Annotated in this window: 66 protein-coding genes (1 of these 66 only partly in view); 55 read left to right on the plus strand and 11 right to left on the minus strand. The window is 68.9% G+C overall.

The features are described from left to right. The first annotated feature begins 119 nt into the window (after window positions 1-119). From ACWCSU_RS00005 to truA, 39 genes are all read left to right on the plus strand, one after another. Window positions 120-3,995 (plus strand): DNA-directed RNA polymerase subunit beta', encoded by a 3,876-nt coding sequence (locus tag ACWCSU_RS00005; protein WP_357705914.1) that lies wholly within the window; start codon window positions 120-122, stop codon window positions 3,993-3,995. Between the two features lie 556 nt (window positions 3,996-4,551). Then, window positions 4,552-4,926 (plus strand): 30S ribosomal protein S12, encoded by a 375-nt coding sequence (rpsL, locus tag ACWCSU_RS00010; RefSeq protein WP_020542315.1) that lies wholly within the window; start codon window positions 4,552-4,554, stop codon window positions 4,924-4,926. Between the two features lie 2 nt (window positions 4,927-4,928). Continuing rightward, window positions 4,929-5,399: a 30S ribosomal protein S7 gene (rpsG, locus tag ACWCSU_RS00015; RefSeq protein ID WP_043623423.1), complete on the plus strand. Its 471-nt coding sequence runs from the start codon at window positions 4,929-4,931 to the stop codon at window positions 5,397-5,399. 90 nt (window positions 5,400-5,489) lie between these two features. Further along, window positions 5,490-7,538 carry an elongation factor G gene (gene fusA / locus ACWCSU_RS00020; RefSeq protein WP_397044743.1) on the plus strand — a complete coding sequence of 683 codons (2,049 nt, stop codon included), beginning with the start codon at window positions 5,490-5,492 and terminating at the stop codon, window positions 7,536-7,538. Between the two features lie 111 nt (window positions 7,539-7,649). After that, window positions 7,650-8,843 carry an elongation factor Tu gene (tuf, locus tag ACWCSU_RS00025; RefSeq protein WP_125644684.1) on the plus strand — a complete coding sequence of 398 codons (1,194 nt, stop codon included), beginning with the start codon at window positions 7,650-7,652 and terminating at the stop codon, window positions 8,841-8,843. Between the two features lie 252 nt (window positions 8,844-9,095). Then, entirely contained in the window at window positions 9,096-9,404 is a 309-nt protein-coding gene (rpsJ, locus tag ACWCSU_RS00030) for a 30S ribosomal protein S10 (protein ID WP_012887830.1), read from the plus strand. Between the two features lie 14 nt (window positions 9,405-9,418). Next, complete coding sequence (gene rplC, locus ACWCSU_RS00035; RefSeq protein ID WP_357705912.1) at window positions 9,419-10,072, plus strand: 50S ribosomal protein L3; 654 nt, start codon at window positions 9,419-9,421, stop codon at window positions 10,070-10,072. Then, window positions 10,069-10,719 carry a 50S ribosomal protein L4 gene (gene rplD / locus ACWCSU_RS00040; protein ID WP_357705911.1) on the plus strand — a complete coding sequence of 217 codons (651 nt, stop codon included), beginning with the start codon at window positions 10,069-10,071 and terminating at the stop codon, window positions 10,717-10,719. Before rplC ends, rplD begins: the two co-directional genes overlap by 4 nt. Beyond that, window positions 10,719-11,021: a 50S ribosomal protein L23 gene (rplW, locus tag ACWCSU_RS00045; RefSeq protein WP_352327250.1), complete on the plus strand. Its 303-nt coding sequence runs from the start codon at window positions 10,719-10,721 to the stop codon at window positions 11,019-11,021. The genes rplD and rplW overlap by 1 nt, the downstream gene beginning before the upstream one ends. 106 nt (window positions 11,022-11,127) lie before the next feature. After that, window positions 11,128-11,964, plus strand: coding sequence for a 50S ribosomal protein L2 (rplB, locus tag ACWCSU_RS00050; RefSeq protein ID WP_125644676.1), 837 nt, complete (start codon window positions 11,128-11,130; stop codon window positions 11,962-11,964). A gap of 11 nt (window positions 11,965-11,975) precedes the next feature. Further along, window positions 11,976-12,254 (plus strand): 30S ribosomal protein S19, encoded by a 279-nt coding sequence (gene rpsS / locus ACWCSU_RS00055; RefSeq protein WP_030451498.1) that lies wholly within the window; start codon window positions 11,976-11,978, stop codon window positions 12,252-12,254. 31 nt (window positions 12,255-12,285) lie between these two features. Continuing rightward, on the plus strand, window positions 12,286-12,639 hold the full coding sequence (gene rplV / locus ACWCSU_RS00060; RefSeq protein ID WP_080043235.1) for a 50S ribosomal protein L22: 354 nt from the start codon (window positions 12,286-12,288) through the stop codon (window positions 12,637-12,639). Beyond that, the gene (rpsC, locus tag ACWCSU_RS00065; RefSeq protein ID WP_355378612.1) at window positions 12,639-13,487 is read left to right on the plus strand and encodes a 30S ribosomal protein S3; all 849 of its coding nucleotides are present in this window, start codon (window positions 12,639-12,641) and stop codon (window positions 13,485-13,487) included. The genes rplV and rpsC overlap by 1 nt, the downstream gene beginning before the upstream one ends. 2 nt (window positions 13,488-13,489) lie before the next feature. Next, complete coding sequence (gene rplP / locus ACWCSU_RS00070; protein ID WP_125644673.1) at window positions 13,490-13,909, plus strand: 50S ribosomal protein L16; 420 nt, start codon at window positions 13,490-13,492, stop codon at window positions 13,907-13,909. Continuing rightward, entirely contained in the window at window positions 13,909-14,145 is a 237-nt protein-coding gene (gene rpmC, locus ACWCSU_RS00075; protein WP_080047279.1) for a 50S ribosomal protein L29, read from the plus strand. The genes rplP and rpmC overlap by 1 nt, the downstream gene beginning before the upstream one ends. Beyond that, complete coding sequence (gene rpsQ, locus ACWCSU_RS00080) at window positions 14,138-14,431, plus strand: 30S ribosomal protein S17 (RefSeq protein ID WP_357705910.1); 294 nt, start codon at window positions 14,138-14,140, stop codon at window positions 14,429-14,431. The genes rpmC and rpsQ overlap by 8 nt, the downstream gene beginning before the upstream one ends. Before the next feature lie 190 nt (window positions 14,432-14,621). Then, window positions 14,622-14,993 carry a 50S ribosomal protein L14 gene (gene rplN, locus ACWCSU_RS00085; protein WP_106253399.1) on the plus strand — a complete coding sequence of 124 codons (372 nt, stop codon included), beginning with the start codon at window positions 14,622-14,624 and terminating at the stop codon, window positions 14,991-14,993. Continuing rightward, on the plus strand, window positions 14,993-15,289 hold the full coding sequence (gene rplX, locus ACWCSU_RS00090) for a 50S ribosomal protein L24 (protein ID WP_449932499.1): 297 nt from the start codon (window positions 14,993-14,995) through the stop codon (window positions 15,287-15,289). The genes rplN and rplX overlap by 1 nt, the downstream gene beginning before the upstream one ends. Next, window positions 15,289-15,864: a 50S ribosomal protein L5 gene (gene rplE / locus ACWCSU_RS00095; protein ID WP_357705909.1), complete on the plus strand. Its 576-nt coding sequence runs from the start codon at window positions 15,289-15,291 to the stop codon at window positions 15,862-15,864. The genes rplX and rplE overlap by 1 nt, the downstream gene beginning before the upstream one ends. 4 nt (window positions 15,865-15,868) lie before the next feature. Then, a complete protein-coding gene (locus tag ACWCSU_RS00100; protein WP_020542298.1) occupies window positions 15,869-16,054 on the plus strand; it encodes a type Z 30S ribosomal protein S14 in 186 nt (61 codons plus the stop codon). Window positions 16,055-16,199: 145 nt separating this feature from the next. After that, window positions 16,200-16,598 (plus strand): 30S ribosomal protein S8, encoded by a 399-nt coding sequence (rpsH, locus tag ACWCSU_RS00105; RefSeq protein WP_125644666.1) that lies wholly within the window; start codon window positions 16,200-16,202, stop codon window positions 16,596-16,598. 16 nt (window positions 16,599-16,614) lie between these two features. Then, a complete protein-coding gene (gene rplF / locus ACWCSU_RS00110; RefSeq protein WP_125644665.1) occupies window positions 16,615-17,157 on the plus strand; it encodes a 50S ribosomal protein L6 in 543 nt (180 codons plus the stop codon). Window positions 17,158-17,159: 2 nt separating this feature from the next. After that, entirely contained in the window at window positions 17,160-17,543 is a 384-nt protein-coding gene (rplR, locus tag ACWCSU_RS00115; protein ID WP_357705908.1) for a 50S ribosomal protein L18, read from the plus strand. Window positions 17,544-17,568: 25 nt separating this feature from the next. Next, window positions 17,569-18,198, plus strand: coding sequence for a 30S ribosomal protein S5 (gene rpsE / locus ACWCSU_RS00120; RefSeq protein ID WP_357705907.1), 630 nt, complete (start codon window positions 17,569-17,571; stop codon window positions 18,196-18,198). Window positions 18,199-18,200: 2 nt separating this feature from the next. Beyond that, window positions 18,201-18,383 (plus strand): 50S ribosomal protein L30, encoded by a 183-nt coding sequence (gene rpmD / locus ACWCSU_RS00125; RefSeq protein WP_080043226.1) that lies wholly within the window; start codon window positions 18,201-18,203, stop codon window positions 18,381-18,383. Window positions 18,384-18,385: 2 nt separating this feature from the next. Further along, on the plus strand, window positions 18,386-18,841 hold the full coding sequence (gene rplO / locus ACWCSU_RS00130; protein ID WP_357705906.1) for a 50S ribosomal protein L15: 456 nt from the start codon (window positions 18,386-18,388) through the stop codon (window positions 18,839-18,841). A gap of 170 nt (window positions 18,842-19,011) precedes the next feature. After that, window positions 19,012-20,316, plus strand: a complete 1,305-nt coding sequence (secY, locus tag ACWCSU_RS00135; RefSeq protein WP_357705905.1) for a preprotein translocase subunit SecY — start codon at window positions 19,012-19,014, stop codon at window positions 20,314-20,316. Further along, window positions 20,316-20,966 (plus strand): adenylate kinase, encoded by a 651-nt coding sequence (locus ACWCSU_RS00140; protein WP_357705904.1) that lies wholly within the window; start codon window positions 20,316-20,318, stop codon window positions 20,964-20,966. Before secY ends, ACWCSU_RS00140 begins: the two co-directional genes overlap by 1 nt. A gap of 126 nt (window positions 20,967-21,092) precedes the next feature. Then, window positions 21,093-21,902 (plus strand): type I methionyl aminopeptidase, encoded by an 810-nt coding sequence (gene map / locus ACWCSU_RS00145; RefSeq protein ID WP_357705903.1) that lies wholly within the window; start codon window positions 21,093-21,095, stop codon window positions 21,900-21,902. 18 nt (window positions 21,903-21,920) lie between these two features. Further along, entirely contained in the window at window positions 21,921-22,346 is a 426-nt protein-coding gene (locus ACWCSU_RS00150; RefSeq protein ID WP_364085733.1) for a DUF1707 SHOCT-like domain-containing protein, read from the plus strand. Between the two features lie 108 nt (window positions 22,347-22,454). Next, window positions 22,455-22,832: a hypothetical protein gene (locus tag ACWCSU_RS00155; RefSeq protein ID WP_357705901.1), complete on the plus strand. Its 378-nt coding sequence runs from the start codon at window positions 22,455-22,457 to the stop codon at window positions 22,830-22,832. A gap of 273 nt (window positions 22,833-23,105) precedes the next feature. Next, complete coding sequence (gene infA, locus ACWCSU_RS00160) at window positions 23,106-23,327, plus strand: translation initiation factor IF-1 (protein ID WP_012887858.1); 222 nt, start codon at window positions 23,106-23,108, stop codon at window positions 23,325-23,327. 24 nt (window positions 23,328-23,351) lie between these two features. Continuing rightward, entirely contained in the window at window positions 23,352-23,465 is a 114-nt protein-coding gene (gene rpmJ, locus ACWCSU_RS00165; RefSeq protein WP_003956441.1) for a 50S ribosomal protein L36, read from the plus strand. A 215-nt stretch (window positions 23,466-23,680) separates the two neighbouring features. Further along, on the plus strand, window positions 23,681-24,061 hold the full coding sequence (gene rpsM / locus ACWCSU_RS00170; protein WP_125644650.1) for a 30S ribosomal protein S13: 381 nt from the start codon (window positions 23,681-23,683) through the stop codon (window positions 24,059-24,061). A 42-nt stretch (window positions 24,062-24,103) separates the two neighbouring features. Continuing rightward, window positions 24,104-24,508, plus strand: a complete 405-nt coding sequence (rpsK, locus tag ACWCSU_RS00175) for a 30S ribosomal protein S11 (RefSeq protein ID WP_020542285.1) — start codon at window positions 24,104-24,106, stop codon at window positions 24,506-24,508. Window positions 24,509-24,531: 23 nt separating this feature from the next. Continuing rightward, window positions 24,532-25,158 carry a 30S ribosomal protein S4 gene (rpsD, locus tag ACWCSU_RS00180; protein WP_352327498.1) on the plus strand — a complete coding sequence of 209 codons (627 nt, stop codon included), beginning with the start codon at window positions 24,532-24,534 and terminating at the stop codon, window positions 25,156-25,158. Window positions 25,159-25,263: 105 nt separating this feature from the next. Beyond that, window positions 25,264-26,280 (plus strand): DNA-directed RNA polymerase subunit alpha, encoded by a 1,017-nt coding sequence (locus ACWCSU_RS00185; RefSeq protein ID WP_043623495.1) that lies wholly within the window; start codon window positions 25,264-25,266, stop codon window positions 26,278-26,280. A gap of 160 nt (window positions 26,281-26,440) precedes the next feature. Further along, entirely contained in the window at window positions 26,441-26,986 is a 546-nt protein-coding gene (gene rplQ / locus ACWCSU_RS00190) for a 50S ribosomal protein L17 (protein WP_357705900.1), read from the plus strand. A gap of 80 nt (window positions 26,987-27,066) precedes the next feature. Further along, window positions 27,067-27,945 (plus strand): tRNA pseudouridine(38-40) synthase TruA, encoded by an 879-nt coding sequence (gene truA / locus ACWCSU_RS00195; RefSeq protein ID WP_449932506.1) that lies wholly within the window; start codon window positions 27,067-27,069, stop codon window positions 27,943-27,945. On the opposite strand, the gene ACWCSU_RS00200 is transcribed toward truA, so the two are convergent. The 3 genes from ACWCSU_RS00200 to ACWCSU_RS00210 all read right to left on the minus strand — a co-directional run bounded on the left by ACWCSU_RS00200 (window position 27,910) and on the right by ACWCSU_RS00210 (window position 32,974). After that, a complete protein-coding gene (locus ACWCSU_RS00200; protein ID WP_449932508.1) occupies window positions 27,910-29,829 on the minus strand; it encodes a hypothetical protein in 1,920 nt (639 codons plus the stop codon). The genes truA and ACWCSU_RS00200 overlap by 36 nt on opposite strands. Window positions 29,830-31,159: 1,330 nt before the next feature. After that, window positions 31,160-32,155, minus strand: a complete 996-nt coding sequence (locus ACWCSU_RS00205) for a hypothetical protein (protein WP_357705897.1) — start codon at window positions 32,153-32,155, stop codon at window positions 31,160-31,162. 54 nt (window positions 32,156-32,209) lie between these two features. Further along, window positions 32,210-32,974, minus strand: a complete 765-nt coding sequence (locus ACWCSU_RS00210; protein WP_364085765.1) for a CAP domain-containing protein — start codon at window positions 32,972-32,974, stop codon at window positions 32,210-32,212. 322 nt (window positions 32,975-33,296) lie between these two features. On the opposite strand from ACWCSU_RS00210, the gene rplM reads away from it, so the two are divergent. The 3 genes from rplM to glmM are packed head-to-tail and all read left to right on the plus strand — an operon-like array spanning window position 33,297 to window position 35,639. Beyond that, window positions 33,297-33,740 carry a 50S ribosomal protein L13 gene (gene rplM / locus ACWCSU_RS00215; protein WP_125644641.1) on the plus strand — a complete coding sequence of 148 codons (444 nt, stop codon included), beginning with the start codon at window positions 33,297-33,299 and terminating at the stop codon, window positions 33,738-33,740. Window positions 33,741-33,766: 26 nt separating this feature from the next. Continuing rightward, window positions 33,767-34,288 carry a 30S ribosomal protein S9 gene (gene rpsI / locus ACWCSU_RS00220; RefSeq protein WP_125644639.1) on the plus strand — a complete coding sequence of 174 codons (522 nt, stop codon included), beginning with the start codon at window positions 33,767-33,769 and terminating at the stop codon, window positions 34,286-34,288. Window position 34,289: 1 nt separating this feature from the next. Beyond that, entirely contained in the window at window positions 34,290-35,639 is a 1,350-nt protein-coding gene (glmM, locus tag ACWCSU_RS00225) for a phosphoglucosamine mutase (RefSeq protein WP_357705895.1), read from the plus strand. A gap of 43 nt (window positions 35,640-35,682) precedes the next feature. Here glmM and ACWCSU_RS00230 read toward each other — a convergent pair whose 3' ends face one another. Genes ACWCSU_RS00230 through ACWCSU_RS00250 form a run of 5 tightly spaced genes read right to left on the minus strand, consistent with a single transcriptional unit; the run spans window position 35,683 to window position 40,033 of the window. Then, window positions 35,683-36,399 (minus strand): ABC transporter permease subunit, encoded by a 717-nt coding sequence (locus ACWCSU_RS00230; protein WP_449932512.1) that lies wholly within the window; start codon window positions 36,397-36,399, stop codon window positions 35,683-35,685. Next, window positions 36,400-37,314, minus strand: a complete 915-nt coding sequence (locus tag ACWCSU_RS00235) for an ABC transporter ATP-binding protein (RefSeq protein ID WP_364085775.1) — start codon at window positions 37,312-37,314, stop codon at window positions 36,400-36,402. Next, window positions 37,311-38,165 (minus strand): ABC transporter permease, encoded by an 855-nt coding sequence (locus ACWCSU_RS00240; RefSeq protein WP_449932514.1) that lies wholly within the window; start codon window positions 38,163-38,165, stop codon window positions 37,311-37,313. Before ACWCSU_RS00240 ends, ACWCSU_RS00235 begins: the two co-directional genes overlap by 4 nt. Further along, complete coding sequence (locus ACWCSU_RS00245; RefSeq protein WP_357705891.1) at window positions 38,158-39,066, minus strand: ABC transporter ATP-binding protein; 909 nt, start codon at window positions 39,064-39,066, stop codon at window positions 38,158-38,160. Before ACWCSU_RS00245 ends, ACWCSU_RS00240 begins: the two co-directional genes overlap by 8 nt. Before the next feature lie 40 nt (window positions 39,067-39,106). After that, on the minus strand, window positions 39,107-40,033 hold the full coding sequence (locus ACWCSU_RS00250; protein WP_357705890.1) for a DUF389 domain-containing protein: 927 nt from the start codon (window positions 40,031-40,033) through the stop codon (window positions 39,107-39,109). Window positions 40,034-40,096: 63 nt separating this feature from the next. Here ACWCSU_RS00250 and ACWCSU_RS00255 point away from each other — a divergent pair, with 63 nt between their 5' ends. Continuing rightward, window positions 40,097-40,231 (plus strand): hypothetical protein, encoded by a 135-nt coding sequence (locus ACWCSU_RS00255; protein WP_357705889.1) that lies wholly within the window; start codon window positions 40,097-40,099, stop codon window positions 40,229-40,231. On the opposite strand, the gene coaA is transcribed toward ACWCSU_RS00255, so the two are convergent. Next, window positions 40,203-41,105: a type I pantothenate kinase gene (coaA, locus tag ACWCSU_RS00260; protein ID WP_357705919.1), complete on the minus strand. Its 903-nt coding sequence runs from the start codon at window positions 41,103-41,105 to the stop codon at window positions 40,203-40,205. The genes ACWCSU_RS00255 and coaA overlap by 29 nt on opposite strands. 204 nt (window positions 41,106-41,309) lie before the next feature. Between coaA and ACWCSU_RS00265 the strand changes: the two genes are divergently transcribed. The 12 genes from ACWCSU_RS00265 to tsaD all read left to right on the plus strand — a co-directional run bounded on the left by ACWCSU_RS00265 (window position 41,310) and on the right by tsaD (window position 51,869). Further along, complete coding sequence (locus ACWCSU_RS00265) at window positions 41,310-42,713, plus strand: PhoX family protein (protein WP_449932518.1); 1,404 nt, start codon at window positions 41,310-41,312, stop codon at window positions 42,711-42,713. A 13-nt stretch (window positions 42,714-42,726) separates the two neighbouring features. Further along, window positions 42,727-43,077, plus strand: a complete 351-nt coding sequence (locus ACWCSU_RS00270) for a holo-ACP synthase (protein ID WP_357705887.1) — start codon at window positions 42,727-42,729, stop codon at window positions 43,075-43,077. Between the two features lie 113 nt (window positions 43,078-43,190). After that, window positions 43,191-44,645, plus strand: coding sequence for an NAD(P)H-hydrate dehydratase (locus tag ACWCSU_RS00275; protein WP_449932520.1), 1,455 nt, complete (start codon window positions 43,191-43,193; stop codon window positions 44,643-44,645). A gap of 61 nt (window positions 44,646-44,706) precedes the next feature. Next, on the plus strand, window positions 44,707-45,855 hold the full coding sequence (alr, locus tag ACWCSU_RS00280; RefSeq protein WP_449933705.1) for an alanine racemase: 1,149 nt from the start codon (window positions 44,707-44,709) through the stop codon (window positions 45,853-45,855). 19 nt (window positions 45,856-45,874) lie between these two features. Further along, complete coding sequence (locus ACWCSU_RS00285) at window positions 45,875-46,930, plus strand: alpha/beta fold hydrolase (RefSeq protein WP_449932522.1); 1,056 nt, start codon at window positions 45,875-45,877, stop codon at window positions 46,928-46,930. After that, window positions 46,930-47,382 (plus strand): tRNA (adenosine(37)-N6)-threonylcarbamoyltransferase complex ATPase subunit type 1 TsaE, encoded by a 453-nt coding sequence (tsaE, locus tag ACWCSU_RS00290; RefSeq protein WP_352362852.1) that lies wholly within the window; start codon window positions 46,930-46,932, stop codon window positions 47,380-47,382. Before ACWCSU_RS00285 ends, tsaE begins: the two co-directional genes overlap by 1 nt. 172 nt (window positions 47,383-47,554) lie before the next feature. Next, on the plus strand, window positions 47,555-48,235 hold the full coding sequence (locus ACWCSU_RS00295; RefSeq protein ID WP_449932525.1) for a hypothetical protein: 681 nt from the start codon (window positions 47,555-47,557) through the stop codon (window positions 48,233-48,235). Window positions 48,236-48,238: 3 nt separating this feature from the next. Further along, a complete protein-coding gene (locus tag ACWCSU_RS00300) occupies window positions 48,239-48,775 on the plus strand; it encodes a class F sortase (protein ID WP_449932527.1) in 537 nt (178 codons plus the stop codon). Between the two features lie 10 nt (window positions 48,776-48,785). Continuing rightward, window positions 48,786-49,727, plus strand: coding sequence for an aminoglycoside phosphotransferase family protein (locus ACWCSU_RS00305; protein WP_449932529.1), 942 nt, complete (start codon window positions 48,786-48,788; stop codon window positions 49,725-49,727). Between the two features lie 27 nt (window positions 49,728-49,754). Further along, on the plus strand, window positions 49,755-50,399 hold the full coding sequence (gene tsaB, locus ACWCSU_RS00310) for a tRNA (adenosine(37)-N6)-threonylcarbamoyltransferase complex dimerization subunit type 1 TsaB (protein ID WP_449932531.1): 645 nt from the start codon (window positions 49,755-49,757) through the stop codon (window positions 50,397-50,399). 11 nt (window positions 50,400-50,410) lie between these two features. Continuing rightward, window positions 50,411-50,845, plus strand: coding sequence for a ribosomal protein S18-alanine N-acetyltransferase (gene rimI / locus ACWCSU_RS00315; RefSeq protein ID WP_364086655.1), 435 nt, complete (start codon window positions 50,411-50,413; stop codon window positions 50,843-50,845). Continuing rightward, window positions 50,838-51,869 carry a tRNA (adenosine(37)-N6)-threonylcarbamoyltransferase complex transferase subunit TsaD gene (gene tsaD, locus ACWCSU_RS00320; RefSeq protein ID WP_352318676.1) on the plus strand — a complete coding sequence of 344 codons (1,032 nt, stop codon included), beginning with the start codon at window positions 50,838-50,840 and terminating at the stop codon, window positions 51,867-51,869. Before rimI ends, tsaD begins: the two co-directional genes overlap by 8 nt. A gap of 61 nt (window positions 51,870-51,930) precedes the next feature. Here tsaD and ACWCSU_RS00325 read toward each other — a convergent pair whose 3' ends face one another. Together ACWCSU_RS00325 and ACWCSU_RS00330 are read right to left on the minus strand one after the other, a co-directional pair. After that, the gene (locus ACWCSU_RS00325) at window positions 51,931-53,739 is read right to left on the minus strand and encodes a hypothetical protein (protein WP_449932533.1); all 1,809 of its coding nucleotides are present in this window, start codon (window positions 53,737-53,739) and stop codon (window positions 51,931-51,933) included. A 195-nt stretch (window positions 53,740-53,934) separates the two neighbouring features. Further along, on the minus strand, window positions 53,935-54,435 hold the end of the coding sequence (locus tag ACWCSU_RS00330) for a class I SAM-dependent methyltransferase (protein WP_449932535.1). 681 nt of this gene lie beyond the right edge of the window; the window shows 501 of its 1,182 coding nt (coding positions 682-1,182); the start codon falls outside the window, past its right edge — the gene reads right to left on this strand; it ends in the stop codon at window positions 53,935-53,937.

The following is a 54,435-nucleotide window of genomic DNA, read 5'->3' on the forward strand; positions in this document are numbered from 1 at the left end:
TCCATCGAGATGCGCGACACCGACGAGGACGTCTTCCGCGCGGCGGAGGAACTCGGTATCGATCTGTCCCGGCGTGAGCCGAGCAGCGTGGAAGAAGTCTGAGGGGGAGATCGCACACAATGCTAGACGTCAACTTCTTCGACGAGCTCAGGATCGGTCTTGCGACCGCCGACGACATCCGTCAGTGGTCGCACGGCGAGGTCAAGAAGCCCGAGACCATCAACTACCGGACTCTCAAGCCGGAAAAGGACGGACTCTTCTGCGAGAAGATCTTCGGTCCGACCCGCGACTGGGAGTGCTACTGCGGCAAGTACAAGCGCGTCCGGTTCAAGGGCATCATCTGTGAGCGCTGTGGCGTCGAGGTGACCCGGGCCAAGGTGCGCCGTGAGCGGATGGGCCACATCGAGCTGGCCGCGCCCGTCACGCACATCTGGTACTTCAAGGGCGTGCCGTCGCGCCTCGGCTACCTGCTCGACCTGGCCCCGAAGGACCTGGAGAAGGTCATCTACTTCGCGGCTTACATGATCACGCATGTCGACACCGACATGCGTGAGCGTGACCTGCCCTCGCTGGAGGCGAAGATCTCCGTCGAGCGGCAGCACATCGAGCAGCGCCGTGACGCCGACGTCGAGTCCAGGCAGAAGAAGCTCGAGTCCGACCTGGGCGAGCTGGAGGCCGCCGGCGCCAAGGGCGACCAGCGGCGCAAGGTCCGCGAGGGCGCCGAGCGCGAGATGCGCCAGCTCCGCGACCGCGCCCAGCGCGAGCTGGACCGGCTCGACGAGGTCTGGAGCCGCTTCAAGAACCTCAAGGTCCAGGACCTTGAGGGCGACGAGCTGCTCTACCGCGAGATGCGCGACCGCTTCGGCCGCTACTTCAAGGGCGGCATGGGCGCGCAGGCGATCCAGGACCGTCTGATCAGCTTCGACCTCGACGCCGAGGCCGAGAACCTGCGCGAGACCATCCGCAGCGGCAAGGGCCAGAAGAAGGCCCGCGCCCTCAAGCGGCTCAAGGTCGTGTCGGCGTTCCTGAACACGACCAACTCGCCGCGCGGCATGGTGCTCGACTGCATCCCGGTCATCCCGCCGGACCTGCGCCCGATGGTGCAGCTCGACGGTGGCCGGTTCGCGACCTCCGACCTCAACGACCTGTACCGCCGGGTCATCAACCGGAACAACCGCCTCAAGCGTCTGCTCGACCTCGGTGCGCCCGAGATCATCGTGAACAACGAGAAGCGGATGCTCCAGGAGGCCGTCGACGCGCTGTTCGACAACGGCCGTCGCGGTCGCCCGGTGACCGGCCCCGGCAACCGGCCGCTGAAGTCCCTCAGCGACATGCTGAAGGGCAAGCAGGGTCGTTTCCGCCAGAACCTGCTGGGCAAGCGAGTCGACTACTCCGGCCGTTCGGTCATCGTCGTCGGCCCGCAGCTCAAGCTGCACCAGTGCGGTCTGCCCAAGCAGATGGCGCTGGAGCTGTTCAAGCCGTTCGTGATGAAGAGGCTCGTGGACCTCAACCACGCGCAGAACATCAAGTCGGCCAAGCGGATGGTCGAGCGCGCCCGCCCCGTCGTGTGGGACGTGCTCGAAGAGGTCATCACCGAGCACCCGGTGCTGCTCAACCGCGCTCCGACGCTCCACCGTCTGGGCATCCAGGCGTTCGAGCCGCAGCTGGTCGAGGGCAAGGCCATCCAGATCCACCCGCTCGTCTGCACCGCCTTCAACGCGGACTTCGACGGCGACCAGATGGCCGTGCACCTGCCGCTGTCGGCTGAGGCCCAGGCCGAGGCACGCATCCTGATGCTCTCGACCAACAACATCCTCAAGCCGGCCGACGGCAAGCCCGTGACGATGCCCACCCAGGACATGGTCATCGGCCTCTACTGGCTGACCACCCAGAAGGAAGGCGCGACCGGCGAGGGCCGCGTGTTCGGCTCGATCGCCGAGGCGCAGATGGCCTTTGACCGTCGCGAGCTGGAGATCCAGGCGAAGATCCAGATCCGGGTCAAGGACGTCCTGCCTCCGCGCGACTGGGTCGCTCCCGAGGGCTGGGAGCAGGGTGACTCGATCCGGCTGGAGACGACGTTCGGGCGGTGCCTGTTCAACCAGACGCTCCCCGAGAGCTACCCGTTCGTCAACTTCCAGGTGGGCAAGAAGCAGCTGTCCACGATCGTGAACGAGCTGGCCGACACCTACCCCAAGGTCGAGGTCGCCAACTCGCTCGACGCGCTCAAGGACGCGGGCTTCCGCTGGGCGACCCGCTCCGGCGTCACGATCTCGATCGAGGACGTCGTCGCGCCGCCGAACAAGACCGACATCATGGAGAACTACGAGCGCCGGGCCGACAAGGTCCAGCGCGAGTACGAGCGTGGTCTGATCACCGACGAGGAGCGCCGCCAGGAGCTCATCGAGATCTGGACCCACGCCACGGCCGACGTCGAGACCGACATGGTCAACGCCTTCCCGGCGACCAACCCGGTCTGGATGATGGTCAACTCGGGCGCCCGTGGTAACAAGATGCAGGTCCGGCAGATCGCCGGCATCCGTGGCCTGGTGTCCAACACCAAGGGTGAGACGATCCCGCGTCCGATCAAGGCCTCCTTCCGTGAGGGCCTGTCGGTGCTGGAGTACTTCATCTCCACCCACGGTCAGCGGAAGGGTCTGGCCGACACCGCCCTGCGTACCGCCGACTCGGGTTACCTGACCCGTCGTCTGGTGGACGTCGCCCAGGACGTCATCGTCCGCGAGATCGACTGCGGCACCGACCGCGCGGTCCCGCTGCACGTCGGCGAGCGCGACGCGTCGGGCAACCTGGTCAAGGCGGAGAACGCCGAGTCCAACGTGCACGGCCGCATCATGGCCGAGGACGTCGAGGTCGACGGCAAGGTCATCGTCCCGGCGGGTGTCGACATCAACGACATCCACGTGACGAAGCTGGTCGAGGCCGGTGTCGAGACCGTCCGCACCCGCAGCGCGCTCGTCTGCGAGGCCAAGATCGGTGTCTGCGCGACCTGCTACGGCCGCTCGCTGGCCACCGGCAAGCTCGTGGACGTCGGCGAGGCGGTCGGCATCATCGCCGCCCAGTCGATCGGTGAGCCCGGCACGCAGCTGACGATGCGTACGTTCCACACCGGTGGTGTGGCTGGCGCCGACATCACCCACGGTCTGCCCCGTGTCACGGAGCTGTTCGAGGCGCGCATCCCCAAGGGTGTCGCCCCGATCTCCGAGGCCGAGGGCCGGGCCCGGATCGACGAGACCGACAAGACCAGGAAGATCGTCATCACCCCCGACGACGGGTCGGAGGAGATCGCCTACCCGGTCTCGATGCGTTCGCGCCTGCTCGTCCAGGACGGTCAGCGCGTGACGGTCGGCCACCAGTTGATCGCCGGTGCGGTCAACCCCAACGAGGTGCTGCGCATCCTCGGCCCGCGGGCCGTGCAGCTGCACCTGGTGGCCGAGGTCCAGCAGGTCTACCGGTCGCAGGGTGTGTCGATCCACGACAAGCACATCGAGATCATCGTGCGGCAGATGCTCAAGCGCGTGAACGTGCTGGAGTCCGGTGACACCGACCTGCTGCCCGGCGAGCTCGTGGAGCGTCCGCGCTTCGAGCAGATGAACCGCGAGACGGTGGCCGAGAGCGGCTCGCCGGCCGCGGGCCGTCCGGTGCTCATGGGCATCACGAAGGCGTCGCTGGCCACCGAGTCGTGGCTGTCGGCGGCCTCCTTCCAGGAGACGACCAGGGTGCTGACGGACGCGGCGATCCACGCCAAGTCCGACTCGCTGCTGGGCCTGAAGGAGAACGTCATCATCGGTAAGCTCATCCCGGCCGGTACGGGCATGCCCCAGTACCGCAACATCCGGGTCGAGCCGACCGAGGAGGCCAAGGCGGCCATGTACACCGTCGGCGGTTACGACGGTTCGGCGGCCGACTACACCTTCGGCACGGGCAGCGGCGAGGCCGTCCCGCTGGAGGAGTACGACTTCGGTCAGTACAACCGATAGCAGTTGTTTCACAAGCGCCGCGCCCGGGTCTCTTCCGAGAGGCCCGGGCGCGGCGCTTTTCCGGCCGTACGCGCTGCCGTAGGCGGTCACAGGCGCTCTGGGCGTCGGGGGCGGTCCAGGGGAGAGGGTCCGCCGCCGTGGCGGTCTGTGGGCCGGTTGCGGGGCTCCCTGGCGAATTGGCACACGTCGGTCCTCAGTGCCGGTATCATTGCCGCGGCGCTTCGGATGGGCTGGATGAGACAGGCCACGGTGGCACGGAGCGGCGAGGCCGACAGGCGTTGCCGTGCCGTTTTGACGTGTCGGCTGAGCCTGGGTAGTCTTGAGCATCGTGCCCGTCTCTAGCGGGCTTTCGGCTGTGCGCTCATATCCATAGGGAGAGCGTCGGCTGGACTCTCAGGCTCGCAAGTCTCCGTGGCTGTGTCTGTGTGAATAGCGCGACACGCCCGACCGCGGGGGCGCCGAGACGAGGAAAACCAGCAGGTCATGACACCGGCAGAACCTGCGAAAAGCAAGACCCAATGACGTAACACCGGCCAAGGCACGAAACGGAGTGGCAGTGCCCACTATTCAGCAGTTGGTCCGCAAGGGCCGGCAGGACAAGGTCTCCAAGACCAAGACTCCTGCCCTCAAGGGGAGTCCGCAGCGGCGCGGTGTGTGCCAGCGCGTTTACACCACGACCCCGAAGAAGCCCAACTCGGCACTGCGCAAGGTGGCCCGCGTTCGCCTCACGAACGGCATCGAGGTCACGGCTTACATCCCCGGTGTGGGCCACAACCTGCAGGAGCACTCCATCGTGCTCGTGCGTGGCGGTCGTGTGAAGGACCTGCCTGGTGTTCGCTACAAGATCATCCGCGGTTCGCTCGACACCCAGGGTGTCCGCAACCGCAAGCAGGCCCGCAGCCGCTACGGCGCGAAGAAGGAGAAGAGCTAACAATGCCTCGTAAGGGTTCTCCTGGCCGTCGTCAGCTCATGTCTGACCCGGTTTACAGCTCGCCGCTGGTGACCGCCCTGATCAACAAGGTGCTCCTGGACGGCAAGCGCTCCATCGCGCAGTCGATCGTGTACGGCGCCCTCGAAGGCTGCAGGGAGAAGACGGGCAACGACCCGGTCGTCACCCTCAAGCGCGCGCTTGACAACGTCAAGCCGACCCTCGAGGTTCGCAGCCGCCGTGTCGGTGGCGCGACGTACCAGGTGCCGGTCGAGGTGCGCGCCGCGCGCAGCACCACCCTGGCCCTGCGCTGGCTGGTGCAGTACTCCCGCGCCCGCCGCGAGAAGACCATGACCGAGCGCCTCATGAACGAGCTCCTCGACGCCAGCAACGGCCTCGGGGCGAGTGTCAAGAAGCGCGAGGACACCCACAAGATGGCCGAGTCCAACAAGGCCTTCGCCCACTACCGCTGGTAACCCGGCGGGTTCGACGAGACGACGAGGACGCGAGTTAAAGTGGCCGCTACGACCGCTCTTGACCTGGCCAAGGTCCGCAACATCGGGATCATGGCCCACATCGACGCGGGCAAGACCACCACGACCGAGCGCATCCTGTTCTACACCGGTATCAACTACAAGATCGGTGAAGTCCATGAGGGCGCTGCCACCATGGACTGGATGGAGCAGGAGCAGGAGCGCGGCATCACGATCACGTCTGCCGCGACGACCTGTGAGTGGATCGGTCACACCATCAACATCATCGACACTCCGGGTCACGTCGACTTCACCATCGAAGTGGAGCGCTCGCTCCGCGTCCTCGACGGTGCCGTCGCCGTGTTCGACGGTGTCGCCGGTGTCGAGCCGCAGTCGGAGACGGTGTGGCGGCAGGCCGACCGCTACGAAGTCCCGCGCATCTGCTTCGTGAACAAGATGGACCGTGTCGGCGCGGAGTTCCACCGCTGCGTCGAGATGATGGTCAGCCGCCTGGGCGCGACCCCCGCTGTGATTCAGCTTCCGTGGGGTGTCGAGGCCGACTTCAAGGGCGTCATCGACCTCATCAAGATGAAGGGGCTCATCTGGAGCGCCGACGCGGCCAAGGGCGAGATGTACGACACCGTCGACGTCCCGGCCGACCACGCCGACGCCGCCCGCGAGTGGCGTGACCGCCTCATCGAGACGGTCGCCGAGAACGACGACGAGCTGATGGAGCTCTTCCTGGAGGGCACCGAGCCCACCGAGGAGCAGCTGGTCGCGGCCATCCGCCGCGCCACGCTGACCAGCTCCATCAACCCGGTGCTCTGCGGCACCGCGTTCAAGAACAAGGGCGTTCAGCCCCTGCTCGACGCGATCGTCGCCTACCTCCCCGCCCCGACCGACATCCCGGCGTTCAAGGGTTACGCGGTCGGCAACGAGGAGAAGGTGATCGAGCGTCACGCGGACCCGACCGAGCCGTTCTCCGCGCTGGCCTTCAAGATCGCCAGCGACCCGCACCTGGGCAAGCTCACCTACATCCGCATCTACTCCGGCACGCTCGACACCGGTTCACAGGTCGTGAACTCGGTGAAGGGCAAGAAGGAGCGGATCGGCAAGATCTACCAGATGCACGCCAACAAGCGCGAAGAGCGCCCGCAGGCGATCGCCGGTCAGATCGTCGCCGTCATGGGTCTGAAGGACACCACGACCGGCGACACCCTTGCCGACCCGGCCAACCCGGTCGTGCTCGAGTCGATGACGTTCCCGGCTCCGGTCATCAACGTCGCCATCGAGCCCAAGACCAAGGGCGACCAGGAGAAGCTGTCCACCGCCATCCAGCGGCTGGCCGAGGAGGACCCGTCCTTCCAGGTCCGTCGTGACGAGGAGACCGGTCAGACGGTCATCTGGGGCATGGGCGAGCTTCACCTGGAGATCCTCGTCGACCGTATGCGTCGTGAGTTCAAGGTCGAGGCCAACGTGGGCCGCCCGCAGGTGGCCTACCGCGAGACCATCCGCCGCAAGGTGGAGAAGGTCGACTACACCCACAAGAAGCAGACCGGTGGTTCCGGTCAGTTCGCGCGGGTGATCATCGACCTGGAGCCGCTGGGCGAGGGCAACGACGGTTACGAGTTCCAGAACAAGGTCTCGGGTGGCCGCGTCCCGAGGGAGTACATCCCCTCGGTCGACGCCGGTGCCCAGGAGGCCGCCGAGTTCGGCGTGCTGGCCGGTTACCCGATGGTGGGCGTGAAGGTTACGCTGACCGACGGTGCCGCCCACGACGTCGACTCCTCGGAAATGGCGTTCAAGATCGCCGGCTCGATGGCCTTCAAGGAGGCCGCGCGCAAGGCGGACGCCGTTCTTCTCGAGCCGATGATGGCCGTCGAGGTCACCACGCCCGAGGACTACATGGGTGACGTCATCGGTGACCTCAACGGTCGCCGCGGGCAGATCCAGGCGATGGACGAGCGGGCCGGCGCCCGAGTCGTCCAGGCGCTCGTGCCGCTGTCTGAGATGTTCGGCTACGTGGGTGACCTGCGTAGCAAGACGCAGGGGCGCGCGAGCTACAGCATGCAGTTCGACTCCTACGCGGAGGTGCCCCCGGGCATCGCCAAGGAGATCGTCGCGAAGGCCCGGGGCGAATAACTTCCCGGTCCCTGGCGGGGTGGTGCGAGCCACCCCGCCGCCTAGGGGTCTGGGATCTCCCGGGCCCGAGTGTGTAGACGAAAGTCAGTCAGATTCTCAAGGAGAGAACCAGTGGGCAAGGCCAAGTTCGAGCGGACTAAGCCGCACATGAACATCGGCACCATTGGACACATCGACCACGGCAAGACCACGCTGACCGCGGCGATCACCAAGGTGCTTCACGACCGTTACCCCGAGCTCAACAAGGCGACTCCGTTCGACAAGATCGACAAGGCGCCCGAGGAGAAGGCTCGCGGTATTACGATCTCCATCGCGCACGTCGAGTACCAGACCGAGAAGCGTCACTACGCTCACGTTGACTGCCCCGGTCACGCCGACTACGTGAAGAACATGATCACCGGTGCCGCTCAGATGGACGGCGCGATCCTCGTGGTCGCCGCCACCGACGGCCCGATGCCGCAGACGAAGGAGCACGTCCTCCTGGCCCGCCAGGTCGGCGTCCCCTACATCGTCGTGGCGCTGAACAAGTCCGACATGGTCGACGACGAGGAGATCCTCGAGCTCGTCGAGCTGGAGGTCCGTGAGCTCCTGTCCGCGCAGGAGTTCCCCGGCGACGACCTGCCCGTCGTCCGCGTCTCGGCTCTCAAGGCTCTTGAGGGTGACGAGAAGTGGGCCGACAGCATCATCGAGCTGATGAACGCGGTGGACGAGAACGTCCCCGAGCCTCCCCGTGACACGGAGAAGCCGTTCCTCATGCCCGTCGAGGACGTCTTCTCGATCACCGGTCGCGGCACCGTCGTCACCGGTCGTATCGAGCGCGGCATCGTCAAGGTCAACGAGCAGGTCGACATCATCGGCATCAAGCCGGAGAAGACGACCACCACCGTCACCAGCATCGAGATGTTCAACAAGATGCTCGACGAGGGTCACGCCGGCGACAACGCCGCCCTGCTGCTCCGTGGCATCAAGCGCGACGACGTCGAGCGCGGCCAGTGCATCATCAAGCCGGGCACGACGACCCCGCACACCGAGTTCACCGGCCAGGTCTACATCCTGTCCAAGGACGAGGGCGGCCGCCACACGCCGTTCTTCAACAACTACCGCCCGCAGTTCTACTTCCGTACGACTGACGTGACCGGTGTTGTGAACCTCCCCGAGGGCACCGAGATGGTCATGCCGGGCGACAACACCGAAATGCGCGTTGAGCTGATCCAGCCCATCGCCATGGAGGAAGGCCTCAAGTTCGCGATCCGTGAGGGTGGCCGCACCGTCGGCGCCGGCCGGGTCGTGAAGATCCTCAAGTAGTTCGACCGTCGGGGCGGCGGTCGGCCCCACATCAGGGCCGACCGCCGCACCACGTCAAGGGCCTCGCGTAAAGCGCCGTGATCCAGCAGTCGCTTCGGCCATAGTGACCGAAGTAACTGCCGGATCACGGAAGAAAAGACAGATCAACAGTGTCTGTCTCGTGGGGTTACGCAGGGTCAGACCTGCACCAGCACAGCGGCACAAGGCCGCACGATACTTTTTCAGACGACAGCGAAGGACACCGAGGCCACTATGGCGGGACAGAAGATCCGCATCCGGCTTAAGGCCTATGACCACGAGGTCATCGACAGCTCGGCCAAGAAGATCGTCGAGACGGTGACGCGGACTGGCGCGAAGGTCGCGGGCCCGGTGCCGCTGCCGACCGAGAAGAACGTGTACTGCGTCATCCGCTCGCCGCACAAGTACAAGGACAGCCGCGAGCACTTCGAGATGCGCACGCACAAGCGGCTGATTGACATCATCGACCCGACCCCCAAGACGGTTGACTCGCTCATGCGGCTCGACCTCCCCGCGGGTGTCGACATTTCGATCAAGCTCTGAGGGAACGCACTGACATGGCTAAGACGATCAAGGGCGTCCTGGGCAAGAAGCTCGGCATGACCCAGGTCTTCGACGCGGACAACCGGATGGTTCCGGTGACCGTGGTCGAGGCCGGTCCGTGCGTGGTGACCCGGGTCCGCACCGCAGACAAGGACGGCTACTCCGCCGTCCAGCTCGGCTTCGGGCAGGTCGACCCCCGGAAGGTCAACAAGCCGCTCGGCGACTACCTGCGTAAGCACGACATCACCCCGCGCCGTTACTTCGCGGAGATCCGCACCGACGACGCGAGCGACTACACCCTGGGCCAGGAGCTGCTGGCCGACACCTTCGAGGCCGGCCAGTTCGTCGACGTGACGGGCAAGAGCAAGGGCAAGGGCTTCGCCGGTGTCATGAAGCGGCACGGCTTCGCCGGTCTGGGCGCGTCGCACGGTACGCAGCGCAAGCACCGCTCGCCGGGTTCCATCGGTGGCTGCGCCACCCCGGGCCGCGTATTCAAGGGCCTGCGCATGGCCGGTCGGATGGGTAACGTCCGCACCACTGTGCAGAGCCTCAAGGTTCACTCCGTGGACGCCGAGAAGGGCCTCATCCTGATCAAGGGTGCGATCCCCGGCGCTAACGGCAGCCTGGTCCTCGTTCGCACCGCTGCCAAGAAGGGGGCTGCCAAGTGAGCACCACTATTGACGTCCTCGACGCCAGCGGCGCCAAGGCCGGCACCGTCGAACTGCCCGAAGACGTCTTCGGCACGACGGTCAACGTTCCGCTGATCCACCAGGTGGTCGTGGCCCAGCTCGCCGCTCGCCGGCAGGGCACCCACAAGGCCAAGACCCGTGGTGAGGTCCGCGGTGGCGGCAAGAAGCCGTACCGCCAGAAGGGCACCGGCCGCGCCCGTCAGGGCTCGACCCGCGCGCCGCAGTTCGCCGGCGGTGGCACCGTCCACGGGCCCGTGCCGCGTGACTACTCGCAGCGCACGCCCAAGAAGATGAAGGCCGCCGCCCTGCGCGGTGCGCTGTCCGACAGGGCCGGTGGCGGTCGCGTCCACGTGGTCAGCACGCTGATCGCGGGGGAGACCCCCAAGACCAAGGCTGCCCTTGAGGCCCTGCGCAAGATCACCCAGGCTCCCCGCGTGCTCGTCGTCGTCGACGAGGCCGACGAGCTGACCTGGATGAGCCTGCGTAACGCTCCCGAGGTCCACCTGCTGGACGCCGGGCAGCTCAACACCTACGACGTGCTCGTGCACGACGACGTGGTCTTCACCCAGGAGGCGTACGACCAGGTCGTCGCGCGGCTGAGCCAGGGCGGGAAGGAAGACGCCTGATGGAGAAGATCGCCGACCCGCGCGACATCATCATCAAGCCGGTCGTCTCTGAGAAGAGCTACGGCCTGATCGATGAGAACAACAAGTACACGTTCCTGGTGAAGAAGACCGCGAACAAGACCCAGGTCAAGATCGCTGTTGAGCAGATCTTCGGGGTCAAGGTCACCAGCGTGAACACCATCAACCGGACGGGCAAGCGCAAGCGCACCCGCACCGGTTTCGGCAAGCGTCCCGACACCAAGCGCGCCATCGTGAGCCTGGTCGAGGGCGATCGGATCGACATCTTCGGTCAGATCGGCTAGCAGCGCCATAGATAGGAAGCGGACCGAAAGGTCTGCGAGGGACGAGACCGTCGCATTTCGGTGCGGCGGGCTCGCCCATGTAACCGACGAAGGATGAACGAAAAAGATGGGCATCCGTAAGTACAAGCCGACGACTCCGGGTCGCCGCGGGTCGAGTGTCTCGGACTTCTCCGAGATCACCCGCAGCACGCCTGAGAAGTCGTTGCTTGCGCCCCTTCACAGCAAGGGCGGCCGAAACGTACACGGCCGGGTGACCGCGCGCCACCAGGGCGGCGGACACAAGCGCGCCTACCGGATCATCGACTTCCGTAGGCATGACAAGGACGGCATCCCGGCGAAGGTCGCTCACATCGAGTACGACCCCAACCGCACCGCCAACATCGCTCTGCTCCACTACGCCGACGGTGAGAAGCGCTACATCATCGCGCCGACCGGCCTCAAGCAGGGCGACCGAATCGAGAACGGCCCCGCTGCCGACATCAAGCCGGGCAACTGCCTGCCGCTGCGCAACATCCCGACCGGTACCTTCATCCACGCGGTGGAGCTCCGTCCGGGCGGCGGCGCGAAGCTCGGTCGTTCCGCGGGCGCCCAGATCCAGCTGCTCGCCAAGGAAGGCCAGTACGCCACCCTGCGTATGCCGTCCGGTGAAATGCGCATGGTCGACGTGCGCTGCCGGGCGTCTGTGGGCCAGGTCGGCAACGCCGAGCAGGCCAACATCAACTGGGGCAAGGCTGGCCGTATGCGGTGGAAGGGCAAGCGCCCGACCGTCCGTGGTGTCGCCATGAACCCCGTTGACCACCCGCACGGTGGTGGTGAGGGCAAGACCTCCGGCGGTCGCCACCCGGTGAACCCCAAGGGCAAGCCCGAGGGCCGCACCCGCCAGGCCAACAAGTCCAGCGACCGGCTGATCATCCGTCGTCGGAGCAAGAGGAAGAAGCGGTAGGAGCAGCCGAAATGCCACGTAGCCTTAAGAAGGGTCCCTTCGTGGACGACCACCTTCAGAAGAAGGTGGACGCCCAGAACGAGAAGGGCACCAAGAACGTCATCAAGACGTGGTCGCGGCGCTCCATGATCGTTCCCGACATGCTCGGGCATACGATCGCCGTGCACGACGGCCGCAAGCACGTCCCGGTGTTCGTCACCGAGTCGATGATCGGCCACAAGCTCGGAGAGTTCGCCCCGACGCGGACGTTCCGCAGCCACGTCAAGGAAGACCGGCGCAGCCGGCGATAGACGCCTTCAGAAGCATTTAGAGGAGTAAGCGATGGAAGCCAGGGCTCAGGCGCGGTTCGTCCGTGTCACGCCCCTCAAGGCCCGCCGCGTGGTGGACCTTATTCGCGGGCTGCCCGCTTCGGAGGCGCAGGCCGTGCTGCAGTTCGCTCCCCAGTCGGCGAGCGAGCCGATCTACAAGGTGCTCAGCAGCGCCATGGCGAACGCCGAGCACAACTTCAACCTCGACCCCAGCACGCTCGTCGTGAGCCGCGCCTGGGTCGACGAGGGCCCGACGCTGAAGCGGTTCCGCCCGCGTGCACAGGGTCGCGCCTATCGGATCAACAAGCGGACGAGCCACATCACCGTGATCGTGGAATCCCGCGAGCCGAAGGGAAGGACCCGATAGTGGGCCAGAAGGTTAACCCGCACGGGTTCCGCCTCGGCATCACGACCGACTTCAAGAGCCGGTGGTACGCCGACAAGCTGTACAAGTCGTACGTCGCCGAGGACGTGGCGATCCGTCGCATGCTGCAGAAGGGCATGGAGCGGGCCGGCATCTCCAAGGTCGAGATCGAGCGCACGACGGACCGCGTCCAGGTGGACATCCACACCGCGCGTCCCGGCATCGTGATCGGCCGCCGCGGCGCCGAGGCGGACCGTATCCGTGGCGACCTCGAGAAGCTGACCAAGAAGCAGGTCCAGCTCAACATCCTCGAGGTCAAGAACCCGGAGATCGACGCCCAGCTCGTCGCTCAGGGCGTCGCCGAGCAGCTGTCCAGCCGCGTCTCGTTCCGCCGCGCCATGCGCAAGGCGATGCAGTCGGCCATGAAGTCCGGCGCCAAGGGCATCCGTGTCCAGTGCGCCGGTCGTCTGGGCGGCGCCGAGATGTCGCGGTCGGAGTTCTACCGTGAGGGTCGTGTGCCGCTGCACACCCTTCGCGCGGACATCGACTACGGCTTCTACGAGGCCCGTACCACCTTCGGCCGTATCGGCGTGAAGGTCTGGATCTACAAGGGCGAGGCTCCGACCAGCCGCGCCGAGCGTGAGGCGGCCGCCGCCGGCGCTCGTGCCGGCCAGCGTCGCGAGCGTGACGACCGTCGCGGTGGCGGCGGCGACCGTCCGCGTCGTGGCGGCGGTGACCGTCCGCGTCGTGGTGGCGGTGGCCGTGGCGACCGCGCCCCCCGTACCGAGGCAGCTTCGCAGGCTGCCCCTGAGACCGGCCCGGCTGCGCAGCCGGGTGCTGAAGGGAGCTGACCATGCTGATCCCGCGCAGGGTCAAGCACCGCAAGCAGCACCGGCCTGACCGCAGCGGAGCCGCCAAGGGCGGCACCAGGGTCGTGTTCGGCGAGTTCGGCATTCAGGCTGTTGAGCACTCCTACGTGACCAACCGCCAGATCGAGTCCGCTCGTATCGCCATGACCCGTCACATCCGCCGTGGCGGCAAGGTGTGGATCAACATCTACCCCGACCGTCCCCTCACCAAGAAGCCCGCCGAGACCCGCATGGGTTCCGGTAAGGGTTCGCCGGAGTGGTGGATCGCCAACGTCAAGCCCGGACGCGTGATGTTCGAGCTGTCCGGCGTGGCGGAGTCGGTCGCGCGTGAGGCCCTCACCAGGGCGATCCACAAGCTGCCGATGAAGTGCAAGATCGTTAAGCGTGAAGTGGGTGAGGCGTGATGGCTAAGGGCCTGACCGCCGGCGAGCTGCGAGTGGAGGACCAGGACACTCTGGTCCAGAAGCTCAAGGAGGCCAAGGAGGAGCTGTTCAACCTCCGCTTCCAGGCAGCGACCGGTCAGTTGGAGAGCCACGGGCGGCTGCGCGCCGTCCGCCGCGAGATCGCCCGTATCTACACCGTGATGCGCGAGCGTGAGCTCGGCATCGTCACGGTCGAGAAGGAGACGAGCGATGGCTGAGACCGAGACCACCGAAACCACCGAGACGAACGACTCGCGGAACTTCCGCAAGGTCCGTGAGGGCCTGGTCGTCAGCGACAAGATGGACAAGACCGTCGTCGTCGCCGTCGAGGACCGCGTCAAGCACCGTCTGTACGGCAAGGTCATCCGCCGTACGACCAAGTACAAGGCGCACGACGAGGCCAACGCCTGTGGCGTCGGCGACCGCGTGCTGCTCATGGAGACCCGCCCCCTCTCCGCCACCAAGCGGTGGAGGGTCGTGGAGATCCTCGAGAAGGCCAAGTAAGCCTTCTCGGATATACCGCGCCTCGTGGGGGCCTCAGGGCCCCCATGACGGCGTCCAAGGACGCGAGGTCCTCCGGGCCTCGCGTCGCCTGCGGTGCGGCCCCTGCGTGGACTGTGGCCGTGGGAACAAGACAACGACAGGTTCCGCCAGGCTCAGAAATGAGAACCGGCGCGACTAACAGGAGTTCAACGTGATCCAGCAGGAGTCGCGGCTCAAGGTCGCCGACAACACTGGTGCAAAGGAGATCCTTTGCATCCGTGTTCTCGGTGGCTCGGGCCGACGCTACGCCGGTATCGGCGACATCATCGTCGCCACTGTCAAGGACGCGCTGCCGGGCAGCACGGGCGTCAAGAAGGGCGATGTGGTCAAGGCCGTCATCGTCCGCACGGTCAAGGAGCGCCGCCGGCCCGACGGCTCCTACATCCGCTTCGACGAGAACGCCGCCGTCATCATCAAGGACAGCGGTGACCCTCGTGGCACTCGTATCTTCGGCCCGGTCGGCCGCGAGCTGCGCGACAAGAAGTTCATGCGCATCATCTCGCTCGCCCCGGAGGTGCTGTAATGCCGAAGCTGCATGTGAAGAAGGGTGACCTGGTTCAGGTCATCGCCGGCAAGGACAAGGGTGTCAAGGGTCACGTCATCGCCACGTACCCGCGCGAGGACCGCGTGGTGATCGAGGGCGTCAACATGATCAAGAAGCACACCAAGGAGACCCACCAGGGTCCGCGCGGCGCCAAGACCGGCGGCGTGCAGACCATGGAGGGCCGCATCCACGTGTCCAACGTGAAGAAGCTCAAGGACGAGAAGCCCGCCGACAAGAAGGCCGACAAGGCCGAGGAGACGGGTGAGGACAGCTGATGACCGCCACGACCACTGAGACCGAGCGCCCGACGCCGCGACTCAAGACGAAGTACCGCGAGGAGATCGCGGCCCAGCTTCGCGAGCAGTTCGGCATCGAGAACGTCATGCAGATCCCGGCCCTGACCAAGATCAAGGTCAACATGGGTGTCGGTGAGGCGGCTCGCGACTCCAAGCTCATCGAAGGCGCCGTACGCGACCTCACCGTGATCACCGGTCAGAAGCCGGCCGTCGTCCGGGCGCGCAAGTCCATCGCGCAGTTCAAGCTGCGTGAGGGCATGCCGATCGGCGCGCACGTCACGCTGCGCGGCGACCGTATGTGGGAGTTCCTCGACCGCCTGCTGGCGCTCGCGCTGCCCCGTATCCGGGACTTCCGCGGCCTGTCGCCGAAGCAGTTCGACGGCAACGGCAACTACACGTTCGGTCTGACCGAGCAGGTCATGTTCCACGAGGTCGACCAGGACAAGGTCGACCGTCCGCGGGGCATGGACATCACGGTCGTGACCACCGCGACGAACGACGACCAGGGCCGGGCGCTGCTGAAGCTCCTCGGCTTCCCGTTCAAGGAGGCCTGATCCAATGGCGAAGAAGTCGCTGATCGCCAAGGCGGGGCGCAAGCAGAAGTTCGAGGTCAGGGCCTACACCCGGTGCTCGCGTTGCGGTCGTCCGCGCGCCGTGTACCGCAAGTTCGGCCTGTGCCGCGTGTGCTTCCGCGAGATGGCGCACCGGGGCGAGCTGCCCGGCATCACCAAGTCGAGCTGGTAGATACCCTGGGGGACGGCCCCGCGTCGTCCCCTGGGACCCATGTTCAGAAGAAGACAGGACGCTCCGCGTCCATGACCGCGCCGAAGGTCCACCGGCAGAGCGCTGCTTGGCCGACTGGAAACCGCGGCGAGGAAGGCCACTGGCCATGACGATGACCGACCCGATCGCAGACATGTTGACGCGTCTGCGTAACGCGAACTCGGCGTACCACGAGAGCGTGTCGATGCCGTATTCGAAGATCAAGGCGCATATCGCCGAGATCCTCCAGCAGGAGGGCTACATCCAGTCCTGGGCCGTCGAAGACGCCAAGGTTGGAAAGAACCTCGTGGTGGAGCTCAAGTTCGGGCCCACCCGTGAGCGTTCGCTCGCGGGCCTGCGCCGGGTTTCCAAGCCCGGTCTGCGGGTTTATGCAAAGAAGGACAACCTGCCTCGAGTCCTGGGCGGGCTGGGCGTCGCGATCATCTCGACGTCCGCCGGTCTCATGACTGACAAGCAGGCCGGCAAGCGTGGCGTGGGCGGCGAAGTCCTCGCCTACGTCTGGTAGAGGGGAGGAACACAGCATGTCGAGAATCGGACGGCTGCCCATCCCTGTGCCCAGTGGCGTAGACATCACGATCACCGGCCAGGATGTCCAGGTCAAGGGCCCGAAGGGCACGCTTTCTCACACGGTCGCGGACCCGATTTCGGTCGGTCGTGACGACGACGGCGCCATCGCCGTCTCCCGGCCCAACGACGAGAACAAGGTCCGTGCGCTGCACGGCCTGTCCCGGACGCTGATCGCCAACATGGTGCAGGGCGTCACCCAGGGGTACACCAAGGCCCTTGAGATCGTCGGCGTCGGTTACCGCGTTCAGGCCAAGGGCCCGACGCAGCTGGAGTTCTCGCTGGGCTTCAGCCACCCGGTCATCGTCGACGCCCCCGAGGGTGTCACCTTCCGCGTCGAGAAGCCGACCCTGTTCCACGTGGACGGCATCGACAAGCAGAAGGTCGGCGAGGTCGCGGCCAACATCCGCAAGTTGCGCAAGCCTGACCCGTACAAGGGCAAGGGCGTGCGTTACCAGGGCGAACAGATCCGCCGCAAGGTCGGAAAGGCTGGTAAGTAGGCATGGCTCCGAAGACTGCGTTCAGCAAGCACACGGCTGCCCGCACCGTCTCGCGGGCTCGCCGTCACCGCCGCGTCCGCAAGTTCGTCGTCGGTACGGCCGAGCGTCCGCGCCTGGTCGTCAACCGCTCGACCCGTCACATGTTCGTCCAGATCGTGGACGACTCCGTCGGCCACACGCTGGTCAGCGCGTCCACCATGGACGCCTCGCTGCGCACCCTCGAGGCCGACAAGACGGAGAAGGCCAAGAAGGTCGGCGAGCTCCTCGCTCAGCGGGCCAAGGAAGCCGGGATCACCAAGGTCGTCTTCGACCGCGGTGGCAACCGCTACGCCGGTCGCATCGCGGCTCTGGCGGACAGCGCCCGCGAAAGCGGGTTGGAATTCTGATGGCAACTGAGAAGAGGAACCACTGATGGCTGCAGCTCCGCGTCGCGGTGGCGGCACCGGTGGCGAGCGGCGGGACCGTCGTGACGATCGCCGCGGTGGCGCCGCCGACAAGGGCGTCTCGTACATCGAGCGCGTAGTGAAGATCAACCGAGTGGCCAAGGTCGTGAAGGGTGGTCGTCGCTTCAGCTTCACCGCCCTCGTCATCGTCGGTGACGGCAACGGCCTGGTCGGCGTCGGTTACGGCAAGGCCAAGGAAGTCCCCGCGGCCATCGCCAAGGGCGTCGAAGAGGCGAAGAAGCACTTCTTCAAGGTGCCTCGGATCCAGGGCACCATCCCGCACACCGTGCAGGGCGAGGAGGCGGCCGGTGTCGTCTTCCTGCGTCCGGCCTCGGCCGGTACCGGCGTCATCGCCGGTGGCCCGGTGCGCGCGGTCCTGGAGTGCGCCGGCATCCATGACGTGCTGTCCAAGTCGCTCGGCTCGGACAACCCGATCAACATCGTGCACGCCACGGTGGCGGCTCTGAAGGGCCTTTCGCGCCCCGAGGAGATCGCCGCCCGCCGTGGTCTGCCGATCGAGGACGTCGCCCCGGCCCGCATGCTCAAGGCTCAGCGCGAGGGCATCGCCGAGGCCGCGGCCGCGAAGGCGGTGAGCTAGTCATGGCACGCCTGAAGATCACTCAGGTTCGCTCGAAGATCGGTGGCAAGCAGAACCAGCGTGACTCGCTGCGTTCGCTTGGCCTGAAGCGAATCGGCGATGTCGTCGTCAAGGAGGACCGTCCCGAGATTCGCGGGATGGTGTCCGTGGTGACGCACCTCGTCGAGGTGGAAGAGGTCGACTAGTCATGACTGACAAGGCTCCGCTCAAGATTCACGACCTGCGTCCTGCTCCGGGTGCCAACAAGGCCAAGATCCGCAAGGGTCGCGGCGAGGCGTCCAAGGGCAAGACGGCCGGTCGCGGCACCAAGGGCAGCCACGCCCGTACCACGGTTCCCCTCGGCTTCGAGGGTGGCCAGGTGCCGCTGCAGAGGCGTCTGCCGAAGCTCAAGGGCTTCTCCAACGCGATGTTCAAGACGACCTACCAGGTCGTCAACCTGGACAGGCTCGGCGAGCTGTTCCCCGAGGGTGGCGACGTCACCGTCGAGGCCCTGGTGGCCAAGGGCGCCGTTCGCAAGAACCAGCTCGTGAAGGTGCTCGGCACCGGCGAGATCTCCGTCGCTGTGAACGTTACGGCTCACGCCTTCTCGTCCGCCGCGAAGGAGAAGATCGCCGCCGCCGGTGGTTCCGTTACCGAGCTGTAGCTCCGCTATGACGAGGCGTGGGGGTTCCGACAATGGGCCCCCACGCCCTTAGTGCGTTAGAGTTCGGCGAGGCGGCAGGATTCTGTCCGGCTCGTTTGACTGAGACTTGACATGGCAGATCCCCGCACCACCGCATACTCACATCGCCATAAAGGCGCGCAGGAGGGACCGTGCTGACCGCGTTTACCCGGGCGTTCCGGACACCGGACCTGCGCAAGAAGTTGCTCTTCACCCTGGGCATCATCGCGCTGTTCCGTCTCGGCTCGGTTCTTCCGACTCCGGGAGTTCACGTCCAGAACCTCGCGGCCTGTTTCGATCAGGCCCGTAACGGAGCCACCGGCAACATCTATGGGATGGTGCAGCTCTTCAGTGGTGGTGCGCTCCTGAAGCTGTCGGTGTTCGCGCTGGGCATTATGCCGTATATCACCGCGAGCATCATTCTCCAGCTGCTCGTCGTGGTGATTCCACGTCTTGAGGCTCTCAAGAAAGAAGGCCAGGCGGGTCAGGCCAAGATCACGCAGTATACGCGTTATCTGACCATCGGCCTCGGCATCCTCCAGTCGACCGCTTTCATCGCGCTCGCGCGTTCCGGTCAGCTGTTCCCGAACTGCCAGCAGGACGTCCTGCTCGACCCCGACAACATCTTCGGCATCGTCACGATGGTCATCATCATGACGGCCGGCACGTCGGTGATCATGTGGCTGGGTGAGCTCATCACCGACCGCGGCGTCGGCAACGGCATGTCCATCCTGATCTTCACGCAGGTCGTCGCGGTCTTCCCGTCCGAGCTGTCCAACATCTTCCGCGCGAACAAGTTCACCTTCTCGGTGGTCATGGTCGTCGGTGTCTTCATGATCGCGGCTGTGGTCTTCGTCGAGCAGGCGCAGCGCCGCATCCCGGTCCAGTACGCCAAGCGCATGGTGGGCCGCAGGATGTACGGCGGCACCTCGACGTACATCCCGCTCAAGGTCAACCAGGCCGGCATCATCCCGGTCATCTTCGCCTCGTCGCTGCTCTACCTGCCGCAGCTGCTGACCTCGCTCTTCCCGACCTCGAACAACGCGGTCGTCCAGTGGATCTCCCAGTACCTGGTCAGAGGCGATCACCCGGTCTACATGGCCACGTTCTTCCTGCTGATCGTCTTCTTCACGTACTTCTACGTGTCGATTACGTTCAACCCCGCTGAAGTCGCCGACAACATGAAGAAGTACGGTGGGTTCATTCCGGGCATCCGTCCCGGCCGTCCGACGGCTGAATACCTGAACTTCGTGCTCACCCGTCTGACCGCGCCCGGCGCGCTCTATCTGGGTCTGATCTCCATGATCCCGATCGTCGCGCTGGCGGTGGCCGGGGCTAGCCAGAACTTCCCGTTCGGAGGGACGAGCATTCTGATCATGGTTGGTGTCGGCCTGGACACGGTGAAGCAGATCGAGAGCCAGCTGCAGCAGCGTAACTACGAAGGTTTCCTGCGGTAGTGCGTCTCGTTCTCGTCGGGCCCCCCGGAGCGGGTAAGGGGACTCAGGCCCAGTACATCGCATCGAACCTGTCCATCCCGAAGATCTCGACAGGTGACATCTTCCGTGCCAACGTCTCGGGCGGCACGGACCTCGGCAAGCTGGCCAAAACCTACATGGACCGTGGCGATCTCGTGCCCGACGAGGTCACCATCGCCATGGTCCGCGACCGACTGTCCGAGGACGACGCGCAGGACGGGTTCCTGCTCGACGGCTTCCCGAGGAACGTCGCACAGGCGGAGATCCTGCGCGACATGCTCAAGGACTGGGGTCTGGAGCTCGACCTGGTGCTGGAGCTGGTCGTGGACGACGACGAGGTCGTCCGGCGGCTGGCGGGGCGGCGTACGTGCAGTCAGTGCGGCCGCATCTGGCACGTGGAGTTCGACGACAAGAAGGACGACAAGTGCGACGCCTGCGGCGGCGCGCTGTTCCAGCGTGACGACGACAAGGAAGAGACCGTCAGGCACCGCCTGGAGGTCTACCAGGAGCAGACCGCGCCGCTGGTCTCGTACTACGTCGACGAGGACATCCTCGTGGGCGTAGACGCGACCGGGCCGGTCGAAGAGGTGACTCAGCGGGCAATGGAGGCGATCCGCCCGTTCCTGGGATGACGCCGGACACGATCTCCTGCGAAGGTGGCACGGATATCCGTGCCACCTTCCTTTTTTGTGTGCGGCTATTGTGGGGGAATTAGGGCTCCCACGAGGCCCGTTAGAACCCCCGGGGGGTGCCGAACAATGTTCAAGAGAAACCGACACGGAATCCAGATCAAGTCGCCCGAGCAGCTGGAGAAGATGCGGGCCGCCGGCCTGGTGGTCGGACGGACGCTCGATCTGCTGAGGCGTTCCGTCGAGCCGGGCATGACGCCGCTCGACCTCGACTCCATCGCCGAGAAGGCGATCCGGGACGAAGGCGCGATCCCGTCGTTCAAGGGTTACCAGGGTTTCCCGGCGACGATCTGCGCGTCCGTCAACGACGAGGTGGTGCACGGCATCCCCACGGACGCCCGCAAGCTGCGCGAGGGCGACGTCATCTCCATCGACTGCGGCGCGATCCTGGAGGGCTGGCACGGCGACTCCGCCGTCACGGTGCCGGTCGGCGAGGTCGACCCGAAGCTGACCGAGCTGATGCGGGTCACCGAGGAGGCCATGTGGCGCGGCATCGCCGCGCTGAAGATCGGCCGCCACCTGTCCGACATCGGCTACGAGGTCGAGCGCTACGTGAAGTCTCAGGGCCGCTTCGGCATCCCTCCGGAGTACGGCGGCCACGGCATCGGCACCGAGATGCACATGGACCCGTGGATCGCCAACCAGGGCAAGCCGGGCCGTGGCCCGCTGCTGGAGGAAGGCATGTGCCTGGCCATCGAGCCCATGGTGAACCTGGGCACCGAGCGCACGCGCGTGCTGTCCGACGACTGGACGGTGGTGACGATCGACGGGAAGGCGTCGGCACACTTCGAACACAGCGTCGCGGTGACACATAATGGACCTTGGGTGCTTACCGCCCTGGACGGCGGCGAAGAGCGCCTGCGTCACCTTCAGCTCTGACCCCCGGGAGTGGTGGGAATGGCGAACAGCCCCGAGATGCGTGCCTCGGACGTCGACCGCGATCGGGTCGCCGCCATCCTCCGCGAGCACACCGCGCAGGGCCGCATCACGATGGACGAGTTCAACGAGCGGCTCGAAGAGCTCTACAAGAGCAAGACCTACGGCGACCTGGCCAAGCTGACGGCCGACCTGCCCGACGTCGACCTGCGCCACCGGCCCGCCAAGCCCGAGGCCGTGCCCGCGACGCGTGGCAACCTCCATCCGGGCATGCGGGCGGCCTGGGGCGCCTGGGCCGCGGCCAGCGCCGTCAACTGGGTGATCTGGCTGATCGTGGGCATCTCGACCGGCCACATGATCTACCCGTGGCCGCTGTGGGTGATGGGCCCGTGGGGCGCGATCCTGCTGATGAGCACGATCTTCGGGAACGGGCAGAAGCGCGACTAGTCCGGAGCCGTTTGTGCCGTAATGCACTGTGTGTATTCCTCCGCAGTGCGTGAGGGCGGTCGTTCCTAGCGTGAGCCGTGTCAGGAACACGATTCACGGAGGAATCAGATGCGCAAGGTCCTCGCAGCCGCCGCCCTCGCCGGCTCGATCGCCGTCACCGGTCTCGCCGTCGCCCCCGCCGCGCAGGCGGCCTCGTCCGGCGGGTGGGGCACGTTCTACGCCGGCAACCACAAGGCGTCCACCCACGGGAGCACGTACCGGTCGCACGGCAGGGTCTACACCCACTGGTACGGCAGGGAGTCCACGCCGAAGTTCGGCTACGTGTGGTTCCGGTACTACGCGAACGGGAGCTGGCACCAGTTCTTCAAGAAGTGGGACGGGAACCACGACGAGACCTGGTCCGGCCGGGACATCAAGAAGATCTACACCTGGACCTGCTGGGGCGGCTCGGTCAGGTACTGCGGTGACCGGCACCGGATCTATTAGGAACGCCTCGCGGAAGGCCCGCCCTCTCCGGCGGGCCTTCCGTCGTACGGTCTTAGGAGTAGGAGCCGTGGGGTAGACTCTTACATGGTTGTGTCAGGACACCTGGCACGCGTTTCGCGTTTTTGGCTCAGGTGTCGTACACTCCTTAGTCGGCTCACTATGACTATCACGCGTCGGCGGTCTTTGCCGATCGCCGCTCTCTTCGAAGCGTGAGGTCGCGGCTGCTTAGTGAACCGTAGCCTCAGACGACCGATCAGTGAAACGCGAGGGATTTTGGCCAAGAAAGACGGCGCCATCGAGATCGAGGGCACTGTGGTTGAGTCGCTCCCGAACGCCATGTTCCGGGTGCAGCTCGACAACGGCCATAAGGTCCTGGCCCACATCAGCGGACGGATGCGGATGCACTACATCCGGATTCTTCCTGACGACCGGGTAGTCGTTGAACTGAGCCCCTACGACCTGAGTCGCGGGCGGATCGTCTACCGATACAAGTAAGACGTCTGAGGAACACGAAGGACAATGAAGGTAAAGCCGAGCGTCAAGAAGATCTGCGACAAGTGCAAGGTGATTCGCCGGCACGGTCGCGTCATGGTGATCTGCGACAACCTGCGCCACAAGCAGCGTCAGGGCTAGTCGTACGCAAGGTTTCTCCGAGTCCGCCCCGAATTTCAGGGAGCGGGCTCGACGTATGAGGAGCCTGCGACAGTAATCGCGTCTCGCACCTGAGCAGGCGGAGCGATCCGTACCTCTCAGGAGACCCCCGGTCGGAGGCCGGGGCCCTCACCCCGGGCATGGGGAGGGGTAGTGCGGCGCAAGACCTCCGCTCAAAAGAAGGAGAATGCCCGACCATGGCTCGCCTGGTTGGCGTCGACCTCCCCCGCGAGAAGCGGCTGGAGATCGCTCTCACCTACATCTACGGAATCGGCCGCACCCGCGCCCAGGAGATCCTCCAGGCGACCGGTGTCAGCGGCGACCTCCGCGTGCACCAGCTCTCCGACACCGAGCTCGTCCCGATGCGTGACTACATCGAGGCGAACTTCAAGATCGAGGGTGACCTGCGCCGCGAGGTCCAGGCCGACATCCGTCGCAAGATCGAAATCGGTTGCTACCAGGGCATCCGGCACCGCAAGGGCCTTCCGGTCCACGGTCAGCGCACGCAGACCAACGCGCGTACCCGTAAGGGCAAGAAGAAGACCGTCGCCGGTAAGAAGAAGCCCGGTAAGAAGTAGTCCACAGCCGCGGACCGAAGATCTCAGGAGTAATGGCAAACAATGCCTCCTAAGAGCCGTCAGGGTGCACCGAAGAAGGTGCGCCGCAAGGAAAAGAAGAACGTCGCTCACGGGCACGCCCACATCAAGAGCACGTTCAACAACACGATCGTCTCGATCACCGACCCGAACGGGAACGTGATCTCCTGGGCCAGCGCCGGCCACGTGGGTTTCAAGGGCTCCCGTAAGTCCACCCCGTTCGCCGCCCAGATGGCCGCCGAGAACGCCGCCCGCCGCGCCATGGAGCACGGCATGCGCAAGGTCGACGTGTTCGTCAAGGGTCCCGGCTCCGGCCGTGAGACCGCGATCCGCTCCCTCCAGGCCACCGGCCTCGAGGTGGGTTCGATCCAGGACGTCACGCCGGTCCCGCACAACGGCTGCCGTCCGCCGAAGCGCCGCCGCGTCTGAATTTCCCCAGGAGATATTGAGAAATGGCTCGTTACACGGGCGCGGACTGCAAGCTCTGCCGTCGCGAGAAGACAAAGCTCTTCCTCAAGGGCAGCAAGTGCGAGTCCGCCAAGTGCCCCATCGAGATCCGTCCTTACCCGCCGGGTGAGCACGGCCGCGGACGCCCCAAGGAGTCCGAGTACCAGCTTCAGCTTCGCGAGAAGCAGAAGACCCGTCGTATCTACGGCGTCCTCGAGAAGCAGTTCCGCAACTACTACGAGGAGGCCGCGGGCAAGAGCGGCAAGTCGGGTGAGGTGCTGCTCCAGATCCTGGAGAGCCGTCTCGACAACGTCGTCTACCGCGCCGGCTTCGCCCAGTCGCGTGACGCCGCCCGCCAGCAGGTGCGCCACGGCCACATCCTGGTGAACGGCAAGAAGGTCGACATCCCGTCGTACCGCGTTCGCGAGCACGACATCATCGAGGTCCGCGAGACCAAGCGCAACCTGCTGCCGTACGAGGTCGCTCGGGCGACCGCGGGCGAGCGCACGGTTCCCGCGTGGCTCGGCGTCGTGCCGGAGAAGCTCCGCGTCCTGGTCCACCAGCTGCCGGTTCGCCAGCAGATCGACACCCAGGTCCAAGAGCAGCTCATCGTCGAGTACTACTCCAAGTAGTCACTGACGTCCTAGTTCGGGTGCGGATTTCCGTGCCCGAACTAGACTGTTTATCGGAGTGGCGTCATATAGCGGGCGCCACACGACAAGGGGAGAACCCACACCATGCTGATCGCTCAGCGTCCGACTCTTCTCGAAGAGTCGATCGACGAGACCCGGTCCCGGTTCGTCATCGAGCCGCTGGAGCCGGGCTTCGGCTACACCATCGGCAACTCGCTGCGCCGCACGCTGCTGTCGTCCATCCCGGGCGCGGCCGTGACGAGCATCCGCATCGAGGGCGTGCTGCACGAGTTCTCGACCGTTCCCGGGGTCAAGGAAGACGTCACCGACATCATCCTGAACCTCAAGGAGCTGGTTGTCTCCTCCGAGCACGACGAGCCGGTCGTGATGTACCTGCGCAAGCAGGGCCCGGGTGAGGTCACCGCCGCCGACATCGCGCCGCCGGCCGGTGTCGAGGTGCACAACCCCGAGCTGCGCATCGCCACGCTCAACGGCAAGGCGAAGCTGGAGATGGAGCTGACCGTCGAGCGCGGTCGCGGCTACGTCTCCGCCGCCCAGAACAAGCAGCCGGGCCAGGAGATCGGGCGCATCCCGATCGACTCGATCTACTCCCCGGTGCTCAAGGTCACCTACAAGGTCGAGGCGACCCGAGTCGAGCAGCGCACCGACTTCGACCGTCTCATCCTCGACGTCGAGACCAAGCCCGCCATGAAGCCCCGCGACGCGGTGGCCTCGGCCGGCAAGACCCTCGTCGAGCTCTTCGGCCTGGCCCGTGAGCTCAACGTCGAGGCCGAGGGCATCGACATCGGCCCGTCGCCGACCGACGCCGCCCTGGCCGCCGACCTGGCGCTGCCGATCGAGGAGCTGAACCTGACCGTTCGCTCCTACAACTGCCTCAAGCGCGAGGGCATCCACACCGTGGGTGAGCTCGTCGCCCGCAGCGAGCAGGACCTTCTCGACATAAGGAACTTCGGGGCCAAGTCGATCGAAGAGGTCAAGCAGAAGCTGCACGAGATGTCGCTGGCGCTCAAGGACTCCCCGCCCGGGTTCGACCCGAGCGCGGTGGCCGGCGGCGGCTACGACGACGACGACAGCGCGTACGTCGAGACCGAGCAGTACTGAGCTTCGTGCGGAGACCCCGTCTCCGCACGTGCCCCGCACGCGCCGAGTGGTCCGACCGCTCGGCGCGTGACGAACGTAACGGCCCAGTCGCCATGATTGCGGCCGGCCCGACTCCGGTACCTGGTACGGCCGGGGCGGGTTAACCCAAGAGGAGAAAGCAATGCCCAAGCCCACCAAGGGTGCACGTCTTGGCGGCAGCCCGGCGCACGAGCGGCTGATCCTGGCGAACCTCGCCACGGACCTGTTCCGCCACGGCAAGATCCGCACGACGGTGACCAAGGCCAAGCGCCTTCGTCCGCTGGCGGAGCGCCTGATCACCAAGGCGAAGAAGGGCGACATCCACAACCGTCGCCAGGTCCTGACCGTGGTCAGGGACAAGGGCGTGGTTCACCACCTGTTCACCGAGATCGCGGTGACGTTCGCCGAGCGTCCGGGTGGTTACACCCGGATCACCAAGATCGGCGCGCGTAAGGGCGACAACGCTCCGATGGCCGTCATCGAGCTGGTGTCCGAGCCGCTGAACGGTGTCACCACCCGCCGCGCCGAGGCGCCGGCCGCCGCTGCCGCTCCGGCTCCGGCCGCCGAGGAGACCGAGGTCGCCGAGACCGAGGCCCCCGAGGCTCCTGAGGCCGCCGCCGAGGAGACCCCGGCTGCCGCCGAGGAGGCTCCGGCCGCCGAGGCCGAGGCGAAGAAGGACGAGGCCTGATCTCTCAGGCTGGTTGAATCGGGCCCGGATCCCCTTCGCGGGGGTCCGGGCCCTTTTCCGTGAACGCGAAAGGGACGATCGTGCTACGGCTCCGCCTGGATCTGGCATACGACGGGACCGACTTCTCCGGATGGGCCAGGCAGCCCGGTCGCCGTACCGTCCAGGGTGAGATCGAGCTGGGGCTCACCCGGATCCTGCGCCTGGCCGAGCCCGCCGCGCTGACAGTGGCGGGGCGCACTGACGCGGGCGTGCACGCGCGCGGGCAGGTGGCGCACGTGGACGTGCCGGTCACGTCGTTGGCCGAGCTCGACGGCAACCGCGGGCCCCTGGAGCTCGATGAGCGGCTCTCTGCGCTCGTCCGGCGGCTGGGTGGGATTCTGCCCTTGGATGTACGCGTTCATCGGGTCTCGGTGGCTCCTGAGGGCTTTGACGCCCGGTTCTCCGCAATGTTCCGGCGGTACGCGTACCGGGTGTGCGACACGGCCGGCGGGGCCGATCCGCTGCGACGGCACGAGGTGGTCTGGCACAGCCGTCCGCTGGACCTCGACGCCATGAACGAGGCCGCCCGGCGGCTGGTGGGCGAGCACGACTTCGCGGCGTTCTGCAAGAAGCGCGAGGGCGCCACGACGATCAGGGAGCTGCAACGCCTGGAGTGGACGCGCGAGGCGGACGGCGTGCTGGTGGCCGCCGTCGTGGCGGACGCGTTCTGCCACTCGATGGTCCGCGCGCTGGTCGGCTCCCTGCTGGCCGCCGGCGACGGGCGCCGGCCGGTGGAGTGGCCCGGCCAGGTGCTGACGCGGGCCGTACGGGACTCCGGGGTGCACGTCGCGCCCGCCCACGGGCTGTGCCTGGAGGAGGTGGGCTACCCGGCGGCGGACGAACTCGCCGCGCGGGCAGCGGCCACGCGGCGGGTCCGCACGCTCTCAGCCCTTGGTGACGCGGCGCTCCAGGACGAGTGAGGTCTGGTCCCTGAACGCCCCGCTGACCTTGGCCAGCGTCTTGTCCTTGGCGTCCGGGGTGTGGCCGTCGACGTGGGTGGCGTAGCTGAAGACGATGTACCTGCCCCACACCAGGCCGGCCGCGTAGCCGCCGGCGATGGACACGCGCTCGCCCCCGCTTCCCTTCGCGCCGGGCAGCGCGCGGAACCAGATGTTGCGCGAGAGGTTCTTGGCCTGGTCGGTCAGGGTGGCGTCCTCCTTGGTCGGCAGCACCGCGATGCCGGTGGTCACGGCCCAGCGGCGCTTGCTGTCGACGTAGGTGGCGCGGATGATCCGGCTGCACTTCCGCTCGCTCAGCGCGTCGGCGAACGCGCCGGTCGCCGCCTTGTCGCAGCTCGTCTCCGTGTCGGTCTTGACCCTGGTGAACGTCACGCCGGCCGCCGAGACCTTCTTCTTCGGGAAGGCCTCCGTCAGGGACATCTTCTTCGGGTCCGTCTCCTCCGAGTTCAGCATCGACGAGCCCGGGACGTCGGCGGGCGGGCTGCTGGACAGCTCCGTGCTGGGCAGCAACGTGGGCGGGGTGGGGCGGGGACCCGCGGTCGTGGCGGCCGGCGGGGCGGTGTTCAGGGCGCGGTAGGCGAAGAAGCCGCCGGTCGCGACGCCTGCCAGGGCCAGGGCGCCGAGGGTGACGAGCAGGGCCCGCTTGCTCTTGCCCCGGGCGGGGGGCGGCGGGGGCGGGATCTGGAACGGGGGTTGCCTGAACGCGCCGGGTGGGAAGGTGGGGGTGCCGGCGGGCGGGGTGGGGAGGTCCAGGGCGGTGCTGGGCCTCTTGCTCCACAGGTCCTGGTTGAAGGGCAGGTCGGGGAGTTTGTCCGTGGCGGGTGTCTCGTCCGGGCGCTGGTCTGATGGACGCTCGTCGTCGGCGGGCTGGTCCGCTGAGGCCGTTTCGGCTGGGTGCCTGGGCTCGGGGTGGGGGTCCGCCGGGCGTGCGCCTTCTGGGTGCGTCGTCGGGGTGTGGCCGGACGTGCGCTGGTTCGCCTCCTCGCGGCCTTCCTCCGCGTGGACCTCCTCCCGGAGCCTCTCCTCGGCGGGGAGCACGGGGGGCACAGGGGACGCGGGGGGCCATACGGGCACGTCGCCGGGCTCTGGGGGGCGTCCCGTCGGGTTGGTGGGGTGGGGCTCGACGTAGTGGGCCGTCCGCATGGGGCCCGTGGGTTCCTCGCGGGGGTCGGACGCGCGCATGCCCTGCGGCGGGGTGTCCTGGGCCGTCGGGTCGTCCCCGTGGGGAGGGGCGGGCGCGGCGTGCTGCTGGACGGCGGCCGCGGCCTCGCGCTTGGCGGCCTCGGGGTCGAAGTAGTGGGCCGCTTTGGGAATCCCGCCGGGGCGGGTGGCATCGGGGTCGTACGACCCTGCGCCCCCGCCGTTGAACGGTTCTGCGTCGGAACCGCCGTACGACGCGGGGTCCGGCGCGTACGGCGCCGGGTCCGGGCTGTACGGCGTGGCATCCGGGCTGTACGGCGGGGTGTCGGGTTGGTGGGGTGCCGGGTTTGTGTGGGGCGCGGGGTTGCGGCCGGGCAGTGTGGCGTCGGGGTCGCGGGGGAACGCGGGCTCGGCGGCGTGCCGGTCGCCGGGCGCGCCGGTGGCGGCGGTGCCGATGGTGTCGGCCCCGGCGGCCGACGGGCTGGTCGGTGCATCGACGGGGTGGACGGTCGGGGTGGTGGGGAAGCGGGCGGTGGGTTCGCCCGTGGCCGGGTCGTCGTTGTCCGGCTCGGCCACCAGTTCGCCCGTGGCGGCGGGCCAGGGGGGCATGACGTCCGGGTCGGCGACCGGGGCGGGCCACACCTGCAGGCCCGCGGCGGCGGCCGTGAACGCCGGTGGCGGCTCCCACGGCGGCGCGCCGGGCACGACCGGCTTGGCGGGCCAGCCGGGAGGGTCCTCCTCCGGGGTGGCGGCCCACTGCGCGGGGGCGGCGGACCAGGAGGCGTCGTCCTCAGGCTGGGGACCCCAGGTGGCTTCGGCGGCGTTTCTGGGCGTCCAGGCGGCTTCGTCGGACGCGCTGGGAACCCACTCGGGCGTGTCGGAGGTGCGAGGAGGCCACGCAGGCGCGTCGGAGGCGGGGTGAGGCCAGGCGGGCGCGTCGGCGGGCCCGGCGCTTCGGCCGGTCTCGTTGGACGCCCTGGGGCCCCATGCTGCCTGGTCTGGGGTTCCGGGGCCTCGGCCGGTCTCCTCGGGAGGGGCGGGTGCCCATGCGGGTTGGCCTGGAGCTCCGTCGGTTCGTCCGGTGTTGTGCGGGGTTCCGGGGGCCCATGCGGCTTGGCCGGGGGAGGCGGGAGTTCGCCCGGGTTGGTCGGGGGGGACCCACGCGGGTTGGCTGGGCGCTCCGGGTGCGCGCCCCGGGGCTGCGGGCGGCTGCTCAGGGGTCGAACCGGACTCGGGGGAGGCGCCGGGGGGCCGGCCGGCCTCGTGGGAGGTGCCCGGGGTCCAGCCGGGTCGGTCGGACGATCGGGGCGGCCCTGTGGGGTCCTCGGGAATGTGGGGAGCCCAGGCGGGTCTCGTGGGGGCGTCGATGGCCCAGTCGGGGGCACCGGCGGGGTCGGAGATGCCGGCGGGGGCGCCAAGGGGGCCGGACGCCGCGGTGGGCGCACCGGCGAACGTGCCGGGGGCGTTGGAGCCAGGGGTGGGCGTGGCTGGAGTTCCGGGGGCCCAGGTGGGGGCGTCCCCTCTGTGTGGGGGGCGGGAGGCGGTGACGGTCTCTTCGCCGGGACCGGAGGCGGTGGGCCCCGGTGTGCCGGACGGGCCGCCCGTGACGGGGCCGGAGGGGGCGCCGGTTCCGTAGGGGGGCTTGGTGGGGGCGGAAGAGGGGGCGGGGTCGGGGGCGTCGTCGGCGAACCAGTCGTAGGGGGCCGAGTCGTCGCCGGCCACCTCCCACGGTTGTACGCCGGCGGACGACTCGGCGGGCTCCGGTGGGGTGCCACGCGGAACCCGCGTCTCGTCGCCGGTCGGCTCGTCGGACGGGGTGATGGCCGACGGAACGCCGCCCCCGATGCGGCCGAAACTCGGCGGTGGCATCGGTGATGCGGTCGTACGGTCGGCTTCCCTGCGATCGTGCTCAGACCCGGGTTCCTGGCCACGCATAGGGCGAGCCTAGCGAGAGTAGCGAGATCGTTATGTCGGTATGGGGGTTCCCAACGGGAACCGCCATCCCCTTTGAGGGGTTATCGACCGTGATGCCGGTTCAGCTGAGCGCGCTCCCCGTCATCGACCGGCTGTCCAGAGCCTTGAAGACCGTCGCGTCGGTGAGGTCCTTGATGGCCTCGAAGATACGCTTTGATCCCTTCTTGTCCGGCTTGCTGCCGTCCTTGTTCTGGAACCACACCATGATCGCGTAGTGGCCGTGGGTCGAGATCTTGGCGCCGCCGCTGCCCGAGCCGAGCATCTTGGTGACGCTGTCCTTGCCGGCCAGCGGCTTGACGTAGTTGCTCGCGTCGCCGACCTTGGCCACCTTGGTGGCGGTGCCGCTCGTCTTGAGGTTGGCCACGCCGATCGTGCCGATCACCTTGCCGGCCTTGTCACGGAAGCTGGCCCGCAGGAACTGGGTGCACTTGCCGGACTTGAGGGCCTTCTGGAGCTTGTCGCCCAGGGCGCCGTCGGTGCACTTCTTGTCCTTGCTGGTGACCGTCATCTCGTAGCCGCGCCCCGAGACGGTGAACTTCTTCGCCGACCCGAAGATCTCCTTGACCGTGATCGGGTCGGGGTCGGTCTTGCGGTCGGCCGCGAAGCCGTACTTGCCGGGCGGGGCCGACGGGAGCGGCGCGGAGGTACGGGTGGGCGCGCCGGCCTCGGCCGTGCTGGGGCTGCCCGCGTTCCACATCATCGCCAGGCCGCCGCCGAGCAGGCCCAGCAGCAGGACGCCGCCGATCGCGAACCACAGCGGGGCGCGTGAGCGCCGGCCCTCGTCGTAGGGGCTCCAGCCGACCCTGCTCTGCTGCGCCTGCGACACCTGCGTCGGCTGCCCGGAGTCCGGCGACTGGGCGGACTGCCCGGCCGGCGGCGTCGGCCCGCTCAGCGGCGGCTGTCCGGGCTGCCCGGTCGGCGGCTGCTGCTGTTGGGCCGGTGTGAACGGAGACTGCCCGAACGAGGACTGCGCGTACGGCGGGGCCTGCGGTGACTGCTGAGTGGTCTCGGCCCCGGCGGCGCGGTCTCTACGCGAACGGCGGGGACCGCTGTCCATGCCACGTTCCTCATTGCCGTTGGAAACCATGCGGAGACATTACCGTGATGTTCGTCATCGGGTCCCGAAGTCCTGGGTCCACCATGGGCCGTCCGGTCCGGAGGCGACGCCGACGCCGATGGCCTTGAGTGTGCAGTCCAGGATGTTCCTGCGGTGGTCGCGGCTGTCCAGCCAGCCGCGTACGGCCTGCTCGGCAGTGCTGTAACCGTTGCCGATGTTCTCGGCGGCGCCCCAGTGGTAGCCGGCGCGGTCCATGCGGTCCCAGGGGGAGGCGCCGTCGGGGGAGTTGTGGGCGAGCTGCCCGGTACGCGCCATCTCCAGCGAGTGCTGGCGCGCCGAGCGTGCGAGCCTGCCGTCCACGCGCAGCGGGCCGCAGCCGTGCTCGGCGCGGGCGGCGTTGGTGAGCGTGATGACCCGGGCGGCCATGCCGGGGATCACCTTGGCCTGGTCGTCGCCGCCGCCGGTGAACACCTGGGTGGGGTCGCCCTTGGCGTCGAAGCCCGCGATCTGCCCTTCCGGGGTCTTCGTGGGCTTGGGGGTGGATCTGCCGCGCGGCGTCCTGACCGTGGTGGCCTGCCGCGGGATGCGGTCCAGCTCGGGCCGGGCCTTCTGCGCCGTGGTGGGGGCGGGGCGCGCGGTGGCCGCGGCGGGCGGGGCGGTCTCGTTGAGGTAGATGTGCGCGGTGGGCTCGACGTCGTCGGACAGCCGGCCGAGCAGCACGCCTGTGAACAACGCGGCCATCAGGCAGGTCAGCACGCCCAGGCTGTTCCGGCGCCGCGCGCCCCGCTGGGTTTGCCGGGTGTGAGAGTTCCGCCACATACCGCAGCTAACGATAGAGATGTCGGGTACCGGGAAAGAAGGGATCCCAGGGAAACGAAATGGAACCGTTCTGTCGTCGGGTAGACTCGTGCAGGGTTACCGGTCTTTTGACCTGCGCGCCTTCAGGCGGGTAACCTAATCGTTCGTTGTGTGCATAGGTCCAGCGTGACCGATGCGCGGCGCGTCCGGCGTCATCTCCCATCATCAAGCCCATCGGGCTCGGGAGACGGAAGGTCCGGGCTGCCGTGTGCCCGCACCGACCGACCCATGTAGCTGTCGCATCCGACAGCGCCGAAGACGCGAGCAAAAGAAGGCTACGACCGTGCGCACGTACTCACCGAAGCCCGCCGACGTCCAGCGTCAGTGGTACGTCATCGACGCGACCGATGTCGTGCTGGGCCGGCTGGCCAGCCACGTCGCGAACCTGCTCCGCGGCAAGCACAAGCCGATCTTCGCGAACCACGTCGACACCGGTGACTTCGTCATCGTCATCAACGCCGACAAGATCGCGCTGAGCGGTAACAAGCGTGAGCAGAAGAAGGCGTACCGTCACTCGGGCTACCCGGGCGGTCTGCGTTCCGTCACCTATGGCGAGCTCATGGACAAGCGGCCGGAGAAGGCCGTCGAGAAGGCCGTCAAGGGCATGCTGCCGAAGAACTCCCTCGGCCGGAAGATGGCCAAGAAGCTGAAGGTCTACGCGGGTACCGACCACCCGCACCAGGCCCAGCAGCCGGTGCAGTTCCAGATCACCCAGATCGCCCAGTAGTAGTTCGAAAGAGTTAGAGGAGAACCGTGGCTGAGCCCACCGGTGTCGAGACGGTCGTCGAGACCGAGCTGGAGGAATTCTCCGGCGAGGACTTCCCGTCCGAGTACACCACCGAGTCCGCTGCCAGCGCTGACGCGCCCGTGCGCAAGCCCGTCACCACGGGCAACTCGTACGGCACCGGTCGCCGCAAGGAGGCGATCGCCCGCGTGCGCATCGTCCCCGGCACCGGCAAGTGGACGATCAACGGTCGTTCGCTGGACGTCTACTTCCCCAACAAGGTCCACCAGCAGATCGTCAACGAGCCCTTCGTGGTGCTCGGCGCCGAAGAGGCGTTCGACGTCATCGCGCGCATCGACGGCGGCGGCGTCACCGGCCAGGCCGGCGCGCTGCGCATGGGCCTGTCCCGCGCCCTGGCGATCCTGGACGTCGACGTCAACCGGCCGCCGCTGAAGAAGGCCGGCTTCCTCACCCGTGACGCCCGCGCCACGGAGCGGAAGAAGTACGGCCTCAAGAAGGCCCGCAAGGCTCCGCAGTACAGCAAGCGCTAAATTGGCGCGCCTCTTCGGCACCGACGGGGTACGTGGGGTCGCTGGTCGCGACCTCACGGCCGAGCTGGCCATGGATCTGTCCGTGGCGGCCGCCCACGTACTCGGTGATGCGGGCGCGTTCGCGGCCACGGGGCGTCGTCCCGTGGCCGTCGTGGGCCGGGACCCGCGAGCCTCCGGGGAGTTCCTGGAGGCCGCAGTGGTCGCCGGCCTCGCGGCGTCTGGAGTGGATGTGCTGCGCCTCGGCGTGCTGCCCACCCCGGCCGTCGCCCATCTCACCGCCGCTCTCGGCGCCGACCTCGGCGTCATGCTGTCCGCCTCGCACAACGCGGCGCCGGACAACGGGATCAAGTTCCTGGCCAGGGGCGGCTTCAAGCTGTCCGACGTGGTCGAGGACGAGATCGAGCGCCGGCTCGGTGAGAACTGGTCCTTCCCCGTCGGTTCGGGGGTCGGGCGCGTACGCGACGCGTACGGCGAGGCCGACCGCTACATCTCGCACGTCCTGACCACGATGACCGCCGCGCTCGACGGCCTGCACATCGTGGTCGACTGCGCGCACGGCGCCGCCCACATGGTCGCGCCCGAGGCGCTGGTGCGTGCGGGCGCCCGGGTCGAGGCCATCGGCGCCAGACCCGACGGGCTCAACATCAACGCCGGGCACGGCTCCACCCACCTGGACAAGCTCCAGCAGGTGGTCGTGTCCAGAGGCGCCGACCTGGGCGTGGCCTACGACGGCGACGCCGACCGCTGCCTGGCGGTCGACCACACGGGCACGGTCGTCGACGGCGACCAGATCATGGCGGTGCTCGCCGCCGCCATGCACGGCGACGGCCAGCTGGCCAAGGACACCGTGGTCGCGACCGTCATGTCCAACCTGGGCTTCAAGCTGGCGATGCGCGAGACCGGCATCACCGTGATCGAGACCGCGGTCGGCGACCGCTACGTCCTCGAACGCATGAAGTCCGAGGGGTTCAACCTGGGCGGCGAGCAGTCCGGCCACGTCATCCTGCTCGACCACGCCACCACGGGCGACGGCCTGCTCACCTCGCTGCACCTGCTGGGCGTGGTGGCCAAGTCGGGCGTCCCGCTGAAGGAGCTGGCCTCGGTGATGACCCCGCTGCCGCAGATCCTGATCAACGTCAAGGACGTCGACAAGGGCAAGGCGTCGGTGCCCGAGCTCATCGCCGCCGTGGCCGAGGCCGAGGCGGAGCTGGGGGAGACCGGCCGGGTGCTGATCCGGCCGAGCGGCACCGAGCCCATGATCCGGGTGATGGTGGAGGCCGCCTCCGAGGAGCACGCCAACCAGGTGGCGGGCCGCCTGGCCGACGTGGTCCGTACGGCCTGCGCCTCCTGACGCGCCTGGGCGGGTACGGCCGCGCGCCGTACCCGCCGGGCCGCTACTCGTCGCCGGTGAGGGCGAACACCCGCAGCCTGCGGCCGGCCCAGAAGACCGCGCCCACGGTCACGACGACCAGCGCCGGCACGGCGAAGCCCATCGCGACCTTCGCCCCCAGGAAGGGCGAGTCGGAGATCTGGTCGGCGATGGCCATGGCCCACTCCTGGATGGAGAACTTGCCCGCCCCCTCGATGACGCTCACCACGGTGACCTCCCAGACGAGGGCGTAGATGACGCCGATCGTGACCGCGTGCTTGGTCACGACCCCGAGGAGCAGGAAGAGCCCGGCGTAGGCGATGCCGGCGATCAGGGCGCCGAGGGCGAAGCCGGCCGCGATGCCGTCCTCGCCGCCCACCAGGATCCAGGCCGCCACGTACGTCGGCAGGGCCCCGAACACGGCCATGAGCGAGGCCGCCACCCCGAACTTGGTCAGGGCGATCACGGGCCTGGAGATGGGCTTGGACATCAGGTGGATGACGGTGCCGTCGTCGATCTCCGGCGCGATGACGCCGGTGCCCGCGATGACCCCCAGGAGCGGCAGCATCGCCTTGATGGCGAAGTCCTTCATCAGGTCCACGGCCAGCTTCTGGTCGGCGCCGGTCGCCACGCGCAGCAGCACGGCCAGGGCGATCAGGGCCAGCGGGAGCAGCAGGAGCAGGATGATGCGGCGACGCCCGAGCAGTGAGCGGTACGTGATGCCCGCGACCACGGTGTTCATTCAGGTGCTCCTGTTGATCAGGTAGGCGAAGACGCTCTCCAGGTCCTCGTCGGCGGGGGAGACCTGGTGCAGGCGCACACCCTCGTCGCGGGCGACGCGGGGGAGCAGCCGGGCGAAGCGCCGCAACTCGGTCGCCTGGACCTCCAGGCCGTCCGGGCGGAGCGTGATGCCGCCGGCGGACTCGTCGCGGATCAGGGCCGCGGCGAGCTTCCTGTCGTCGCTGGACCGGATGACGAACAGGTGGGGCCGGTCGGTCATCAGGCGTCTGATCTCGCGGAAGTTGCCCGAGGCGGCGTGCCGGCCCGACACCAGGACCTCGATGTGCTGGGCGACCCGCTCGACCTCCTCCAGGATGTGCGAGCTGAACAGGATCGTCTTGCCCGCGGTGCCCATGGCGCGGATGAGGTCCATCAGGTGCAGGCGCTGGCGCGGGTCCATGCCGTTGAACGGCTCGTCGAGCAGCAGGACGGCCGGGTCGTGGACGAGGGCGGCGGCCACCTTGACCCGCTGGCGCATGCCCTTGGAGTACGTCTCCACCCGGCGGTCCTTCGGCTCCTCCATCTCGACCGTGGCCAGGGCCTTGCGGGCGGCCTCGACGGGGTCGGGGAGGCCGTGCAGGCGGGCGGCGGACAGGACGAACTGCCAGCCGGTGAGGAACCCGTACACGCCCTCGCGTTCCGGGACCAGACCGATATTTCGGTAGATGTGGTGGTTCTTCCAGACCTGGGTGCCGTCCAGCGTGACCGAGCCGCCGGACGGCGCCAGGAACCCGGCCATCATGTGCAGCAACGTCGACTTGCCCGCGCCGTTGGGCCCGAGCAGGCCGGTGACGCCGGGACCGATCGTCATGGTCACGTCGTTGACCGCCACCACGTTGCCGTACCAGCGGGACACCTGGGAGAGCTCGATCCTCATCGCGAGGCCGCCTTCCTGTAGCGCAGCGCGAGAGCAGCCAGGCCGACGCCGATCAGCACCACCAGGATCGCCGCCGAGGCGGGACCGTTCGGGTACGGGCCGTCGGCGTGGGACGGGGTGCCGAACAGCCACGACTGCACCGAGTCGACCAGCCAGAACGGGTTCATCAACCAGGCCCAGGCGGCCCCCGACTCGTTCCCGGTGTTGAGCATCGTGCCGTAAAGCAGCGGCACCGACGCCGAGGACAGCAGGTAGACCGTGATCACCGAGGCCACCCCCAGCCCGCGCCGCGGCGTGAACGAGGCGAGGGCCAGGCCGAACGCCGACAGCAGCAGCGCCAGCACCAGCGCCATGAGCAGCGCGCCGACGTACTCGCCGGTGGCGGGCGGCCCCGGCATGTCCACGACCAGCTCGCCGATCCACAGCAGCGTCAGCGGTCCGCCGACCAGCAGGAACAGCGCGGCGGTCATCGCGATCACCTTGGCGGTCACGTACTGGAAGACCGAGATCGGCCGCGACAGGTACAGGGGCAGCACGCGGTGGCGCAGGTCGGGGGCGACGACCGTGGGGGCCTGGGAGGCCAGGAAGATGGCCACCACGGCCTGCATGACGACGGCGTACCCGCTGTAGGGGATGCCGCGCTGCTTGGCCAGCGCCATGAACGCGATCGACACCACCATGGGCAGCAGCATGATGACGACCAGCGCGAACGGCACGATCTTGCTGCGCGCCGGACGGCCGAGGCCGAAGACGCCGCGCAGGCTGTGGACGGTGAGCGCGCGGGTGGCGTACGCGCCGCCCATGCGGGGGCCGTCGTAGTGCCGGTAGCCGATGTCGTAGATCTCAGACACTGGCCGTCTCCTCCCTGAAGACGTCCTCGATGCGGTGGCGTCCCTGTTCGAGGCGGATGAGGCACAGGTCGAGGTCGACGGCGGCGTCGCGGATGGCGTCGTAGGTCTCGGGGCCGAGCACCTTGACCACCAGCAGGCGGCCCTGCTGGGAGACGGTCTGGCCGGTCTCGGTGAGCCGCCGGGCCAGCGGCTCCAGGCCGTCCTCGACCTCGACCGTGACCGTCTGGGTGGCCTGGGTGAACTCCGAGATCGCCGACGAGCGCAGCAGGCGGCCGCCGTCGATGACGATCACATGGTCGCAGACGCGTTCCAGCTCGCCCAGCAGGTGGGAGGTGACCAGCACGCTGATGCCGAACTCGGTGCCGATGCGCCTGATCAGCGTCAGCATTTCGTCGCGGCCGCGCGGGTCGAGCCCGTTGGTGGGCTCGTCGAGGAAGACGAGCTTGGGGTCGTGCACGAGGGCCTGGGCCAGTTTGACCCGTTGCTTCATGCCGGTGGAGTAGCCGCCGATCGGGCGGTAGCGCTCTTCGGCCAGGCCCACGTGGCGCAGCACGTCGGCGGCGCGCTCGCGGGCGGCCGTACGCGGCAGCCCGGAGATCCTGGCGAGGTGGACGACCAGCTCGGTCGCGGAGACGTCGGGAGGGAGGCATTCGTGCTCGGGCATGTAGCCGACGAGCCGGCGGATCTCGGCGCCCTGCGCGGTCACGTCGAGGTCGAGCACCCGCGCGGCGCCCTGGCTGGGCGGCAGCAGGCCGAGCAGCATCTTGATCAGTGTCGACTTGCCCGCGCCGTTCGCCCCCACCAGACCGGTGACGCCGGATCCCACGGTCACCGTGAGCCCGTCGACCGCGGTGACGGTGGGGAAGCGTTTGGTCAGCCCCTCGGTGGCGAGGATGTGCATGTGGCGGACCCTACCCGTCGCGGGGTGGGCGTGGCCTCGTTCACACGGATGAACGCTGTCCTACTTGAGGCCAGAATTTCCGCTGGACCATGAGCGTGGCCGTGCCCGAGATGACCATCCCGAGGATGTTCACCGCGAGCTGCGAGACCGACCCCGCGACCTCGGCCCAGTCGCCGAGCCCCAGCGCGACGGCGAGGTAGCCGGCCGCCGGGACCGTGGTGACCGAGATGAACACGCCGATCAGCGCCGAGGACTTGCCCGCCGTCACCGACAGGACGCCCGCCGCCCCCGCCAGCAGCGCCACGATGAACGACCATTTGTCGGGCTTGACGATGAACTGCACCTCGGCGTTCGCCTTCAGGTTGCCGATGTCGATCCAGCCGAACCACTTGGAGACGAGCGCGCAGGCGAAGGTGACGGCGATGGCGGCCGTGAAGCCGATGACCAGCGTCCGGAGGGCGGTGGTGATCAGACGTCCGCGCCGGCCCAGCAGGCCGAAGCAGATGGCGGCGATCGCGCCGAACTCCGGGCCGAGCACCATCGCGCCGACGATCAGGATGGGCGAGTTCTGCAGCACGCCGATGCCCGCGAGCTGCGTCGCGATGGCGAGGAAGGCCAGGTAGGCCCAGGTGATGCGGGACTCGCTGGAGACCTTGTGGGCCAGCTCCTCCCACACCACCGCGTCGTCGGGATCGCCGGGAGCCTCCTCGACCGCCGCCGTGGCCGCCCTGGACAGCGACAGGTCCACCTGCTCGATGGCGATCGAGCCGACGTCCTCCAGCCACTTGAGCCGGCTGATCACCTCGTTGGCCGCCTCGCGGGCGGAGTCGCAGAGGACGACGTCGCCCGCCGGCTCGCGGGCGGCGCCCGGCAGGACGACGATGTTGGTGACGCCCGTGCACTCCTGAAGCAGCTCGACGGCCTCGTCGGTGCGGTCGGGAGGGATGATCAGTCGCAGATGCAGCACTCCGCCATTGTTGTCCATCGGACATTGACGTCGCGTTGACCGGCGTACGCGAGGCTGCCTCACATGATTCGCTTCAGATGCCACGATCATGGTGAGGACTGCTGGTTCGCCGACATCGACGACCAGGAGTGCGCGGGCCGGTTCGCCGCCTACGTCTTCGACGAGGTGTTCAGGTCCGGCGAAGCCGTACCCGCCTGACCGCGTGGTCGGCGCCCTTCTTCAGGACGAGATCGGCCCGGCCCCTGGTGGGGGCGATGTTCTCGACCAGGTTGCGCTCGTTGATGTCGCGCCACACGTTGACCGCGAACTCCGTGGCCTGCTCGTAGGTGAGCTCGGCGATGTACTTGAAGTAGGACTTGGGGTCCTCGAAGGCGGTGCGGCGCAGCTTGTGGAAGCGTTCGACGTACCAGGTGCGGATGTCCTCGACCTTGGCGTCCACGTAGATAGAGAAGTCGAAGTAGTCGTTGACGGCCAGGGACGTGGGCGGGGCGGGCTGGAGGACGTTCAGGCCCTCGATGATCAAGATGTCTGGATTTTTCACGACCTGGCGGGCGCCGGGGACGATGTCGTACTCCAGATGGCTGTAGACGGGCGCGTACACCTCGGGGGCGCCCGCCTTGACCTCCGCCACGAACCTGACCAGCGCGCGCCGGTCGTAGCTCTCCGGGAAGCCCTTGCGCTGCATGATGCCCTTGGCCTCCAGCACCGCGTTGGGGTAGAGGAAGCTGTCGGTGGTGATCAACTCCACGTGCGGGTGCTCGGGCCAGCGGGCCAGCAGGGTGTGCAGGAGCCGCGCCGTGGTCGACTTGCCGACCGCGACGCTGCCGGCGATGCCCAGGATGTACGGGAGACGCGTCCCCGCGTCCCCGAGGAAGGCGCTCAGCACGCTGCTGCGCTGCTTGGACCCGGTGAAGTGCAGGTTCAGCAGCCGGGTCAGGGGGAGGTAGATGTCGGTGACCTCGGTCAGGTCGATGGGGTCATCGACGCCGCGAAGGTCCTCCAGCTCGTCTGCGGTGAGAGTCAAGGGCGTGTTCTTGCGGAGCTCGCTCCACTGCTCCCTGCTCAGTTCCACGTAGCCGTTGTTCACCTAGGCAGCGTAGCGATGGGGGACAAATGCGATCATGGGCGGGTGCGGCGCGGCGGCCGTCCACAGCCTGTGGATAAAAACGTGGGATTACCAAAGCATGATTCCGGGAAGGAAGACCGGTTCTGACGATCCGGGCATGCCGGAACCGGCAGGCGGCTACCGTTCCGGACGTATCCTCCGGGAGGTCTTGTGGATCGTCGCCGCTTCCTCGCCGGCGTGGTCGCCGTCGCCGGGCCCTTCGCCGGGGTCGCCTGCGCCGGGGCCCGCGGCGGCGTCCGTCCCGCGGCCGGCTACGGGCCGCTGAAGCCGGTCGCCGACCTGCGCGACGGCAAGGTACGCCTGCACCTCCCCGACGGTTTCCGCTACCGCTCGTTCAGCGCCGCGGGCGAGAAGTTCTCCGACGGGAGCACGGTCCCCGGCCGGCACGACGGCATGGCGGCCTTCGCCGGCCCCAAGGGCGGCACGATCCTCGTACGCAACCACGAGGTCGCCGGCCCGGTCGGCGCGTTCGGCGACAAGGACGCCGCCTACGACCCCATGGCGGGCGGCGGCACCTCGACCCTGCACGTCACCGGCCACGGCGAGGTGCTCAGGAGCGGCCCCTCGCTCAACGGCACCATGATGAACTGCTCCGGCGGCCCGATGCCCTGGCGGGCCTGGGTGAGCTGCGAGGAGACGGTCAACGGCCCCGACGTGGGCAACGACCCGTCCGGCGGCGACAACAGCAGGCTCACGCGCCGGCACGGCTACCTGTTCGAGGTGCCGGTCGACGGGGTCGCGAGCGCGCGACCGATCAGGTCGGCCGGCCGCTTCCCGCACGAGTCGGCCGCCTTCGACCCCTCCACCGGCGCCGTCTACCTCACCGAGGACAACTTCTCCTTCCCCTCCGGCTTCTACCGTTACCTGCCGCCCAGGCACCCGATGCGGGAGGGCCGGCTGCTCGACGGCGGCAGGCTCCAGATGCTCGCCGTCGACGGGGTGAAGCGCGCCGACCTGTCGCGCGGGCAGCGGGCGGGGGCCTCCTACGCCACACGCTGGGTGGACATCGACGACCCCGACCCGCGCTTCACCGGCAGGCCGCCGTACGAGGAGGCGGTCCAGGCGGTGGGGCGGCAGGGGCGCGCGGAGGGCGCGGCGATCTTCGCCAGACTGGAGGGCGCGGTGTTCCACCAGGGCGTCGTGTACTTCGTCTCCACCCAGGGCGGGGCGACCGCGCCGGGTGACCCGCCGCCTTCCGGGTTCGGCGACGGGCGGGGGCAGGTGTGGGCGTACGAGACGTGGAGCGGGCGGCTCAGGCTCGTCCACGAGTCGCCGCGCTCGTCGGTGCTCGACCTGCCCGACAACGTGACCGTCAGCCGGCGCGGCACGCTGGTGCTCTGCGAGGACGGCGACGGCGACAACTACCTGCGCGGCCTCACCAGGACGGGCGAGATCTTCGATTTCTGCCGCCTCCACCCGATCCCGGATGATCCGGGCGCCGAGTTCGCCGGCTCGACGTTCGGGCCGGGCGGGCTGACGCTCTTCGTGAACGTCCAGGCCAAGCGGGGGCGCTCGTTCGCCATCTGGGGGCCGTGGGAACGCGGCCTGTTCTGAGTAGCCTGGGACGATGATCCTGGGTATCGGAGTGGACATCGTCGACATCGCCCGCTTCGAGGCGGCTCTCGAACGTACACCGCAGCTGCGCGAGCGGCTGTTCACCGACATCGAGCGGCCCCTGCCGACGCATTCGCTGGCCGCCAGGTTCGCCGCCAAGGAGGCGGTGGCCAAGGCGCTCGGCGCGCCCAGGGGGCTCGGTCACCTGGAGGCCGAGGTGCGCTGCGACGAGCTGGGCAAGCCGGAGCTGCACGTGTCGGGCAAGGTCGCCGACGTGGCGTACGGCCTTGGGGTCAAGCGCTGGCACCTGTCGCTCAGCCATGACGGGGGCGTCGCCGTGGCCTACGTGATCGCGGAGGGATAACTTCGGATCATGCGCGCGAGGCAGTGCCGTCCCGTGGAGGAGCGGCGGGAGCGAAGCGACCGGAGCGGGGGAAGGCGGCACATGGCGGCCGGGCAGCCGAACGGGGTGAGGCCATGAAGACCGCCTACACCGCCGACCAGATCCGGGGCGCCGAGCGCACGCTGATGGCGCGCCTGCCCGAGGGCGCCCTCATGCAGCGGGCCGCCCACGGCCTGGCCGCCGCCTGCGCCGACCTGCTGGGCCGGGTGTACGGCGCCCGCGTCGTGCTCCTGGTCGGCAGCGGCGACAACGGCGGCGACGCCCTCTACGCCGGCGAACGCCTGGCCCGCCGGGGAGCCCGTGTGGCGGCGATCTTGGCCGGCTCCAGGACGCACGAGGCCGGCCTGCGCGCCTTCCTGCACGCCGGAGGACGCGTCGCCGGCCAGGACGCCGTCGCGGACGCCGACCTGATCGTGGACGGGCTGGTCGGCATCGGCGCCACGGGCGCGCTGCGCGAGCCGTACGCCCGGCTGGCCGAGGAGGCGAACGCGGCCCACGGCACGATCGTCGCGGTCGACGTGCCGAGCGGCGTCGAGGCGAGCACCGGGCAGGTCGCGGGCGCGGCGGTGCGGGCGCGGGTCACGGTGACGATGGGGGCGTACAAGACGGGCCTGCTGGTCGATCCCGGGGCCGCGCACACGGGCAGGGTCGAGCTGGTCGACATCGGGCTGGGCCCCTTCCTGCCCGATCCGGACGTGGCGGCGCCGACCCGCGCGGACGTGGAGGACCTGCTGCCCAGGCCCGGCAACGAGTCCGACAAATACCGCAGAGGCGTGCTCGGGGTGGCCGCGGGCAGCGACCTGTACACCGGCGCGGCCGTGCTGGCCGTGGGCGGCGCGCTGCGGGCGGGCGCGGGCATGGTCCGCTACGCGGGCACCCACGAGCCGGTCCAGCAGGTGCGCGCGCACTGGCCGGAAGCGGTGATCACCCCGCTCGACCGGCCGTCCATCGAGGACGTCGGCCGCGTCCAGGCGTGGCTGCTCGGCCCGGGGCTCGGCACCGGCGACTGGGCGCACGAGCTGGCCGCCCGCGTGCTGGCCTCCGACGTCCCCGTGCTGATCGACGCCGACGGGCTCACGCTGGTGGCCCGCGACCGGTCGTTGCTGCGCCGGCGGGCGCCCGTGCTGATCACGCCGCACGCGGGCGAGCTGTCGCGGCTGATCGGCGTGAGCCGCGAGGACATCGAGGCCGCCCGGCTGGAGCACGCCCGCCGGGCCGCCGCCGAGCTGGGCGTGACCGTGCTGCTCAAGGGCTCGACCACGGTGGTGGCCGAGGAGGCCAGGCCGGTCCGCGTCAACGAGACGGGCACCTCCTGGCTGGCCACCGGGGGCACCGGCGACGTGCTGTCGGGCGTGGCGGGCGCGCTGCTGGCCCAGGGGCTGTGCTGTTACGACGCGGGCTCCGTCGGCGCGTACGTGCACGGGCTGGCCGGACGGCTGGCCGCCCGTGGCGCCCCGCTCACCGCCGCCGGGGTGGCGGCGGCCGTCCCGGAGGCGATCCGCTCCGTCCACGGCGAACCCCGCCCCTGAGCGGCGCGAACCGCGCTCGACCACCCGTCCGAGCTGACACACTGGAGAGATGTACTCCTCGATGGCCACCCCCGCCGAGGCGCGGGTCGACCTGTCCGCGATCAGGCACAACGTGGCCCTGCTGAAGGAGCGGGCGGGCGGTGCCGAGCTGATGGGGGCCGTCAAGGCCGACGCCTACGGCCACGGGCTGGTGCCCTCGGCCAGGGCCGTCCTTGAGGGCGGCGCGTCCAGGCTGGGCACGGCGTTCGTCGCCGAGGCGCTGGCGCTGCGCGAAGGCGGCGTCACCGCGCCCGTCCTGGCCTGGCTGATCACCCCCGGCGAGCCCCTCGACCGGGCCGTCGCGGAGGACATCGAGCTGTCGGCGGCCCACGAGGGCGTGCTCGGCGAGATCGCCGCCGCCGCCCGCCTCGCGGGCCGCCCGGCCAAGGTCCACCTGGAGGCCGACACCGGCATGTGCAGGGGCGGCGCGCCCCTGGCCGCCTGGCCGGGCCTGCTGAGCAGGGCGCTGGAGCTGCAGGCCGAGGGCGTCGTCGAGATCGTCGGCCTGTGGTCCCACTTCGCCTGCGCCGACGTCCCCGGCCATCCGTCGGTCGGTCAGCAGGTGGAGGCGTACGAGAGTGCGCTGAAGCTGGCCGAGCAGGCGGGGGCCGCCGGGTCGTCGGTGATCAGGCACCTGTCCAACTCGGCCGCCGTCCTGACCCTGCCCGCCGCCCGCTTCGACCTGGTCAGGCCGGGCATCGCCATGTACGGCCTGAGCCCCGTGCCCGAGCTGGGCGACTTCGGGCTGCGTCCGGCCATGACCCTGACTGCCAGGATCGCGCTCGTCAAGCGGGTGCCGGAGGAATCGGGGGTCTCCTACGGCCACCTCTATGTCACCGACCGCGAGACCACCCTCGGCCTCGTGCCGCTCGGCTACGCCGACGGCATACTCCGGCACGCGACGGGAAGAGCCGAGGTGCTGGCGGGCGGGCGCCGCCGGACGGTGGCGGGCCGGGTGTGCATGGACCAGTTCGTGATCGACGTCGGCGACGACCCCTTGTCGCCGGGCGACGAGGTCGTGCTGTTCGGTCCCGGCGACGGGGGCGAGCCGACCGCCCAGGAATGGGCGGATACCCTCGGCACGATCACGCATGAGATCGTGACCAGGATCGGTTCCCGGGTGCCACGGGTCCACCAGCATGTGACGACGAGCACTCCGGAGCGGCCATGAGCGGAGAAGGATCGGGGACATGACGACGACGACAACACGGCGGCGCAGGGTCGGGATCGCCGGCGCGATCGTCGGAGCGGCGTCGGCCGGTGTCGCGGCGGCGGCGCTGGCCAAGCGCTACGCGGTCGGCCGGATCAGGCTGCGGCACGACGAGGAGGCCAGCGAGCCGTTCGGCGAGCTGCGCGGCAGGGAGCGCACGCTCGTCACCTCCGACGGGGTGGCGCTGCACGTCGAGATCGACGGCCCCGAGGACGCGCCGCTGACGATCGTGATGTGCCACGGCTACTGCCTCAACCTCGAATCGTGGCACTACCAGCGCAAGGACCTGCGCGAGAACTACCGTCTGGTGCTGTGGGACATCCGCTCCCACGGCCGTTCGCAGCGCGGCGCGGCCGACGACAGCACGATCGACCGGCTGGGCCAGGACCTCGCCGAGGTGATCGAGGAGTTCGTGCCCGGCCCGTGCGTGGTGGTCGGCCACTCGATGGGCGGCATGACGATCATGGCGCTGGCCGACAGCCACCCTGAGCTGTTCGGCGGGAAGATCCGGGCGGCCGCGCTCATCGCGACCTCGGCGGGCAAGCTGGCCGAGCTGACGCTGGGGCTGCCGGCGATGGTGTCCAAGGCCGTGCACAAGGTGGCGCCGTCCACGGTGTCGCTGCTCGGCAGGAAGGGCTCGCTGGTCGACAAGACCCGGCACGCGGGCAGCGACATCGCCTTCCTGATCACCCGCTACATGGGCTTCGGCGACTCCGCGAACGTGAGCCCGACCGTGGTCGACTTCGCCGAGTCGATGATCAGGCAGACCCCCACCGAGGTGTTCGCCGCCTTCTACCCGGCCCTGATGAACCACGACAAGCTGTCCGCGCTGCACGTCCTCGACCCGGTCCCGACCGCCATCGTCTACGGTGAGCGCGACTGGCTGACGCCGCCCGACCACAGCAGGGCCATCGCGGCGGCGCTGCCCAAGGCGCAGGTCACCGAGATCCCCGACACCTCCCACCTGATCCAGCTGGAACGCCCGGGAATCGTCAACGACGCGCTGCGCGACCTGATCAAGCGAGTGGAGTTGTAGTGCGACTGGCGACAGCGGAGGACATGCGGGCCTACGGCGCCCGCCTGGCGGCCCACCTGCGGCCCGGAGACCTGATCGTGCTGTCCGGCCCGCTCGGCGCGGGCAAGACCACGCTGGTCCAGGGCATCGCCGAAGGTCTCAAGGTACGCGGGCCGATCACCTCGCCCACCTTCGTGATCGCCAGGGTGCACCCGTCGCTGCGGCAGGGCCCGCCCCTGGTGCACGCCGACGCCTACCGGCTGGGCGGCGACCTGGAGGTCGACGACCTCGACCTCGACGCCTCGCTGGAGGAGTCGGTCACCGTGGTCGAGTGGGGCGAAGGCCTGGTCGAGGGGCTGGCCGAAGACCGGCTGGAGATCCACATCGACCGCGAGACCGGCGACGACGCCCGCCTGGTGACCCTGCGCGGGGTGGGCGACCGGTGGGCCGACACGCCGTCTGATCCGGCCTAAGGCTAAAACGTCCGTCAATTCCTGGCAAAGCTGGCACCCTTGACGTACCTGTCCGAAGACATAAATCATGATCGTTGGTCAGGGATTTGCCCAGAATTTCTGGGTATCAGGAGGGGCGACATCCACTTTTTTGGTGGATGCTGGGTGCAAGACGGCAAAGTGGGGTGCGGCGGTGCTCAGGGTCAGGCGAGTCGCGTACGCGGGTGCCATCATGGTGGTCGGGCTGACCGGGTGTGCGGCCTCGGCCGAGACCACACCGACAGCCACACCGACGGCCACAGCCACCACGTCCACCACTGCCACCACGACGGCGACGACGACGGCGACGGCCACGCCGGCCGCCAAGCGGCCGAGCATCGCGGTCCAGCTCAACCCCGACCGGGTCACCGCGGGCGAGACGTCCAAGGTGTGGATCCTGGCCAACTGCCCGGTGCCCTCCGGCGGTCCGGCCCACACCGGCACCGCGACCTCGAAGGCGTTCATCAACGGCGTCCCGCTCAACCCCGTGCCGGCCGGATCGGCCTCGCCGGCCGCGACCGGCACCCCGGCCAACGGCTCGCCCTGGGTCCGGGGTGAGGCGACGGTCTCGGGCACGGTCAAGCGCGGCTCCTACACCGTCGACGTCAAGTGCGACGGCACCAACGACGTCGGCAAGGCCACGATCAAGGTGGTCAGGGCCGAGGCCGAGCCGACCGGCGTGCCGACCAAGGCGCCCAGGGCCGGCGGCGGCGGCACCTTCGGCCGCGACGTCGACGACGAGTCCTCGATCCCGCTGGGCCCGGCCGGCGCGCTGGTCGCCCTGGTCCTCGTCGGAGGCGCGGTCGTGGTGGCCAAGCGGCGCAGCCGGGCGTGACGGATGGCACGTCCGGGTCGGGTGGTGCTCGCGGGCGCCGTCACGGGCCTGCTGCTGGTCGCCTTCGGCAAGAGCATGCAGAACTCCTCCACTCCCGCGGCGAGCGTGGTGCCCAAGAGCATCGACATCCCCTCGCTCGACCTTGAGGCCCCGCTGATGAAGCTCGGGCTGAGCAAGGACGGCGAGGTCGAGCTGCCGCCGTACGAGAAGCCGAAGATGGCCGGCTGGTACAGCGGCAGCGCGGTGCCCGGCGAGAAGGGCGCCTCGGTGATCATCGGCCACGTCGACACCAAGACCGCCCCCGCCGTGTTCTACAAGCTCAGGCAGTTGCGCAAGGGCGAGACCGTCAAGGTGGAACGCAGCGACGGCAAGGTCGTCAGCTTCAAGGTGGACGCCATCGAGCAGGTCTCCAAGGACAGCTTCCCGGCCCGCCGCGTGTACGTCGACGACGGGCTCAAGCTGGTGACCTGCGGCGGCAAGTTCGACTCCGCCAAGGGCGAATACGTCGACAACATCATCGTCTACGCCTCCAAGGCTTGATCATGGAGGTATGAGCACAGACAGCAACCCGCCGGCGTCCGGCTCCCGTGTGCCCTGGGAAGAGGTCCACCCGCTGGTGCGCGAGGCGGTCGAGGGCTTCCTCGGCGACCAGGTCGTGGAGGCCGTCACCCAGGAGGGCGGCTTCTCCCCGGCGGCCGCCGTGCGCCTGCGGACGAGCGACGGACGGCGCGTGTTCGTCAAGGCCGTCGGCCCCGAGCCCAACCCCGACAGCGTGCGCATCTACCGCTCCGAGCTCAGGAACGCCGCCGCGCTGCCCGAGTCCGTCCCCGCGCCGAAACTGCTGACGGCGTTCGAGCTGGAGGGCTGGGTGGCGCTGGTCTTCGAGGACGTCGAGGCCGTGCATCCCGCGATGCCCTGGCGGCGCGACGAGCTCGACCGGGTGCTCACGGCCGTGAAGGAGATGGCCGCCGCGCTCACCCCGTCGCCGATCGAGGCGCGCACGATCGGGGAGGTCATGGACAAGTCCTTCCGAGGCTGGCGCACCCTCCTCGCCGAGGACGCCGCCGACGATGCCGCCGGGCTCGACCCGTGGGCGGCGCGCCACCTGGCCGAGCTGGCCGAGTTGGAGTCCGGCTGGGCGACGGCGGCGGCCGGCGACACCCTGGTCCACGCCGACGTGCGGGCCGACAACGTCATGCTCACGCCCGACCGCGTCTACGTGGTCGACTGGCCGTGGGCCTGCCTGGCCGCGCCCTGGTACGACCAGGTGGCCATGCTGCCGTCGGTCGGCATGCAGGGCGGTCCCGCCCCGCACGAGCTGTTCGACGATCCCGACCCGGCGGTCACCGCGGTCATCGCGGCCATCACCGGCTACTTCGTCCGGCAGGGCCGGTTGCCGGATCCGCCGGGGCTGCCCACGCTCAGGGCGTTCCAGCGGGCGCAGGGAGTGGTCGCCCTCGACTGGCTGAAACGGCGTACCGGCTGGGTGTGACCCGTCCGGCGGGTAGGCTAAACAGTCGTGCTGGTCCTGGCCTTTGATACCGCGACGCCCGCCGTCACCGCCGCCCTCCACGACGGTGAGCGGGTGCTCGCCGAGTCCACGACGATCGACGCCCGCCGCCACGGCGAGCTGCTCGTCCCCACCATCGAACGCGTGCTGACCGAGTCGGGCGCCGCCCTGCGTGACGTGACGGCCGTCGTCGCGGGCAGCGGCCCCGGGCCCTACACGGGCCTGCGCGTCGGTCTGATGACCGCGCAGGGGCTCGCGACGACGCTCGCCGTCCCCGCGTACGGCATCTGCACCCTCGACGCGGTCGCCTACGGCAGCGGGCTCGGCGAGCCGTTCCTGGCCGCCACCGACGCCCGGCGCAAGGAGGTGTTCTGGGCGCGCTACCAGGACATGCGCACCCGGATCGACGGCCCGTTCGTCGACCGGCCCGCCGACGTGCCCGTCGAGGGCCTGCCGGTGGTGGGCGCCGGCGCCGGGCTCTACCCCGACGTCCTGGGCGGCCACGACGCCCCGCCCTACCCCTACGCGGGGGCGCTGGCCGCGCTGGCCGCCGAACGGCTGGCCGCGGGCGTGCCGCTCGACCCGCCGCGGCCCATCTACCTGCGCAGGCCCGACGCCGTGGTGCCGGGCGCGCCCAAGAGGGTGACGGCGTGAGACTCCGGCCGATGACCGAGGCCGACCTGCCGGCGGTCATGGCGATCGAGCGGGCCATGTTCCCGCTCGACGCGTGGAGCGAGGGCATGATGCGCGGCGAGCTGGCCGACATGCCGCGTTCGCGCCACTACCTGGTGGCCCTGGCCGATGATGACGAGATCGTCGCCTACAGCGGCATCGCGGTCGCGGCCGACCAGGCCGACGTGCAGACCATCGCCGTGCTGGAGAAGCACCAGGGCACCGGCATCGGCAGCGCGATGCTGACCGAGCTGCTGGCCGAGGCGCGGCGCAGGGGAGCGCGCGAGATCTTCCTGGAGGTGCGCGCCGACAACCCGCGCGCCCAGGCCGTCTACCGGCATTTCGAGTTCGAGGAGATCGGCACCCGCCGCCGCTACTACGACGACGGCACCGACGCGATCATGATGAGAAGGAAGCTGGATGGCTGACGCACCCCTGGTCCTGGGCATCGAGACGTCGTGCGACGAGACCGGCATCGGCATCGTCAGAGGCCACACGCTCCTCGCCAACACCATCGCCTCCAGCATGGACGAGCACGCCAGGTACGGCGGCGTGGTGCCCGAGGTCGCCTCCCGCGCCCATCTGGAGGCCATGACGCCCACCGTTGAGGCGGCGCTGGCCGAGGCCGGGCTCAAGTTCTCCGACATCGACGCCATCGCCGTCACCGCCGGGCCGGGCCTGGCCGGTGCGCTGCTGGTGGGCGTGGCCGCCGCCAAGTCGTACGCGCTGGGCCTGGGCGTCCCGCTCTACGGCGTCAACCACCTGGCCGCCCACGTGGCCGTCGACCAGCTCGAACACGGGCCGCTGCCCAAGCCGTGCATCGCCATGCTGGTCTCGGGCGGTCACTCCTCGCTGCTGCTGGTGCCCGACGTGGCCGAAGACGTCATCTCGCTCGGCTCGACCGTCGACGACGCGGCCGGCGAGGCGTTCGACAAGGTGGCCCGGGTGCTCGGGCTGCCCTTCCCCGGTGGCCCGCACATCGACAGGGCCGCCCGCGAGGGCTCGGGCACCGCCGTGACCTTCCCACGAGGCAAGATCGACGACGGCACGCTCGACTTCTCCTTCTCCGGGCTCAAGACCGCCGTCGCCCGCTGGGTGGAGGCGCGCGAGGCGTCCGGGCAGTCGATCCACGTGCCCGACGTGGCCGCGTCCTTCCAGGAGGCGGTGGTCGACGTGCTGACCCGCAAGGCGTTGCAGGCGTGCAAGAAGTACGACGTGCACGACCTGCTGATCGGCGGTGGCGTGGCGGCCAACTCGCGGCTGCGGGCGCTGGCCCAGGAGCGCTGCGACGCGGCGGGCGTGCGGCTGAGGGTGCCCCGGCCGGGGTTGTGCACCGACAACGGGGCCATGGTCGCCGCTCTGGGGTCCGACCTGGTGGCGGCGGGGGTCACGCCCTCGACCCTGGAGATCCCGGCGGACTCGTCGCTGCCGATCACGACGGTCCACGTCTGAGCCCTGGCGGGCCGGGAAGGCCGGCGGTGCGGCGCGGGTGTGCCACACCGCCGGGGCGGCGTCAGTCTTTCGTCCTCGTGGGCCGGAGCAGGGCCTCGGCCAGCACCAGCATGGTCTCCTCCAGCGCGGCCAGCCGCTTGGTGAGGTCGTCGGTGGCGGGTTGCACGATGCCGCTGACCGTCTCGCTCAGCTCGTCGCGGTCGGGCCTGGAACGCACCAGCTCGGTCAGCGTGTCGGCGGCGGCCGACAGGCGGTCGGCCTGCGCGCCGGCCTGCGACTGGATCAGCTCGCCGACCCGCTCGGGGATGGCCAGGGCGGCCGGTAGCTGGCTGACCTGCTGGTTCATGGCCTGGATGCGGTCGTCGACCGACTCCAGGTGCTCGCCGGCCTGATCGGCGCGGGCGGCCAGGCCGTTGAGGTGGGTGTCGAGGCCGTTGAACCGGCTGTCGAGGCCGCTGAACTGCCCGTCGAGGGTGTCGAAGCGGGTGATGAGGTGCTCCTCGGCCTCGACCAGCCGCTCGTCGATCGACTCCATCTGGTTGTCGAGCTTGTTGAAGCGGCCTTCGCTGCGGACGGCGGTCTCGGTGAGGCGCTGGTCGGTGCCCGAGGCGCGCTCGTCGAGCGAGCCCAGGCGGCCGTCGAGGGCGTCGAAGCGGTCGTCGTGGCGGACCAGGTGGCCGTCGATGGTGCCCAGGCGCTTGCCGAGGCCGCCGAGCTGGCCGTCGACCGAGGTGAGGCGCTTGTCGACGCCGCTGATGCGGCCGTCGACGCCGTCGAGCCTGGTGTCGATGTCGGCCAGGCACTCGTCGGCCGACTCCAGCCGCCCGTCGAACCCGGTGAGCCGGGTGTCCAGCCCCAGGAGCCGGCCCTCGACCCGGTCGAGCCGGGAGTCGACGCCGTCGAGCCGCCCGCTGAGCCGCAGCTCGCTCTCCCCGAGCTGGACGGCGAGGTGTCGGTCGGCCTCGTCGAGGCGGGCGGTGAGCCGCTGCTCGACGTCGGACAGCCGGCCCGTGAGCCGCTGGTCGGTCTCGTCGAGCTGGGCGGCCAGGCGCTCGTCGGCGCGGTCGAGCCGCTCGTTCAGGCGGTGGGTCAGGCGCTCGTCGGTCTCGTCGAGCCGGCCCGCCAGGCGCTTGTCGGCCTCGTCGAGGCGGGCGGCGATGTGCAGGTCGGTGTCGTCGAGCCGGCCGGTCAGCCGCTGCTCGGCCGCGTCGATCTTGACCGTCACCTGCTGCGACGTGGCCGCGACGCTCTCGGCCAGCTCGCCGACCACGCCCTCGACCCGTTCGGTACGGCCCGACAGGTCGGCCACCGACTTGTCGAGCCGGGTGAAGCGGCTGGCCGCTGCCTCCATGCTGGAGTTGAGCTGCGTCAGCTTGGCGGCGAAGTCGGTCATGCCCTGCGTGATGCCGTCGGTGGTGTCGAGCACCGTCTGCAGGCGTTTGAGCGCCTCGTCGACGGCCTCGCCCACGGTGCCCAGATCCGCCCACAGGCTCGGCAGCTCGGCCACCGGCGCGACCCGGGCGTCGACATGGCCGATCTTCTCCCCGACGGCGTCGACGTGGTCGCGCACGGCCTCGACGTGCTGGGCCAGGCCCTCCGCCCACATCGGCGGCTTGGCGGTGATGTCGTCGAGCCGCCCGCTGACCGATTCGAGGGTGCCGCTCAGACCGCCGAGCTCGCGTTCGCGCACCTCGCGCAGCAGCCACTCCATGCCTTCCAGCCGCTGGCGGATCTCGTCGAGCACGGCTCCCTGGGTGCGCTGCTCATAGACATGGTCCTGGGCGGCGCGCGCAAGGAGGTCTCGCATCCTCTCGGAGATGGCGGACTGGCCGCCTGCCTGCAGAAGGGTGGTGTGGTTGGAATGGTCCACCGAAAGGCTCCTTCGCTCGCCGACGGTCTGCCGCGCAGCGGTGGGATAGGTCCGGTTTGCAGATGAAAAGGCGAGTACGCGGGTTACCGCATAAGGGGGAGAACTCCCGCCCGTCCACCTTAGCCTTTCGATCAAGGTCCGGCAGGGCCACAGTGAAAGATCGTATTTAGCGGAAGAATGACCGCTTTGGTTTGTTCAGGCAGGTGAGATGGGGTTGCAGATGATAACCGAAGGCTTATCGAGAATGCGGGTCAGGATAATGACCACCGAGTTCTCGCCGGAAAGTCGGAGATCGGTTCGCAGGCGTTCGATGTCGACCGCCGACGCGCGTTTCTTGATGGTGACATTGCCGATCCGGCGTTCGCGCAGGGCCGCGCGGAGCTTTTTCAGCGAGAACGGCATGACCTCGTCCACCTCGTATCCGGCGGCCCAGGGGGTGTGTCTCGGCTCGTCGGCGGTGATGTAGGCGATCATGGGGTCGGCCAGGCGTCCGTCGATCATTTCGGCCACCTCGCCCACGAGGTGGGCCCGGATCGCGGCGCCGTCGGGCTCGTAGACGTAGCGGCCCATGGGGCCGACGGGGGCCTGCACGCCGGTGGCGGTCAGGGTGTGCCCGCCGGGGAGGAGGGTGGCGCGGCGGGCGAGGTCGGTGCCGTCGGCCGGACCGTTCTCTGGGCCGGTCCAGAGGGTGGCCTC

It is taken from the genome of Nonomuraea sp. NPDC001699 (assembly GCF_053596455.1).

Bases quoted from the DNA above. Each gene is read 5' to 3' on its own strand.
- ACWCSU_RS00005 (WP_357705914.1), top strand. From the start codon at position 120: ATGCTAGACGTCAACTTCTTCGACGAGCTCAGGATCGGTCTTGCGACC.
- rpsG (WP_043623423.1), top strand. From the start codon at position 4,929: ATGCCTCGTAAGGGTTCTCCTGGCCGTCGTCAGCTCATGTCTGACCCG.
- fusA (WP_397044743.1), top strand. From the start codon at position 5,490: ATGGCCCACATCGACGCGGGCAAGACCACCACGACCGAGCGCATCCTG.
- rpsJ (WP_012887830.1), top strand. From the start codon at position 9,096: ATGGCGGGACAGAAGATCCGCATCCGGCTTAAGGCCTATGACCACGAG.
- rplC (WP_357705912.1), top strand. From the start codon at position 9,419: ATGGCTAAGACGATCAAGGGCGTCCTGGGCAAGAAGCTCGGCATGACC.
- rplW (WP_352327250.1), top strand. From the start codon at position 10,719: ATGGAGAAGATCGCCGACCCGCGCGACATCATCATCAAGCCGGTCGTC.
- rplB (WP_125644676.1), top strand. From the start codon at position 11,128: ATGGGCATCCGTAAGTACAAGCCGACGACTCCGGGTCGCCGCGGGTCG.
- rpsS (WP_030451498.1), top strand. From the start codon at position 11,976: ATGCCACGTAGCCTTAAGAAGGGTCCCTTCGTGGACGACCACCTTCAG.
- rplV (WP_080043235.1), top strand. From the start codon at position 12,286: ATGGAAGCCAGGGCTCAGGCGCGGTTCGTCCGTGTCACGCCCCTCAAG.
- rplP (WP_125644673.1), top strand. From the start codon at position 13,490: ATGCTGATCCCGCGCAGGGTCAAGCACCGCAAGCAGCACCGGCCTGAC.
- rpmC (WP_080047279.1), top strand. From the start codon at position 13,909: ATGGCTAAGGGCCTGACCGCCGGCGAGCTGCGAGTGGAGGACCAGGAC.
- rpsQ (WP_357705910.1), top strand. From the start codon at position 14,138: ATGGCTGAGACCGAGACCACCGAAACCACCGAGACGAACGACTCGCGG.
- rplX (WP_449932499.1), top strand. From the start codon at position 14,993: ATGCCGAAGCTGCATGTGAAGAAGGGTGACCTGGTTCAGGTCATCGCC.
- rplE (WP_357705909.1), top strand. From the start codon at position 15,289: ATGACCGCCACGACCACTGAGACCGAGCGCCCGACGCCGCGACTCAAG.
- ACWCSU_RS00100 (WP_020542298.1), top strand. From the start codon at position 15,869: ATGGCGAAGAAGTCGCTGATCGCCAAGGCGGGGCGCAAGCAGAAGTTC.
- rpsH (WP_125644666.1), top strand. From the start codon at position 16,200: ATGACGATGACCGACCCGATCGCAGACATGTTGACGCGTCTGCGTAAC.
- rplF (WP_125644665.1), top strand. From the start codon at position 16,615: ATGTCGAGAATCGGACGGCTGCCCATCCCTGTGCCCAGTGGCGTAGAC.
- rplR (WP_357705908.1), top strand. From the start codon at position 17,160: ATGGCTCCGAAGACTGCGTTCAGCAAGCACACGGCTGCCCGCACCGTC.
- rpsE (WP_357705907.1), top strand. From the start codon at position 17,569: ATGGCTGCAGCTCCGCGTCGCGGTGGCGGCACCGGTGGCGAGCGGCGG.
- rpmD (WP_080043226.1), top strand. From the start codon at position 18,201: ATGGCACGCCTGAAGATCACTCAGGTTCGCTCGAAGATCGGTGGCAAG.
- rplO (WP_357705906.1), top strand. From the start codon at position 18,386: ATGACTGACAAGGCTCCGCTCAAGATTCACGACCTGCGTCCTGCTCCG.
- map (WP_357705903.1), top strand. From the start codon at position 21,093: ATGTTCAAGAGAAACCGACACGGAATCCAGATCAAGTCGCCCGAGCAG.
- ACWCSU_RS00150 (WP_364085733.1), top strand. From the start codon at position 21,921: ATGGCGAACAGCCCCGAGATGCGTGCCTCGGACGTCGACCGCGATCGG.
- ACWCSU_RS00155 (WP_357705901.1), top strand. From the start codon at position 22,455: ATGCGCAAGGTCCTCGCAGCCGCCGCCCTCGCCGGCTCGATCGCCGTC.
- rpmJ (WP_003956441.1), top strand. From the start codon at position 23,352: ATGAAGGTAAAGCCGAGCGTCAAGAAGATCTGCGACAAGTGCAAGGTG.
- rpsM (WP_125644650.1), top strand. From the start codon at position 23,681: ATGGCTCGCCTGGTTGGCGTCGACCTCCCCCGCGAGAAGCGGCTGGAG.
- rpsK (WP_020542285.1), top strand. From the start codon at position 24,104: ATGCCTCCTAAGAGCCGTCAGGGTGCACCGAAGAAGGTGCGCCGCAAG.
- rpsD (WP_352327498.1), top strand. From the start codon at position 24,532: ATGGCTCGTTACACGGGCGCGGACTGCAAGCTCTGCCGTCGCGAGAAG.
- ACWCSU_RS00185 (WP_043623495.1), top strand. From the start codon at position 25,264: ATGCTGATCGCTCAGCGTCCGACTCTTCTCGAAGAGTCGATCGACGAG.
- rplQ (WP_357705900.1), top strand. From the start codon at position 26,441: ATGCCCAAGCCCACCAAGGGTGCACGTCTTGGCGGCAGCCCGGCGCAC.
- ACWCSU_RS00205 (WP_357705897.1), bottom strand. From the start codon at position 32,155: ATGGACAGCGGTCCCCGCCGTTCGCGTAGAGACCGCGCCGCCGGGGCC.
- ACWCSU_RS00210 (WP_364085765.1), bottom strand. From the start codon at position 32,974: ATGTGGCGGAACTCTCACACCCGGCAAACCCAGCGGGGCGCGCGGCGC.
- ACWCSU_RS00230 (WP_449932512.1), bottom strand. From the start codon at position 36,399: ATGAACACCGTGGTCGCGGGCATCACGTACCGCTCACTGCTCGGGCGT.
- ACWCSU_RS00235 (WP_364085775.1), bottom strand. From the start codon at position 37,314: ATGAGGATCGAGCTCTCCCAGGTGTCCCGCTGGTACGGCAACGTGGTG.
- ACWCSU_RS00245 (WP_357705891.1), bottom strand. From the start codon at position 39,066: ATGCACATCCTCGCCACCGAGGGGCTGACCAAACGCTTCCCCACCGTC.
- ACWCSU_RS00255 (WP_357705889.1), top strand. From the start codon at position 40,097: ATGATTCGCTTCAGATGCCACGATCATGGTGAGGACTGCTGGTTCGCC.
- ACWCSU_RS00270 (WP_357705887.1), top strand. From the start codon at position 42,727: ATGATCCTGGGTATCGGAGTGGACATCGTCGACATCGCCCGCTTCGAG.
- ACWCSU_RS00275 (WP_449932520.1), top strand. From the start codon at position 43,191: ATGAAGACCGCCTACACCGCCGACCAGATCCGGGGCGCCGAGCGCACG.
- alr (WP_449933705.1), top strand. From the start codon at position 44,707: ATGGCCACCCCCGCCGAGGCGCGGGTCGACCTGTCCGCGATCAGGCAC.
- ACWCSU_RS00285 (WP_449932522.1), top strand. From the start codon at position 45,875: ATGACGACGACGACAACACGGCGGCGCAGGGTCGGGATCGCCGGCGCG.
- ACWCSU_RS00300 (WP_449932527.1), top strand. From the start codon at position 48,239: ATGGCACGTCCGGGTCGGGTGGTGCTCGCGGGCGCCGTCACGGGCCTG.
- ACWCSU_RS00305 (WP_449932529.1), top strand. From the start codon at position 48,786: ATGAGCACAGACAGCAACCCGCCGGCGTCCGGCTCCCGTGTGCCCTGG.
- rimI (WP_364086655.1), top strand. From the start codon at position 50,411: ATGACCGAGGCCGACCTGCCGGCGGTCATGGCGATCGAGCGGGCCATG.
- tsaD (WP_352318676.1), top strand. From the start codon at position 50,838: ATGGCTGACGCACCCCTGGTCCTGGGCATCGAGACGTCGTGCGACGAG.